Genomic DNA, 47,897 nt, shown 5'->3' on the forward strand with positions numbered 1-47,897 from the left:
GCCAGCTCCGGCACCGTCGCTACCTCGCGCAGGGCCTCCAGGGCAATCTTGGCTTTGAACGCGGCATCGAACTTCTTGCGTGACTTCGTCATATCCGTGCTCCATCGGTTGAGACAGAGCAGGACGCCTCACACCTTAACTTTTGGTCCTATTTCCGGGGTCCACTTCACTCACCTCCTTCTCTAGGAGCGGCTCGCAATCGATGTCCTCGTTCTGAAAACGGCGTAGCGGCAGATACGATGATGCCAACACGTCCTCGAGAATGCGGTCGCCATCGATACTGCCCGCGGAAGATCCGGTTGTTCTTGGCCACTGTGCTGTTCGCTGCTCAGCCAGCCTGATCTCGTTCCTGAGCGCCTCAACGTTCGCTCCGGCCAGTGATGTGGCAAGTTCGGCGCGCCCTCGGATGAACGATGGGGCCGGGCACCGTTCGCTTTCCTGGATAGCACACGCTCCCAGATTGCCTTTCGTCATGATCGAGGGCGATCCAACTTCGGAATCTGTCAAAGCGGTAGCTGAATCAGACGTTTGGTGGATTGGCCGAAGGTCACTTAGCTGCTGCTCAAAGTTCGCTTGGTCCGCGGACGGGGGTGCTGGTGACCTGGTTTGTCCGCTCAGGTCGTCCGGCTGTTCCGGCGCCCGTTGATGCTGCCGCAGGAGACCGTAAGCTTGAACGGTGTCTTCTGCAGTGTTCGGTGTATCGATATTCATTGCGTTCCCCGCGAGCATAGGTGCATCGGCCCTATTTTGTAAGGAGGCGGCTTTCGAGAAGCTGACGAGTCAGACAAGGAATGCCACTGACGCCCAAACTTTTTCGATCGCTTCCCGCTCAGCTGCCATCACTGCGGAGTAGAGCGCCCCACGAACCTTGCATCGGCGGCGCGGATCCACCCTCCGCCACGAAGCGGACGACTCGTAGCCTGCAATAGCACCACTACAGGCTGTCAGAGCCGTGGGGCTATAGGGCTCTCTCCTTTCCAGTCGCGCTCGCCGTCGTGGCTCGCTGCGGCGGCTGCGGCCCAGGCACCCTCAAGATCTATCGAGTTCAGCCGCAGGACACCAACAGCGACTTCGCCGTTCTAGACAACTTTGAACTATCGACCTCTAAAGTCGCCGTCAGGTGCCACGTCAGGTCAACGATCATTGCGGATTCGATAGTTGTGGGAAGATCTGCCTGGCTGTCACACGTTGGAAAGGCCGCGCCCAAGCGGTGCTCGGCCCTGGTCCCGTTGAGTATCGTGGCTTGGATCCAGATTGGCGTGGTTGCTACAATCGTGGCTGGTATCAAAGAGTTGCTATGGGAGCGTGCAACTCCAGATGGGCCGCGAGAAAGACGGCGGTTTTGAAGGCAACCAGACGGCTGTTGGAACGAGCGGCGCAGTTAGCCATGCTCTCTGATGGGAGGGCAGGGTCTCGTAGCGATGCCGATCGGCGGTTCCTCCCATTCATTTTGAGGCGCGAGCGATTGTTAGGCCCGCATTCTCCAGCGCATCCAAAACCCTATCAGCAATCGCCCGCGGATCGCGCTGGTCCTCTATTCTTACGTTACAGGCTAACGTAGCAGCGATAATCGCGCGCGCCGTTTTGCGCTGGAGGCAATCGTACTCGGCATACTCACCGCAAGTATTGCAGGTAATCACTGGTCGGCCAGTCCAGGGATCGTGCATTGCGATCTCACACCAGTTTTCTGTGTAACATTTCGGACACAGCATAGATCGAGATTTCCTTGTGGTCTCAGCTCGCGCGCTACATGGTCGCCAATTGAACGACTGCTTGATACCAAAGCCGCAGAAGCCATCGATACTCCGGAGGTCGTGTTGCGCGTCCCGAAAAACGCGATCGAGGCGGGCACGGAAGCAATCCAGGCACTCGAAGGGGCGCTCCGGCGTGAGCGACCAGTTGCCGCATCTGTGCCGACAATGCCTTCGATGGCGCCGCCTCGGTGCCCTTCTGGAACCGGCGCTGAACGGAGCACGGCGAGCATCTGCACCTCGATATCCCGCGGCGGTTCAATGTCCGTTCGACATAGAGCCGGCCGTCCCACGGACCGCGCTCTCACTACGCGTCCCGACAATGACGTCCTCCAGAGTATCGAGATCGCACACAATCCATGGCCTTCCTCTGCCGCCGTCCCGCCGAAGATCTCGCGAGCACGGGCGCTCCGATAGCCCGCCCGCTGTACGAAAAGCGTTTCCGGATCAGTCGCCTTAATGGCTGAAAGTACCATCGAAAATCCGTTCCGCTGAACGAAGTTGCGAGCCGATCTCTCCGCCTATCACGACCGCCTCGCTCATAAAGTGTGCTGCCGTTGGTTGCTGCACTTGCTCACGTGATCCCGCATCGAGTTGTCGTCCTTTGGAGCAGACGCGATCTTGGCAACAAGAGCGGTGCCGTGTTCTTTTTGCAAGACGACGGATGACATCATGTTCGTCATCCGTCACGCAGCGCACTCCAATTGCCGATAGCCGCAGCGGCTCGACGACAGATCGCCACTTCGGGCCACTCTGGTCAACGCATTTCCCATATGCGAACTCCTGCTCGGTGAAACGAGCAGTCTCGGTAAAGCGGCAGGCGTCGCAGCAGCATGAACAACAGCTATCGCGTAGCGCTGATTGTTGAGCGTCGGGGACGCATACATATTCTTCTTTCGGCTCACGAGGCTATTTTTTCAGTTCGTACATCCGCGATCTGTCATTCCTTCCTGTCAACCGGTTCCAGGCCGGAATTGTTAAATCGTCAAAAGCTTCCAAGACCACCTTGCGTGCAATCGAAATGATGCCCTGCTCGCTCAGGGTCGCCAAGACGGCCATAGGATGACCGCCTTGGACATGCGACCTGCTCGATGGGCCGATCATTGGGCCGCGAATGAAGCGGGCATGGATAGGAGGATGGGTATCGAACACTATGCCAACGTGCATGCCTACAGCTGCCCCGTTTCGGCGGGAGCAACCCATTTGCAGGTTCGTGGTAGGTGGATCACGACCACCTAAGTTGGGGTATGGCCTCCCACTTCCTTTCCACTCTGAGGAGCAACGCGCTGATCTCCGGACGGCGACCTCCGCCGCGAGCAATATCTCAAATCGGGCAATCGCCACGCGGCGATGCTGTTCCGATCTTAGCATCCGGTACTCCTGCACTCCCGGTTTCATCGCGAGATCTTGCAATGATTCGCCGAGGCTGCCTCACTGAGGCGTTTGGGGGCACCGCGGGCGTTCTGCAATCTGAGCTCGAAAGCTGTTGTACGGCCAGGCACGGTCGCCAGCTGCACGGAGACCTTACAATCTGACGCTACGTCCGATTCAAGCCCTTATGTCGAGAGTCGCGCATTTGGCGCGGGATCTGACGAGATCCACCAGTGAACCCAACCTCCACTATCATTTTGCGTTGGCGTGGTGTTTCCAAGCGGGCGTTCTCAACCGAGAAGACGGCAGTGAAGCTTACTCGACGCGCTTGGGCTTATTGCGAGTGGCTTGTCGCATCTCAGACATTGACAGAGCGGGCGGCAGATGACGGCAAATGAGGTGCTTTTGCGAAGGCCAGCCTACGGGATCTTACGTAGGTCATGTGTCGCATTTTCTTGATCTAAAAATTGCATCGTCTTTTGCATGAAGCAGAAGAAGCCATTCTCCGACGCCAAACATTGGCGAGGCCGTGCGGAAGCGACGCGAGTAACAGCGGAGTCGCTCGAGGACGACACATCCAGATGCAGGCTCCTCAAGGTCGCTGAGGAGTATGATAAGCTGGCTCGCCTCGCGGAGGAGCGGCAAAGAAATGAGGTTGACGGGCAGTTCTGATCGCCGCCGGAGCGAACGGTTGCATCGAAGGTCAAGGCGTTGTGATCGCAGCGCGGAAGCCTCTCCGTTGGACGGCTCTAGGGCTGAACTGCGAAACGCCCTCATACGGTAACGCCAATGAGCGAGGCTGCTGAATGAGTGCGGTCCGCGCGTCCGAGCCTCTGGCCGTGAATCAATTGTGAGTCAGGGGGGTCGGCCACATAGATGACGCATTGACGGGGTCTCAGGCGGCAAGCCGGCTAACCGCTGGACATGAGAAAGAATGAGATGAAAGCCCACCGTCAGATGGTCGCAAGAGCGAAATTACAAGCCTCTCGCTCGACGAACTGGCGAAGCATTGGCGTCGCTTTGCATCATCAGCCGAAGCCGGGGACGTATCTTGCGGTGACAAAGTAGCCGGTTCGCCGGATCATGCCACGCGAATTGGCTTCCGCCGCCATTTTGGCTGCGAGGCGTTTCAGTCGAATTCTGGCATCTTGCACCAAACACGGGTTAGCTCAACGCCATAACGTTGCGGACTTGTTAAGGCCGAGGCGAGCAGAAGCTCCTGCCGGCATGGGTTGCGTAGCCAAACCATCGTAGATGTCTGCGCGGATCGTCTGCATCAGGCAAGTTCGCAACGAAGTCACTCATGACGAGAAAATCCAACTGAAAAGCATAGTCGAAAGACCAACCACAACAGAACTCTTCGGCGGGCGATTCCGGACTGAACCGATGGTTATTCATCGAGATAGGTTCCGTGCAGATGATCAGGAGTATTTGGGACTGCCTATGCCGGGGTCGCAGCCGCTCGATGTATGAGTCGGACGACACGAGTGGTGCGGGAGTCAACTCTATCGGTCGAAACAAGGAGAACCGCGTGAGGAAGCAAATTGTAGAAAGACTCGAGGCGGGGCGCGTACGCGATGGCCGATTCGCCACCGCACCGGGATCTGGTCCGGTCTCTTCTACGTGCAGGGGCCTTGTGGCTGTCAGCTCAAGATCATCGGCTTCGTCCGTCCGGGATGGGAGCATGTCTCTGTGTCGACGCCACGGCGTTCTCCAAACTGGGACGAAATGTGCCTCGTCAAAGATCTGTTTTGGGATCAGGAGGAATGCGTGATGCAGCTGCATCCTCCTCGTTCGCAGTATGTGAACAATAGTCGCTATTGCCTGCATCTCTGGAGGCCGACACGTCAGGTCATTCCGTTGCCTCCGGCAGCCTTCGTGGGCATCCTCGGGCTCGGGCCGTCTGAAGCGGCAATTCTGTTTGCGCAGATGAGTGCGGTGTCATAACTGATCTCGCCGCGTCGGTGTTAAGTCGAGCGGCGGCAAAGTACTCTGCTGTTCCCGCAGATCATCTTCGAGAGTCCAGACGGATTTCCGCACCACAGCCATGGGCGATGAGCACACCGTCGATGGAGCTTAGGTGACCTAATGATGCACAGGCCCGCCAAGAGCGTGCGGGCCACCACTCTGCGCCCCAGAGCCCAACCGGCTGCGCTTTTGAAGGCGACGGGAGGCAACGCTCGCAGAGGCGGCTCGTCCGGACCACCAGTGATTGTGCGGAATGTGAGGCGCATAACCACACCAGCGCGGAATCGGCCGGGTGACGAATTAGAGCAGATTCGTCGGTCCGTTATACGTGTGGCGCGGCCAAACCACATCGGTATCAGGAAAGGATCCTGTGGGGCGCAACCACCGTACGCATTGGGTAGTTGCCTGAGTGAGGCGCGTCGAGGAATGTTGTTACCTGTGCCGCGATGCTGCGAGGAAATCCTGCATGAGAGGCGGTTAACTAGCCTGATATGAGCGCCATCCCGGCGCAACTCGGCGATAATTCTCGTTTGATACCAGGCAAGAGTGTTGCTTTGCGGAGCTACGCACGACGGTATCGTCTGTATGATCGAGCGAAAGCCTTGGGGGTACTGTGGAAGGCGAAGGCAATAGCGGCCACAACGGCGCGCCGGTCCGCCGCGACTGGGAACGTGCCGAGGCGGAAGGGGTTTACGCGCTGCCATTTGCTGACCTCCTATTTCAGGCCCACACCGTTCATCGCGGCAATTTCGACCCAAATCACGTCGAAACCGCAAGCCTGCTCAGCATCAAGACCGGCGGTTGTCCTGAAGATTGCGCCTACTGTGCACAGAGCGTGCATTACGACACTGGCCTGAAGGCAACTCGCTTGATGGATCGCGCTGATGTGGTCGCCGCCGCGCAGCGCGCCAAGGCCGCCGGGGCGACTCGCTTCTGCATGGCCGCGGCCTGGCGCAGTCCAAAGGACCGCGACCTCGATCAGGTCTGCGACATGATTGCCGCCATTAAACGTGTTGGCATGGAGACGTGCGTAACGCTCGGCATGCTCACGCCAAAGCAAGCCGCACGGCTCGCCGACGCCGGCCTCGACTTCTACAATCACAACGTGGACACTTCGCCGGAGTTCTACCGCAGCATCATCACTACCCGGACCTTGCAGGATCGCATCGAAACTCTTACACGCGTGCGCGAGGTGGGCATCAAAGTCTGCTGCGGCGGCATTATTGGTATGGGTGAGCACGTCGAGGACCGTCTCGGCATGCTGGTACTGCTCGCCAATCTTCCCAACCATCCGGAAAGCATACCGATCAACCTCTGGAACGAGGTGAATGGCGTGCCGGTGAAGGTCACGGCGGACCGTCCCGATCCGATTGCCCTGGTGCGCCTGGTGGCGACCGCGCGGATCATGATGCCCAAGAGCGTCGTACGGTTGGCCGCAGGGCGCCAGTACATGACTGATGAACTCCAAGCGCTATGCTTCTTTGCGGGTGCGAATTCCATCTTTGTCGGCGATGTGTTGCTGACTACCAAAAACCCACAACTTGACCGTGACGCAAGTTTGCTCGCCCGGCTCGGCATTACGTTTGGACTCGCTTAGGTTATCAGAACAATAGAGGTGCTGCGCGCAAGCGATCAGCGTAGGTGAGAAATGCAGATTGTCTTGATGAGGGGAACGATTCATTGCGCCTCGGTAACTGAATCCGACCTGCACTATGAAGGCTCGATCTCGATTGATCGCGCGCTCCTGGACGCGGCCGGTATCCTGATCAACGAACGCGTCGAACTCTACAATCTCGAGACGGGGGCACGCTTTGCAACGTTTGTGACAGAAGCGCCACAGGGATCCGGCACCGTAGACGTGAACGGTGCGGCGGCGCGATTGGCGATGCCCGGAGATAAGATAAGTATCGTCGCATACGCGTCATTTGACGAGGAGGATGCAAGAATCTTCAGGCCGCACATTGTGCTGGTTGATCGAGAAAATCGCATCCTGCCGGTTTGAATCCAAGCAGCCAACGCGGGAAGACCCCGCTCTTCACCGCCCGTTGGCGTTTTGCGCATCCACCGTTGCTCAGCGAGTGAAGAATGAGTTCCATCGTTGCCGCTAAATTCGCCAGCTATATGGCAGGCTTGGCTGCGCTTAAAGAAGACGACCGCCTGCGCAGTCTCAGGCCGCGCACCGGGGCCGACTTTTCATCAAACGATTATCTGGCCCTGGCGAGCGCGCCGCGCATGAAAAAGGCCATCGTGACAGCGCTCGAAGCCGGTACTCCGATCGGAGCCGGCGGATCACGGCTTCTGCGCGGCAACTGCGAGGAGCACGAATGCCTCGAAGCAGAGGCGGCGCGGTTCTTCGGGGCGCAGACCGCGCTTTTCTTCGGCGGTGGTTATGTCGCAAATTTTGCGGTGCTGACAACGTTGCCGCAACGGCACGACCTGGTCGTCCTTGATTCCCTGGTTCACGCCAGTATTCACGAAGGCGCGCGAGCTGGCCGAGCCGCGTTTCGAATTAGCGCCCATAACGACCCCCAGGCTATCGAAGGCGCAATTCGCGACTGGCGGACCGCGGGCGGAGCGGGGCAGGTCTGGATCGTAGTCGAGAGCCTCTACAGCATGGATGGCGATTTCGCGCCGCTTGAAGATTTGCTCGCGATCGCGGACCGGCACGATGCGTTCTTGGTTGTGGACGAGGCTCATGCCACCGGCGTTTACGGCGAGCAGGGACGAGGGCTCACTGCGCCCTATGAAGGACGCGAAAATCTCCTCGTTGTTCATACCTGCGGCAAGGCGCTGGGAGCTGCCGGCGCGCTTGTCACCGCCTCTGGCGTGCTGCGCGACTTCATAGTCAATCGCTGTCGCCCGTTTATTTTCGCGACTGCCCCTTCGCCGTTAATGGCGGTGGCCGTACGGGAGGCTCTGTTGATCCTGCAGGAGGAGCCGGAGCGCCAACAGCGGCTGGCGAAGCTTGTCGCGTTCACGCTTCGGGAGATGGTTGCGCGAGGCGAGAGAAGTCCTTCGAACTCGCAGATCCTGCCCTATATCGTTGGCGAGAATGCCCGCGCCATGAGCCTAGCCTCGGCGCTACAGGCTCGCGGATTTGACATCCGAGGAATCAGACCGCCAACGGTGCCGGCCGGCACGGCCCGTTTACGAATTTCACTGACGCTCAATGTCGGAGAGGATGAGGTGCGTGCGATGCTCGATGCGCTCGCTGAGGAGACGAGGGGCGGGTTTCGATGAGTCAGCGGATCGTGGTGACCGGCACAGATACAGGGATCGGCAAAACTGTCTTTTCGGCAGGCCTTGCTCAGCTTCTCGGCGCGAATTATTGGAAACCAATTCAGGCCGGTCTTGAAGATGAGACCGATAGCCAGCTGGTCGCTCGACTGGGCGGTCTCTCGGCCGATCGGATCGTTCCGGAGCGTTACCGCCTTAGAACGCCCGCTTCCCCGCATCATTCCGCCGAAATAGACGCAATTCGCATCGATCCCGATTCGCTGGTTGTGCCGGATACCGGGGAACGACCGCTCGTCATCGAAGGCGCCGGCGGACTGATGGTGCCACTGAGTTCTAGCGCACTCTACATCGACGTCTTCGAGCGGTGGCGGTTTCCCGTCGTGCTTTGCGCACGCACGCTACTCGGGACCATCAATCACTCCCTGCTATCGATAGAGGCCTTGCGAAAGCGCCAGATCGACATTCTTGGGATCGCATTCATCGGGGAAAGAAATTCTGAAACTGAGAGCGCAATTTGTGACATCACGCGGGTACGTTGGTTAGGACGGCTGCCCTGGATTTCTCCGCTGACGCCAGACAGCCTACAGGCTGTCTTCAAAGGCTCGTTTATCCCCGGCGATTTCGAGCCATGATGCCAAACAAGAGGTGGCCAATTTGGCATCCATTCACGCAGCATGCTCTTGACAACGAGATGACCAAGGTTGTGCGTGGCGACGGTGCTTATCTCTACACTGCGGATGATCATCGAATCATAGATGCAATCTCATCCTGGTGGGTCGTCACTCACGGCCATTGCCATCCGCAGATCGTGAGCGCGATTCAGGAACAGGCCGGCAAGCTGAACCAAATCATTTTCGCCGGCTACACGCATGATCCGGCTGAGGAGGTCGCTCAGCTCCTTTTGAAACTCGCACCCCGAGGCGTCGACCATGTGTTTTACTCGGATAGTGGCTCAGCCAGCGTAGAGGTCGCCTTGAAGATGGCACTCGGCTATTGGCACAATATAGGCGAACAGCGAACACGCATCGTTGTCATGCAGCACTCCTATCACGGCGACACGTTCGGCGCGATGTCAGTTGGTGCCCGCGGTGTCTTCAATGCGGCGTACAGACCCCTCCTGTTCGACGTGACCTCAATCCCGTTCCCTGCGAGCGGTCGTGAGCAGGCAACGCTTGATGCGCTTGAGTCAGCATGTCGGAACGAAAATCCCGCGGCCTTTATTGTCGAGCCTCTGGTGTTAGGGGCAGGCGGAATGCTGATGTACCCAGCTTGGGTGCTAAGAGAGATGAAGCGAATCTGCGAGGCATCCGACGTCCTGTTCATTGCCGATGAGGTCATGACGGGCTGGGGCCGCACCGGAACAATCTTCGCCTGTGAGCAGGCCAATGTCGTGCCAGATATAGCGTGCTATTCGAAGGGTCTCACGGGAGGGGCGCTGCCACTCGCCGTGACACTCTGCCGGGCAGAGATTTTCGATGCTCATTATTCAGAAGACCGTACGCGCACATTCTTTCACTCGAGTTCGTATACGGCAAATCCGGTCGCCTGTGCCGCCGCCAAGGCTAACCTGGATCTGTGGAAAGACCAGGAATGTCACCGGCGCATCGCCGCGGTCGCAACCATGCAAGAGCAGGCAATTGAAGCACTCCGCGCCAATCCGCGCTTTGCAAACGTTCGCCGTTGCGGCACAATCACAGCACTCGATCTGAAGACGAGAGATACCGGCTATCTCGCAGGCGTCGGACCGAAGCTTCACGCCTTCTTTAAAGGCCGCAATCTCTTGCTGCGCCCACTCGGTAATACGATTTACGTGATGCCGCCGTATTGCGTAACAGCAGGAGACCTGGGCGAAATATATGCAGGCATCTGTGACGCTGCCGATGCGCTGGCCTGAAGATGCGCGCGGGAGCGCAAGATCTAGGATTCTGAGCTGTCGTCCGCTTCCCGAACGACTTTGAGAGAGCCTTCCCATAGACTGCCTACGAAATGGACGATTGTTGCCTCGCATCCTGCAATGTGGGTGCCGCCGGCCGGGCGGCCGCGGGCTTCGCCGCCGGTCCACAGTGTCACGGTGCGTTCGGTTTCAATCCGATCGCGTCATCGCGATTGGGTACCCGTTCATCGGTGTGGATGCCTGCGCGAATTCGGCACAAGGTGATGAAGCTATGCGTCCATTGGTGGCGGCCTGTTGCTGAAGTTCCTCCGTCATTTCGACTAGAGGAGATTGCCTGGACGGCAGGTCTTATCAAGAGGCTACGGACGCGAAGATGGTGGACACGTCATCCGCATTCTGGAGTTTGCCGCAGCCGTGCGAGCGCTGGTGCATCTTTCCTATTTCCCTCGCCTGGATCCCGCTCGCTTCGGAATGTGCCTGCAGTCCGCCGAAACCGCGGCTTTGAGCGCCATAAGCCCATCAGCAGCGATACGAAATGGACATGCCGCCTTAAGTGGGCTTTGACACGTAGATCGGAGCCTCATAAGCACATCCACTGTCGCCGCTCGCGTGCATCGTCTCCAGGCCGCCGTTTTGACTCGCAGAATGTTTGGATGGTGAGTCCCAGAACCACCGCGCAGAGGAACATCTTGAAAGATTTTGTTTGCTGACCGCGCAATCATTGGAAACTTTGTGCTTTCCAACTTCTCAGTGACCCGCCTTTTCGGCCTTGCTATTGACAGATACCTTTTGCTCTTCCAAGGGAAAGGCCATTTCCAGAGACATGCGGGGCCGGGTCAGATCGAACATGAGCCACATTTCGCAGCTGTCAGTTGAACGCGTCACGATTCCAGTTCTGCAACGATGCAAGGAGGAAAGGCGCGCCATTGTCATGACCACGGCTTATGATGCGGTAACGGCACGTATCGCCGATCCTGTCGTCGACGTCATTCTTGTTGGCGATAGCGTCGGCAACGTATGCCTTGGGTTTGATGACACTTTACCGGTCAGCATGGCGATGATGAATCACCACCTGGAGGCGGTCGCGCGAACAAGGCCTCGCGCCATGCTCGTAGCTGACATGCCGTTTCTCAGCTTTCATCTCAGTCCCGACGACACGATACGCAACGCTGGAGGCTTCCTGCAGCGTGGCGCCGACGCCGTCAAGCTTGAGGGAGGGGGTAAGCGTGTCGAGATGATCCGAGCCTTGGTGAATTGCGAAATTCCCGTGATGGGCCATCTTGGTCTCACGCCACAAAGCGTCAACGCGATGGGTGGCTTCAAGGTACAAGGTCGGAACGCGGACGATGCCCTACGTCTGCTTGACGATGCGCACCAGCTACAGCAGGCCGGATGCTTTGCTCTTGTCCTCGAAGGCATCCCGGCTGAGCTCGCTGCCCGAGCGACTGAATCTCTCACCATACCAACGATCGGGATCGGAGCGGGTCCAAGTTGCTCAGGCCAAGTTCTAGTGTTCCACGACGTGTTGGGGCTCGCAGGAAGCCATTATCCCAAATTCGTCCGTGTCTACGTAGAGGGCCGTCAGCTGCTGCAGGAGGGCCTCTCGCGCTGGGCAGCTGATGTCCGTAGCGGAGCATTCCCTGCGCCGCAGGAGTCATATCGGATTCCGGACGGCTTGCGCGAGTCGCTCGTAAACTGGACTCCTTCCAAGTCAAGCTAGTGCAAGGTTCAACATGAAAACTAGCAAGTACGATCGGGGAACTGCGCGGCGCTCTTGCAGAGGAGCGCAAGTCGGATAGCGAGATAGCGAGGCGTGGCGCGACGATAGGATGCGCGGACGAGCGTCATCTAGCCCTGGCCGAAAGCGAGCTCGACGCACCCGTCGTGAGCGCCTTCCTCGACCCGCCCCAGTTGAGACCAAATGACGATCTTGGCAGATAGGCCCGTGACTTCCCAAACGATGCGAAGCCGTGCCGCGAAGTGGGTCGGTATCGTCTCTGCGCCAGATCCCAGGAGACTTGTCCGGCTTAATTTGAGACCTCGTCGAACCGACGAACTCGCCCAAGCCTCTGCACGCTTGCATTTTCGCGGCGTTGCGAAGTACGTGTGCAAGCTGTTTGAGATCGTGCCGCCCATTGTCGCATGCACCGGACAAAAGGGTTCAACAACGCGCGGTCGTGCGCCGCATGGTCGTGAATCTAAATCTTCCGATCGAGATCATCACCGTTTTGAGACGGTGAGAAGCCGACAGGCTCGCGATGAGCAATCGGACCGCCATCTCATCGAACAAGAACGGTTGGTTGCCGAGGGCCTTTTGCTTCGGGCAGCTGCGGGCCGAGACGGAGATTCGAACGACTGGGACGTCTCGGGTTCAGTGCGGCACTCGAAGAACCATCTCGCCGAGTGTGATTGGATTAGGTTCGATCGCCAGATCTAGGTCGAAAACCGGCGGCTAGACGACTGGTACAGCGAAGCTAATCTCACGACACTCGATCGTATTTGGATGGATGGCAATGGGCTGAGTTCGCCGGTGCCATACAAACCCTGAGCAATACACGCTTCGATGGGGTTGCTCTTATGCCGATCACCGGCTCGACCGGCGGCACGCAATCGCCGCCGGATCTGGGTTCGAACGCTATTCCAGCGCCGTCACAAGTCGATGCTATCGGCACCCTGCCGTACTCAAACGATCAAATGCATACAGCTAGTTCATTGCAGGTTTGGCTTGCGGGAGACCTGAGCGTGGTGGCATTCCAAGGACGAGCTGAGACAGATATGGAACGCCGCGAACAATCGAACGGATCGTTAGGGCGATCGCAATGATCGCGGCCCCGAGCATACCCGCGATGATCAACCGGGTCGTGAGATCCCAGAGTACTCCGAACTGTATGAAATCCATGAGACGGAACACGGTACCCTGGACCAGGTAGAGCAGTAGTGTGGTCTGGCCCAACTCCACAGCGATAAAGCGGGCCATTCGATTTGAATGGCCAAAGCTCCAGCATTGCAGCAGGAGTTCGACAGCGATTGCTGACGCAGCTGCAGAGCCAACAAACATGAGAAGCACGTCTTTAGTCGACCGAAAATCGTGAATTAGCGCAAGATTATTGTAGACATAGGTGTTCTTGCCCCAAGCTAGAAAGCATACGCAAGTCACTATCGAGAGAAATAAAATCAGGAGCGGCTTGTGATGTTGCAATGTACTCGTCCATCGTTCTCTCGATTGAGCAAGCAAGAAGCCGAAGCAGAAGAACGGGTAAGTGAATCTGATCAGGGGTGATATGGAGAATGTCAGAGGCGCGAGTGCGACCAGTATGGCTGAGCCAGTTATGACCCACGATCGGCAGTTGAGCCCGGTAGAAATCTTGATGAGAAGGTAGGAAACAAACGTGGCCCAGATGAACCAGTATGTGCCAGCGAGATCGTCTAAAAATTCCAAAAGTCCGCTCGTTAGGGTGGTCGCGCGCCACAATGCCGCTAACTTAGCTGTCTCCATTATCGCCCACCAAAACAGCATCGGCAGCAAGAGCTGCTTCGCGCGGTCGCTGGTTGCTCGAGTGAACGACTTTTGCAGCAGCGATCGAGAAGAAAGATATCCGCTTATCGCCATAAAGAGTGGCATGTGAAACATATAGATCGATTTGTAGTACGGCGAATACCAAAACCCGTCGTCTCGGTAGATGATATACTGGATCAGGTGGGTCGTGTCCCCAGTGATGGTGTAGCTCGGTAGAGCAAAGCCGCCCGCACGCGCGCCCACAGATAGCGCCGTAGCGGGCGGGCGGCTTTGCGGTGGTCACCGGCGGTTCTCCGGTAGGATCGGGTTGCGACACGCCAACGCAACCGAGGAACCACCGATGACCGACGATATGATGAACCTGCGCACGCTTGTGGAGAAGACCCCCGATGCGGATCTGCTGCGCGAGATGATCGGCTTTGCCGCCCAGCGGCTGATGGAGCTGGAAGTCGAAAGCCAGACTGGAGCAGCTTACGGCGAGAAGACCCCCGAGCGTCTGGCCCAGCGCAACGGCTACCGCGACCGGACCTGGGAGACCCGCGCCGGCACGGTCGAACTTCGCATCCCCAAGCTGCGCAAGGGCTCCTACTTCCCGGGCTTTTTGGAGCCGCGCCGCATGGCCGAGAAGGCGCTCACCGCCGTGGTGCAGGAGGCTTACGTGCAGGGCGTCTCGACCCGCTCGGTGGACGATCTGGTGCAGGCGATGGGCATGAGCGGCATCTCCAAGAGCCAGGTCTCGCGGTTGTGCGCCGAGATCGACGACAAGGTGAAGGCGTTCCTTGCCCGTCCGATCGAGGGCGACTGGCCGTATCTGTGGATCGACGCCACCTATGTGAAGGTGCGCCAGAACGGCCGCATCGTGTCGGTCGCGGTGATTGTCGCGGTCGGCGTCAACAGTGATGGCCGGCGTGAAGTTCTCGGCATGGATATTGGTCCTTCCGAAGCCGAGACGTTCTGGACGGCCTTCCTGCGCAAGCTCGCCCGCCGCGGCCTGCGCGGTGTCAAACTCGTGGTGTCCGACGCCCACGAAGGCATCAAGGCCACCGTGGCCAAGGTGCTCAACGCCAGCTGGCAGCGTTGCCGCGTTCACTTCATGCGCAATGCGCTGGCGCATGCCGGCAAGAGCGGCCGGCGCGTCGTCTCCGCCTTCATCGCCACCGCGTTTGCCCAGGACGATGCCGAGGCCGCGCGAACGCAGTGGCGGAAGGTCGCCGACCAGCTCCGCCCCAAGCTGCCGAAGCTTGCCGGCTTCCTCGACGAGGCCGAGACCGACGTGCTTGCCTACATGACCTTCCCGCCGCAGCATCGGACCAAGCTGCACTCCACCAATCCGATTGAACGCCTCAACGGCGAGATCAAGCGGCGCACCGAAGTGGTCGGCATCTTCCCCAACGAGGACGCCATCGTCCGCCTCATCGGAGCGATCCTGCTCGAACAGAACGATGAGTGGGCGGTCCAGCGCGCCCGCTACATGACGCTGGAAACCATCGCGCCGTTGAGCGATGATCCAACCGTCAGCCTTCCGGCTATCGCCAGCTGATCTGCCCGGCTCTTGCCGGTGAACGCGGTGACCCACCGCCAGTTACACCACGCCCGGGGACACGATCATCAGGTGCCCAACAATCACCAAAACAATGAGTGCACCTTTCGCGAAATCTAAACTTAGATCTCGATCGTTTGCCTCTGTCGTGCGTGAACTGGTGACGATCGTTCCAGTCACGGGTATCAATGTATCAAACATCTAGATATCTGTTGTTGACGAGCCGGCGGCCCATTGTCCGCTTCTTCTGCCTCATTTTTGATCCAAACGAAAGGTGATGGCGGGGGTTTTTTGAAAGGGAGCTAGGCCTTCCAGGAACTAGCTGTGGGCCGAGCGTCTCTGAATGCCTCGGGGAACAACTTTGTGGCAAAGAAGATATCTAATTTGAGACACGGTTGTAGCAGCACGGGCACGGCATACTACTTGCAGACGCGTTTGTGGGAGGAAGACTGTCACGCTCAGTCTCCCACTCGGCCCGACGCATCTCAGACCCGGCAGATGCGTCGGGCTTCCTCGGTTGGCCCAGCATAGTTGAGATTTCGTTTGTCAGCTTCGCTTGACGCCGAGGTGCTCACGCCAATAGGGGCTTCTGATAGCTGAAACTCGAGCGCGCCAACATTGGGGTTACGGCAGCGTGCTACCCGCGCACGCCGATAGCGGTGCTCTGCAGTTCTGGAGCAAAAGCCGAGGACCGACCTTTCTGCTTGAGACGCTTGTTCGGTTTCGTGTAACGAACGCCGTCAACCGCGCGTGCCTTGACGACTTTCGTCGCCCCATCTCTTAGCGAAGCTCGTGGCTTGGTGTGCATCCGCGAAGGCCTTAGTTGGATCGTACTCGCAGGATGACTGATAGCGAATCAGCTCGACCAGAGTCGCTCGCGATTGCGAGGTTCTATGGTCAAAGGTGCTGCTCGCACTCAGTGTTGTGGACCAAGGAGGACAGCAGGCGTTCTTCGCGCATCGGCCGACTCGGCGGATCACAGACAGCATTGGCGTTCAGGCGTCAGCTCCATGATCATGGCTTCAAAACTCCTGAACGTTTCGGCGGCAAGCGAGGACTCGCGCCAGTGACTTGTGCGGCGATGCTGTCGCTAGCCACAGTTTCTCTTGTGTGCCTACAAATTAGCTTCCTCGCGCTGAATTCAACGTTTCGGTCAATGACTCCTCGAATATATCTAGGCCTTGTCCCAACGTTTCTTGGTCGATCGTAAGTGCGGGCAAGAACTTCACAACCTGATCCGTCGGTCCGCATCGCTCGATTATCAATCCCTTCTCAAACGCTTTATGTGACGTCGCCTCTGCGATCTCGGTCGTCTTGCAATCGAAGCCGCATACCATGCCCCGTCCACGAACAGCAAACTTGTTTCCGTGCTGATGCGCGATAGCATCGAGACGACGCCGCATAAATGCGCCCAAGCGTTGGACCTGTTGCGAGAACGTCTGGTTACGCCAATACAGAGTCAAAGCCGCTTTGCCAGAAACGAGTGCAAGGTTGTTTCCTCGAAACGTTCCCGTGTGCTCGCCTGGTTCCCATGCGTCGATCGCTTCTTTGATCAAGAGCATCGACAACGGCAAGCCGTACCCACTCAGCGATTTCGACATCACAACAATGTCTGGCGACAAGGCAGCGAACTCGAAACTGAAGAACTCGCCTGTACGACCACAGCCCATCTGAATATCGTCAACTATGAAAATAGCTCCGACCTCTTTTGCCAAAGCCTGAATTGACTGCAACCATTCCTTACCGGCGACGTTAATGCCTCCCTCTCCTTGCACGGTTTCGACCAGAATGGCGGCGGGAAGGTCAATACCACTGCTCTCGTCCATTAATACCTTTCGCAGGTAATCCGCCGGACTGTCAGCGGAGCCAAGATACCCATCATACGGCATGAAAGTTGTGCCGGATAAGGGAATGCTGCTGGCCTTGCGGTAAAAGCGGTTACCGCTCGCAGCTATGGCTCCCAGGCTTTGGCCGTGATATCCATTCGTGAAAGAAATGACGTTGTGACGCCCTGTGACCTTACGCGAGAGCTTTAGAGCTGCTTCAACAGCGTTAGCTCCAGTAGGCCCCGTAAATTGAAAGCGGTAGGAAAGATTCCGTTCACGAAGGATGACAGAGCTAAAGGTCTCCATGAATTCGACCTTTGCTGGAGTGGCCATGTCCAAGCCGTGGACGACGCCGTCTGACTCCAGATACTCGCTGATTGCCGCTTTGATCTCCTGATTGTTGTGGCCATAGTTTAGCGCTCCAGCACCGGACAAAAAGTCAATGACCTTTCGGTCACCCTCCGCGAACATAATCGAGCCGCGCGCCCTACTGAAGACAGCAGGAAAGGAACGTGAATACGAGCGCACATTGGACTCTAGCGTTTCGACTGTCTTCATGCTGCGCGGCCCGTGTACTCCAACCATGTTGTCGTCTCCTCGACAAGAAAATCTACCCGACGAACGTGCGCGCGGCCAACATCGTACAAGAGAGGCAAGCGGTGAACGCGCGGCTCCGCGCCTCTCGACGTCCTTTGGATTGCGCGTAGCGCGTCTGAAAAACAGCTCCAGCGATTTACCTGAGAACCGTGCGGAACAAAGCTACTATGTCTAGTAGTGTCGTCCACATCCAGCGAACGCCACTGGCTAAAGTCGTCTTTCGCGGACAGGCTTGATTGGCCGCGCGAAGAATTTGCACATGCTGCGCGGTTAGCTTGCGTTAGGACAAATTCTGTAAAGGAGAAAGAATGGAATAACTTTCATCGTGACCCAAAAGGGTCCGATGCGCTCCCGTCGGTAGCAAAGGCATGGCTTGAGATCGCATCCGACCAGCGGCATTAGTGTCGCCGCTGCAACGGATGCGTAAGTTTCGGGTGCTTCGGCCCGAAGGATGCCGAGATCGGACGCACGAATCTCGCGGTGCAAACTGTGGATCGTTCGGAAGTCCAACATGGCCTGCAGCCTTTTGTGAATGCAGCGATCGTCTTGAAAGGCTACGTGATTTCGCTGTGATCGGCGCGTCATCCTCCACAGACTCCGGCGCCGGACTTTCTCTGGAGCACTCGCAGAAGCGTCGGGTGAACCCTTTTTGGCGAGGTCCTGCCTGGCAAGCCGCTGCCGCGGTACTTTCGACCTAGGCTCATCGTCGTAGGTGCGCACCTTCGTTAGGGCGAGGAGGGCCTCGCCTCGTCTGACTACGCGATCATACCAGAGGCGTTTTTGTCAGGAGCCCCCACGCTGCGAGTGCTTCGATGAGCTGCCGAAAGCACAACAACAGCGACAGGAATGCGGCAAGGTGGAAAGGCGCGCCGCACCACGAGGTAAGCACTGGCAGCGGCACATTGATCGATATCGTAAGCGCCGCGCGGACGCGGTGTGGTCGAGACTGCTTCCCCATCTTTCACGCGTCCGTTCCGCCACGATGCTCGCGCAGTGCTTCATCGAGGCAGGCGATCAACTCCAGACCGGCAAAGGGTTTGGCGAAAAAGCCAGTTACGCCGGCACTCAACGCGCGGGCTCGCGTGCGATCATCCGCGAAGGCAGTAATCAAGATGAATGGCGCGGCGTGACCCTGGGCCCGCATCTGTTCCAAAAGTTCAAAGCCGCTCATCGTGGGCATCTGCACGTCTGCAATGACACAGGACGTATCGTTCAATTGAGACGACCGCAAGAAGTCCTCAGCCGATGCAAACGTATGAACGACGTGGCCCTGCGATTTCAAAAGGTTGTCCAGTGCGGCACGAATCGAAGGATCGTCGTCGACAACGGAAACAGTTGAATACCTGGACAAGACGACCCGTTCTAGTTGGATGAAGGCGGTGGCCGAAGCATGACAGCCAGCCGAAGGGTGCGCGTGTACGACGAAATTGTAAAATCATACTTAGGTTTGTACCCTGAAACGGTCGGTCCCAATTCCCAGCCTCTCACTCATCCTGATCAAATCGGCTAGCGATCGAGCGCCCATCTTCTTCATCACGTGCCCGCGATAGATTTTAACTGTAATCTCAGCGAGCCCGAGTTCCGCGGCTACCTGTTTGTTCAATAGGCCGGCGGCGACCAGTTTCAAGACATCCTGCTCTCGCGGACTTAGGGCCTCAAACAAGGACTGCAGCCTCCTGACCACCTTATCTACACCTCGTCTCTTCCGATCCTGTTCGATAGCTGCGACTACGCCATCGAGCAGTTCCTGATCGCGAAACGGCTTGCTGAGAAAATCGATTGCTCCACTCTTCATGGCTTTGACGGTCATCGGAATATCGCCATGAGCGGTGATGAAAATGATGGGAATGTGAATCTTCAGTTTGGCTAACTCACTCTGGAGCTCTAGCCCGCTCGATCCTGGCAGCCTGATGTCAAGCACAAGGCAGCTAGGAACATCAGGAAGCTCGCTCTGGAGCAGTTCCTGGGCCGATCCGTAAGCAACGACATGTAGACCGATCGAACGAAATAGGTTGACCAGCGATTCGCGCATTGAGAGGTCATCGTCGACGACGAGGACGCTCGGCCTCACCTCCGGCCCTACGACATTTGCGGCTTCCTTCCGCGGTTCAGAGCGTTTGGTCACGATAAGAGCCTCACATTTACGATTTACAGTAGAATTGACGCGTCACAATGACCTTTGATTGATCGCAGCCTTTCGCGCAGTGCGAATCTTTGAGATTTTCCAGGTATGTGATTGGTCAGCCATTCGCGCCAGCATGACCCATTACAGGAAAGTCTAGCAAAAACCGCCTGAGTGGTCGAGAACTGCCTTTCGCGTCCGTCCGCCGTCGCGTTGGATCGGCCCCGGCATCGATCCCGATCAACAGCCGGTCGAGAACACCGAATCCAGGACTTGAGGCGCTCGCTTTAGGATGGCGGCGCGTGTCGCCTGGCCTTCGCGAGTGGGGCTGCAGCGGACGACTCATTTTGCGGCTGAAGGATCAGAATGCCCGCCGCCTTGGTAGTTGAACGCGGGGGCGCGAGCTGAGCGAATTGGCGCGATTGTGCCTGTGCATGCGCCGATCACGCCGGCGTTGCGATCGGCAAGCGGCGTAGACTATCGCACCCGTAATAAGGAAAATAGAAATCAGAACAAGTAGCAGCGGCATCAGCACATGAACTCTTCTTTTCCGTCGTCAGAGCGCCTGTGAGTTGCGTCTTTGCGAGCTTGGGAAAAGCACCCTTGCATCGACTTCGTACAACCTGACGCAAGGTGCGATTCAAGTCCGTTCCGTCACGTTTGTAGGAAAGATGCTCGAACTCGAGCTGCTGCAGGGACGCTCACGTTCGTTCGTCTCGTTGCTTCCTTCACCAGGCTCGCATCCCAAGATCAGGCGGCGTAATCTGAATGGAGAGGCGGGATACACTCCATTCGGTGTCCGGCTGCGGACCAGTTCGGCAAAGGCAGCTGCATTTGCTCTCCTGCATCAGCCAAACAACCGCTGATCCAGCCAAAGAATCATTCTCCTACCAGAGTTGGCGGACATCACGGGTCCGTGCCGGGCAGCCTGGAGTTGAAGCTCCGCTCTTTGATCTACATAGGAACGACAAAACGCGCCCCGAGCGGTCAACCTGAAGCTGTTGTCAGACCTGCCAGTAGCTTATGGATCCGCTAAGGGCCCAAGGCCCAGGCAGGGCCATTAAGGGCGGCCCGACGCACTCCGTTGAGAAGACAGTGCGTCGGGTTCGCCCCACATCGCCAGTACATCCGTGGTGATGCTGCCTCTAATGAAGCAACCAGCGTGGCAAAACTTAAGCGCGCGCAGCAAGGCAGAGTAGGTCGTGACGTCCTGCTACTTCGTACCGGTCAGGAAAGGCTTGAATCGTTCGTAGCGTCACGTTGTACGATGCCGGTGTAGATCTATCGAATTGGCAAAGTCCGATCCGGCAAAGTTCTCGTTGGCAAAGGTTGGATTAATGGTGTCACAGTACGCGTGGCGAGAAGAAGGCGTTCCGCTGTTCTTCATTTTAGTTGCAATTTTCTTCACCGGTCTTGGGGTAGCTTACGTCTTGCTTAAACAGCGATTTAAGCAGCGAGGACTCTCTCGGCTCTATCGGCTTCGCATGTCCGGCAATCGCCCTCCTGCGAACCGCAGCGAGCGGCATTCCGATCAGTGAGGGCCTGTACCGGCGCTTTGTGAGCATCAGAAGTGCCTTTGTCGCGGGTCAGTTGCCCCATCAATGGGAGCAGGAATGAAGAGAATAGTTATGGGCGCGGTTTCGCTCACGGTGGCTCTCAGATCTGCCCTTGATGCTGCGGTTCAGAGTCGATGACCGCGTGGCGCCTTCCAACAACGGAGCCAGGAGTGAACGTCGATCTCGAAAACATCAACGCGCGTGTCGGTGGGATTTCTAGCCTGAGCGTCCTTGCGGCGTTTATGTTCAGATTCGACCGAGCATCTTGCTTCTCCTCGGGCCTTAGAAGCGCACCTTAATGGCCGATTGTGGAGCAAATTTCTTTGGCGGCAGTACTGTTAAGCGTGGGCGAATTCTCGGGACCGGCTTCTGCAAGAAAGGGTAGTTCGACATGCCAGATATCAGCGAGGCGATCGCCGAGCTCACTGATCGTCTGATCGCATTCAGAGCGGTTCGCACCATAATCAACCAGGGAAGCGACATTTCCGCCGGTCAGCGTAAAGAGGCACCGTGCCCTGCCGTCGGGTATTCCTCGGCCGGCATCGACCTCAGATCTAGGGACCGCCCGGAGATCGACAGCTTGGTGCAGGCCTCGAGGGGAACAGGCTGAACTGAAACTGCGCCGGTGCGGTTTCAGCTCGAAAAGCAATATCGGTCGCGCTTATGTCCGCCGGGGAGCCATCGAGGCGGCGAAAAGGTCCAGCTGTTCGATTTGCTGCAATAGACCGAGCGCTCTGAGCTTTAGGATAACCGATTTCGAGGGGCTGAAGCTTACCAAGCAGCTGCCTCAGTTCTTTGGCTCAAATCACTCGATCAGGCCTTGTGGTTTGTTGATCGGTCAATGTCTAAACGCGCCGCCGCATCATTGGATTCGTCTCATTCGAGCTAAGTTTCTCCTGCGAGTTATAAATCAGGCTCGTGGCTAGTATCTGAGGGGCGTTGTCGAAGGAGCCGCCTTCCTCAAGTGCAAAATTGTGTACGGCGAGCTCCTTCGATATCGTGTTGGATGCACAGGCTCTGTGCTTCCTTAGCTCGGTACGGCGACCTCAGTGTCGTCGCGCTACTTGCTTCACGGGACAGCATGATCAAGATTTCACAGGTGACGCCGGGACGGACCGAACACATGCTAAGGCCGCGACAGCGCGCGCCGGGACCGCTCAAAACTTGTGAAGACACGTTTCTCGGCCCAATGCCATGTTAGTTCGGCGCTGAAGACTGTGTGCGTCGACGGTATGGTCGCTTGCTCGAAAGACATACTCGATCGACGTTGTGCGAAGCAAGTTGTGGCGCTCGGGACTTCAGTTCGCGCCAGGAGATCTCGCGATAGCTCATGGGGATGGCATTGATCGCGCCCCGGACGCTGAGGCCGATGCAGCCGTCAGAAGCCGGCATCCAATGGCCTGGCGCGTTGCGCCGATCATGGGCAAACCGATCAGCTTTCACACGTCATTGCCTGCTTGAGCAGTAGCAGCGATCTGGGGCCCTGCTGAACGTCGGGCAGTGGACCGCTGGTGATCGGGTAACGGCCACGAGCCGCTCTATCAAAAAGAATCCTTCGGCCACAGACTGCGCTAGTCGGGAGCGCCTGCCACCGATGCTGTGCAGGCCCGGCCTGCGCGCGGGATTGGGCTCGATTGACGCGATCGGGCTGTGACGTATTGGATGTGTAAGTCGCATCTTGGTTGCCGCGGTCCAGTCTTTGGCGGCCTTGATCGGTACTCGCGCCGGTTTGCGAAGTCCCTTCACAAGCTCGCCCCATATGTGTCAGATTTTGGCTCAATCCTTATTGACTGGGCGGGCAAATGCCGCGGGATCCCCTCAGCCGAACTCTGTTCGGCTCAAATGTCGACACTGACATCCAGCCCCTGTGGGAGGACGGTGATCGCGCGTTCTGCCGTGCGTGGCGCCAGCAAATCCACGGCAGCAGGGCTGTCGTGCTTGTCGTGCGGCCCATCGCGGAACACCCAGCGACGCTCGACCGCCTCGCCCATGAGTGTGAGCTGAGGGAGGAGCTCGACGGGGCATGGGCGGTGCGGCCGTTGGAACTCATCCGGGAAGCTGGTCGGACTATGCTGGTCCTGGACGATCCATGCGGCGAGCCACTGCTAAATTTACTCGGGGTCCGTATGGAGCCCAAGCGCTTCCTGCGCCTCGCTGTTGGTATCACGAGGGCCGTGGGCAAGCTTCACCGGCACGGCTTGGTCCACAAGGACCTGAAACCCGCTCACATTCTGGTCAATTGTCCTGACGAACAGGTGCGACTCACTGGGTTTGGTCTGGCTTCCCGTCTTTCCCGCGAGCGCGTGCCGCCTGAGCCTGCCGAGTTCATCGCCGGCTCGCTGCCCTACATGGCGCCCGAACAGACCGGACGTATGAATCGCTCAGTCGACTGTCGCAGTGATCTGTATTCACTTGGCGTGACATTCTATCAGATGCTGACCGGCGCGCTGCCGTTCACGGGCTCAGATCCCTTGGAGTGGATCCATTGTCATATTGCAAGAAAAGCAATCCCGCCTGTCGAGAAATCGCAAAACCTCCCGGAGCCAATCTCTCAGATTGTGATGAAACTCCTCGCGAAAACCGCCGAGGAACGCTACCAGACTGCCGCTGGCCTTGAGCACGATCTGCAACACTGTCTCGCAGCATGGGCCAACCACGGTCGCATCGACCCATTTGAGCTTGGCGCAGACGACACACCTGATCGGTTGCTCGTCCCCGAGAAGCTCTATGGCAGAGCCCGCGAGATCGAGACCTTGCTTGGCTCTTTCGATCGAGCGGTGAAGAGCGGCGCGCCGAGGTTGGTGCTGGTTGCCGGCTACTCCGGCATCGGTAAGTCCTCGCTTGTCCAGGAGCTACACAAAGTACTCGTGCCCTCGCGCGGACTGTTGGCATCAGGCAAATTCGACCAACTGAAGCGCGATGTTCCCTATGCGACATTAGTGCAGACCTTTCAGAGTCTTGTGCGTCCTCTTCTCAGCAAAAGTGAGGGCGAACTCGCGACTTGGCGGCAAGCGCTTCGGGAGGCGCTCGGCGCGAATGGACGGCTGATGGTCGAATTGATCCCCGATCTGAGCCTGATCATTGGCGAGCAGCCCGCGCCTGCTGAGCTTCCAGCCCGGCAAGCGCAAGTTCGTTTCCAGCTCGTGCTTCGCCGCTTTATTGGCGTGTTCGCCCGGCGAACCCATCCATTGGTGCTCTTCCTCGACGATTTGCAGTGGTATGACGCCGCAACACTCGACCTGATCGAGGATCTGCTGACCCAGCCGGATCTGCACCTGCTGCTGATTGGAGCTTACCGCAGCAACGAAGTTGATGCAGGCCATCCACTCAAACGCAAGCTCGAGTCCATCAGTAGAGCCGACGTAAATCTAGAGGAGATCACGCTGTCGCCGCTCACTGCAGACGATGTCGCGCAGTTGGTCGCGGATACCCTTCGCTGCGGACCAAAACGCGCTGCCCCGCTTGCAAAATTGGTGCATCAGAAGACGATGGGCAATCCGTTCTTTGCCATTCAATTCTTGTCTGAACTGGCCGAAGAGCAGCTGTTGACGTTCGATCACGAGTCGGCGCGCTGGCGTTGGGATCTCGAGCGCATTCACGAAAAAGCCTACACGGAGAACGTTGTGGACCTGATGCTCGGCAAGCTCATCCGCCTGCCCGAGGAAACGCAGAACGCGCTGCAACAGCTGGCCTGTTTCGGCAACATCGCCGGGACGGTGGAGCTTGCGATCGTGCTCGAGACTTCAGAGGAGCAGGTGCACGCGACCCTGTGGCCGGCGATCCGGCAGGAACTGATCGTGCGTCATGGAACAGCCTACCGCTTCGTCCACGATCGCGTTCAAGAGGCGGCCTACTTGCTGATGCCGGAATCCTCGCGCGCTCCTGCCCATTTGCGGATCGGTCAGATGCTTGCGGCACATGTCCCTGCGGACAAACGCGAAGAGGCCATCTTCGATATTGTCAGTCAGCTCAATCGAGGTGTCGCACTAATCGATTCCGGTCAGGAGCGAGAGCAGCTTGCGCAGCTGAACTTGGTTGCAGGGCAGCGTGCCAGGGCGTCGGCGGCCTACGCCTCGGCACTCACATATTTCACCCTCGGTGCTGCGCTGCTCGCGGAGCACTCTTGGCAAAAGCGCCACGAACTCGCGTTCGCACTGGAGACAAGCCGCGCCGAATGCGAATTCTTGGTAGGCCGGCTGGACATTGCGGCGAGCCTCCTGTCCGCGCTGTCGAAGCGCGCTTTGAACGCGCCCCAACGAGCAACGGTCGCATGTTTGCGGGTCGATCTTTACTTGACCCTCGGTCAGCACGGGCGGGCGGTACTCATAGGCCTCGAATATCTGCGCGACGTCGGGATCGAGTGGTCGCAGCATCCGACTGACCAGGAAGCACTGGCCGAATATCAGCGGATGTGGTCACAGCTGCCCGACGCAATCGAGGATCTTGCTGGTTTGCCTGGAATGACAGACCAGGCCTCGCTTGCCACGATTGCCGTCTTGACGCGGATTCTTCCGCCGGCAGGTTTCACGGACGCCAATTTATCCGCTTTGGTCATCTGCAGAGCCGTCAGCATCAGCCTCGAATACGGCAACACTGATGCTTCCTGCGCCCATTACGCATGGCTAGGCCGAATCTCGGCCGGACGCTTCGGTGACTACCAAGCGGCTGATAAATTTGGTCGTCTTGCTTGCGACCTGGTTGATCGCGGTGAGTTTTCCCGTTTTCGGGCTCCCGTCTATTTGGCCGTCGGAGGCAACGTGATCCCGTGGACGAAGCCCCTTAGAGATGGCCGAGTTTTGATCCGGCGAGCGCTCGAAGCTGCGGTCAGTAGCGGCGATGTCATCTATGAGGCGTACAGTTTGGTTCATCTAACCTCAAATATGATTATGGCCGGAGATCACCTCAAAGAGGTACAGAACGAGTTAGAGAAGAGCGCTGCTACGATCCGGAAGAGAAAGGTGCAGTTTGCTGCTGATGCCATGCATGCTCAGCTTGCAATCATTAAAACCATGCGCGGCCTCACGCGCTCATTCGGTTGCTTCGATGACCAACAATTTGACGAGCTAGACGTTGAACGATCGTTGGCAGGAAATCCGGCGTCACCTAGCGAAACCGTCTACTGGATCCGCAAACTTCAGGCGCAATTCCTATCCGGCGATTATGCTGCGGCTGTTGGTGCTCGCTCGAAGGCCGAGCCCAAACTATGGACCATACCAACAGAGCCCTTGATCGCGGAGTTTCACTTCTATGGTGCGCTGTCTCACTCATCTTATTGCGACAGGCTGGGCGAAAGCGAACAACAGCAACATCGAGATATCATTGATGCACATTACAGACAACTGCAGATATGGGCGACGAATTGCCCCGAAAACTTTGAGAATCGGGCTGCCTTGGTCGGGGCTGAAATTGCGAGGCTGGAATGCCGCGATGCAGACGCAATGCGACTCTACGAACACTCAATCCAGACCGCAGGACGTAACAGTTTCCCCCACCACGAGGGGATCGCTTGTGAACTTGCAGCGCGCTTTTATGCTGCGCGCGGTTTTGACAGGATCTCCCGGGTTTACCTGCAGGACGCGCGGCGCGGCTACCTTCGTTGGGGAGCAGATGGGAAGGTGCGTCAACTCGACGAGCTGAATCCCCATCTCAGCCATGAGGAGACCACTCTTGCCGTGAATGGCATGAGGATCGGAGCTCCGGTTGAGCATCTTGATCTGGCGACGGTGACCAAAGTGTCGCAGGCGATTTCCGGCGAGATTGTGCTTCGAAAGCTAATCGACACGCTTATGCGGACTGCCATTGAGCAGGCCGGCGCCGAACGAGGTTTGTTGATTCTGCTGGATGGAGGCGAGCTACGGATCGAGGCGGAAGCCACAACGGTAGCGGATACGCTGCTTGTAAAGGTGGATGAACAGCCCGTGACTCCGATGGCTCTTCCCGAGTCCGTGCTGCATTTCGTCCTGCGTGTCCGCGAAAACGTCATTCTCGAAGATGCTGCCGCCCAGTCTTCATTTGCGGAAGATCCGTATATCCGCGAGCGCAAAGCGCGTTCTATTCTTTGCCTGCCACTGATCACGCAGGGCAAGCTGATCGGCGTACTTTATCTGGAGAATAATCTCGCCCCGCGCATATTCTCGGCTGCCCGCAACTCCGTGCTGAAAATGCTTGCCTCTCAAGCTGCAACAGCGCTGGAAAACGGCCGGTTGTACAGCGAAGTGCAGCAACGGGAGGCGAAAATCCGGCGCTTGCTCGACGCTAACATCATCGGAATCTTTATCATCCGCGAAGGGGGCGAGATCATCGAGGCAAATCAAGCCTTCCTCACAATGGTTGGATACGACCAAGAGGATCTTCTCGCAGGGCGAGTGAACGGTCTGGACCTGACACCGCCAGAATGGCACGAGCGCACGATGGATGCTCGGACAGAAGCAAAAAGGACCGGAGCTGTTCAGCAGTTCGAGAAAGAGTATGTTCGGAAGGATGGCAGCCGCGTGCCGGTGCTAATTGGCCTCGCCGTATTCGATGAGCGACAGGACCAAGGTGTTGGCTTCGTCCTCGACCTGACAGAGCGAAAGAGAGTGGAAGCGGAAGCCCGTGAAAGCGAACGACGGTATCGCGAGACTCTGATGGGCCTTGCACACGCCAATCGGATCACGACAATGGGACAGCTGGCCGCCTCGATCGCGCATGAGGTCAACCAGCCGATTGCGGCGATCAGCAGCAATGCGGGGGCAGGGCTAAATTGGCTCGGTGCTCAACCGCCAAATCTGGAAGAAGTTCGGCAGACCTTCGGATTGATTGTCCGTGACAGTATGCGCGCTGGTAACGTGATCCGTCGGATCCGCGCTCTTATGAATAAGGCTCCGATACAAACGGAGCTTCTTGCAATTGACGAATTGATCTTAGAGGTGTTGGCCCTAGTTCGCGCGGAGCTTTCAAAAAATGATGTTTGGGTGCAAACCCGGCGGCCTGAGGCTTTGCCGCTTGTTCGAGCAGATCGCGTTCAGGTCCGGCAGGTGATTCTCAACTTGATCACGAACGCCATTGAGGCCATGAGCGAGATCAAGGAAGGCGACCGCGAACTACTGATCAGCGCGCGGACAGATGGCTCGAATAACGTATTGGTGAGTTTTCGGGATACGGGTCCAGGACTCGATCCAAACAGCGCAGACCGGGTGTTCGAGGCTTTTTACACCACCAAATCCGAAGGCATGGGCATGGGGCTTGCCATTTGCCATTCTATTATTGAGGCGCACGGGGGGCGGATGTGGGCGGGTCCGAATGATCCTCGCGGGGCTATCTTTCAGTTCAGCATGCCCGTTGCGCCCGAGGGCGTGAATCGGGCGGAACAGGTCTCTTTGTCTTAGGTTCGATTTCGATGTCGAGCAGGGGTGCTCTTGGGGAGCCCCGATCATCGTGACAGAAGCGAGCGGCGTGACCTTGGGAATTTGAGACATTCGCTTCTTGCTGCCCGTCGGGGAGCGTTGGAGCGACCGCAGATTGTCGGGGAATTGTCAGAAGATCTCCAATCTGACCGCACCCGTCAGGTTCACGGCGTTTTGAGGGCTTCCTGCAACTCTGTTGAGACTTGCAGGGCGTCAACGGAATCAGACGAAAGCTGCAGACGCAGTGTTCGCGAGAATGACGGCAATCGCCATTGAGGAATGGAGGAAATCCACGTGATACGGGTCGTTTACAATACGTGGGTTGGTCATCCTTTCGGAATGAGGTGAGCCACACGACGGGATTCGTCACGGTCGCTCTTCGACAAGCCCTCAATGACGCCGGCGCGATCCGCCGCGTTGCGGTTCTGGCTCATCTTCCGCGTGCCATCGAGCCGTGTAATTTGCAATCGCAGACCAACAATCCCCTTAAGCTCCGCTTTAATGAAATCGGCAGGGGCGTCCGAGACGGCCCAGCGGTCTTTGCCCGAGCGCTCATGCGCATCGGTCACTCGCGTGACCACCTCCAGCAGCCGATCGGCATCATCGAAGAATTCGACCGGCCCGTAGGCTGCACAGCGACATAGTTCCACGTCGGTACGGCCTCGCCTCTCTCGTGCTTCGTCACGTACCAGGAGGGGCTGATATAGGCCTGCGGCCCAGCGAAAATGGCCATCGCCTCGCCAGTCGGTGCCAGCTTCCACTGCGGATTCGCACGCGCCACGTGCGCGTAAATCGTGCCCATGGAGCCTTCGCTCTCGTCGAGTACTACGGGCAGCATGGTTCCAACGAGCCCCTCGTGAGTGGCGGTGACCAGTGTCGCCGAGCGCGCATCGCGCATCGTCCGATGAAGGTCGGCGATATCAACAACTTGGAAGGAGGGCGGCGTGTACATCGGCGAGGCTCCCCGGTCGCCCGACGGAAAGCCGGGCGACACATGATTTGAACTGGAGTACGCCTCATGCTGGATCACAGAAACAGCCAGTTTTGGCGGGTAGTGTCAGTCCTCCGCGCGCGCAAGCCCCTGGGGAACAGCCAACCTATGTGCGTCAGAGGTGCAGATCGGAGAGCGGCTTTGCAAGCTGGCCAGCGGTTGCCTTCGACGCGGCGTTTGCAGACGAATTCGGCTTTTGGTGGCGATCACTGCAGCACATGAGCAGCTTCAGCTCAGGGCTATGCGTGGGACGACCAGAATTGCGGCTGAGCCCTGCCGCATCACCTCGCCGCGCCACGACTCGCAGGTTGGTGGTGACTGGCTGTGCTAGATCCGCCCCCGGACTGGACGGACATATCAAAAACAAGGAGGTCGTAGCCATTCCGTCGGCGTGATGATTGCCGGTCTTGAAATCGATAAGGAGACATCCCCGTGTGTGTCCGGCACGCGGTGTATGGGGTCAGTCTCGCCCATCTATAGCCCAGATGAAGGGGCCTGACATCCGACGTGCAATCCAGGAGCTCGAGATCCCCCGCCTATCTGTCTCCCGCGCGATGCGAATGATCATGCACAACGCGTTCTGGTGCTGGTCGAAAATGCCGAAGCGCCGAAGCGCCTCCCGCCGGTTCAGCGAAACTTCACGAGTGACGGCCCATTCGCGCAGGCCAACGTGTTGTAGCCTTCAGTATTCTGGAATTGCCAAGCTTATCTCGATCAAACGGTCGCTTGTTCAATGGCTACCCAGATCCATCGCAGCTGGTACGAAGCCTGCGGCCGCACACTTCGGCTGTGGTGTAGCATGGCTCCGATATTCCGATCCTGCCTTATTGAGGACGATCTGATGGCATTAACGCCGCATGCTGATGGCCTATTCCAGTTCAGCATTTGGGTTCGAGAGTCCCGGTCCTCGGGCGGATTTTCCGGGTAACAGAGAGAGCATACGCCTATGAAGGACACGATGAAGTACATCACGCGTTCGTTGCGCGTGCTCGGCGGACTTGCTGTCGTCCTCGGCGTCTCTTCCGTGCTCGGATCGAACAATGTGCGATCCCAAGCCCTCAAAGGCTTTGGCGTTGGAGCGACGGGCGGTCTTGGAGGCGAGGTAGTTCAGGTCAGATCAACCAAAGCTCTGAAATATGAGTTGTGTCGTTCGTACAGCTTCGGGTACTGCAATGACAATAATCCGCGCGAGATCCAGGTAATCGGAACCATAGACTTTACCGGTACGGAAGGGCGGGGCGAGGGACAGGGTTGCCAATACGGCCGTGCTTGTTCGGCACCTTACAACCGTGAATCCCTTCTCCTTATGGACGGCAACGACGCGCATTGCGATGGCAAGGAGAAGACGTTGGTCGGCTTCGATACGGCCGGCAAGCGCCCGCTGGAAATTGGCTCAAACAAGACAGTGATCGGCGTTGGCCCGAGCGCTACAATCAAAGGAAAGGGACTGCGTCTGAATGGGGTCAGCAACGTCGTTATTCGCAACCTGACCATCAGTGATATCAATGAAGGCGTGATATTTGCCGGCGATGCTATTGCAATCGCACGAGCCGACCTGGTTTGGATCGACCACAACCGATTTCATAACATCGGGCGGCAGATGATTGCCGGCGGCTTTGGGCCTACGACGAATATTATGATTTCCTGGAACGACTTCGATGGCAGCGATACCTTTTCCTCCTATTGTAACGGGCAGCACTATTGGAATCTCCTGTTTCTTGGTGTCCCGCAGACGATCACCATCGCAAATAACTATTTCCATGAGATCTCGGGGCGGGCACCGCACATCGACGGGGCGCAGGCCATTATTCATCTCGTTAACAATTACTTCCACAACACGAATGCGCAACGGAGCGGCGGATTCTTCCATGCGGTGGATGCCGGATCATCTGTGCAAGCACTGATCGAGGGTAATTACTTTGACAATATTGAAACACCCGTAAAGACTGGTAGTGGACATATCTTTGGCATCTTAGGCAAATCCAGCGGGACCGTGCGGAACATCTGCCTTACCGTGCTCGCACGTCGGTGCATCGAGAACATCGCGACCCCAGTGCCGCGGATCAATGGCTTTCGCCTAGATGAAACCGTAATTCAGTCGTTTGGAGCTCTTCCAAGATCATCTATTCCTCCTCCATTTCGAGCGGATGATGTTCCGGCCATGATCACGGCCGGGGCAGGTCCCGGACACCTTGAGAGCCGGTGATGGCCCGTTCGCAGACGCGGCTCGAGACTTGGCCGATTGCCGCAAACAGTTGAGCGGAAGGCGCGTACTGGACGAGAACGGCACGCACGGCTGGCTGCCCGACGTTGCACGAGGACTGTATGGCCTTTCTCTTCGGGTGCCGAGCAGTACAATTCCTGTCGATTATGCGCCCTATGCCTTTCCCCGCCGACCCAGGCGCTCGTCTCAAAGTTTGCGTCCGGTTTTTGGCGGGTTCGGGTTGGAAAGAGGAGGGGAGGCGGCATCGAGTTCCTGGCAACTGTTCGAATTATCATCCGATCAGCTACCTGACGGACCTTCACAGCTCCGTTTTCCGACTGGCATGGTGCTTGCTCGAGAGTACCCGTAGCGCGAGGTTCGCCTTCGAAACCGAGTGACAATGCGCCCTCGTCCGCTTGAAGAATCCGCAACGCTTGGAAAAGTTCGCAATGAAAGAAACGGCTTCGACCGAGAGTGTCATTCCACCGACTGACGTCGTCAAGCGCGCCGCGCGCATCGGTGTTGAAATCAGAAATGTCAAGCTCTCGGGTGATTTACCGAGCCAAACCGTCGCTGCGATCAACAGCTTGCTGCTCGAACACAAGGTGATCTTCTTCCGCGATCAGGGTCATCTTGATGACGCGGAGCAGGAGCGCTTTGCTGCTTGTTTGGGAAGGCTGGTGCCGCATCCGACGCTCGGTACCATCAATGGAACGACCTCGATCATCGAGCTTGATTCCGCGCGCGGAGGTAGTCGGGCTGATGTATGGCACGCCGATGGAACGTTTCTCGCGGCCTATCCCAAACTTGCGGTGCTGCGAGCCGTTGTGATCCCATCGTCCGGTGGCGATACGATTTGGTCGAACGCTGTGGCCGCCTATCTGGATCTGCCGCGGCCGCTCCAACGGCTTGCCGACGAACTGTGGACTGTTCACAGCAACGCCTTCGACTACGCCGGGACCTGCCGTGTTCGCGAAATCGACCGGAAGCATTTTGATGAGGTCTTTACCAAAACAATCTATGAGACCGAGCATCCGGTGGTCCGTGTACATCCCGAGACCGGCGAGCGCGCGCTCCTGCTCGGCGATGTGGTGCAAAGGTTTATTGATATCCCAAAGCGCGACGGTCAGAGGCTGTTCGATTTATTCCAGTCCCATATCACGGCGCCCGAAAACACCGTGCGCTGGAGCTGGAAAGAAGGCGATGTCGCGATTTGGGATAACCGCGCAACGCAGCATTATGCGGTCAACGATTACGGTGACCAGCATCGCGTCGTTCATCGTGCCACAATCGATGGTGACGCGCCCGTCAGCGTCGACGGCCGATGCAGTGTAACGCGCCTCAAGACGACGAAGCACCCCTCCACGAGGGTTGCCTAGCCGGGCTCGGCAAATTCACCGGTGATGCACTGCTCTTTATCGCATGTTCGCGCGAATAGACTGTTTGCGAAGAGAAGTTCACCGAGCAGAACGCCACGCGCAACTGGATGGGAGGGGCTAACGCGCCGCGGACTCGGAAGGCGACCTCGTTGCTGAAGTGAGATGCTGAAAGCTCATCTCGACCCATCGGAAAATGATTCAGCACCGAGTGGCGCAGGTCATCCGGCCGCGGCGGGTTGATTTGCCGCGGAAGGGGAGTATGTTTCCGCCGACCTTGCGCATCGCCTTTAGGCCAGCGCCACAAGCGTGGGACAGAAATAGCGCGGTTGCCGTAGTTGGCTAGTTTCGGCATCTGTGTCTTGGTTCTCGCTTACCACGCCTCTTCGCGACGTGAACTAAGCTCCGAGGGCACGGTTTGAGCGTTGTCATGGCAGAGTACGAGCTTGGACGCGAGTCTGACGAGCAGCACGAGCAGGCATCGAAAGCAATGTCGCTGGCGCAAGATCAGCACTCGATTTGACTAAATGAGCATCGGAGATCATTCCGGCCGAGGGTATAGGTCTTGCGCAATATGACGTCGGCCGATCGCTCGTAGACGAAGCAGCAAAGGCTCTAACCTACCGTTCCCAACACATGCTACCTTGGACATCACGGCTCAATTTACGCGGTACCCGGGCTTCTCGCCAGGAGCACAGCCGATACCAAAATCGCCGTGATAAGTGGCTCCAAGCCCTTGAAATGGCGATGGTGATATCGGCTACATGGCGGTGAATTCACGCGCAGTCTTGAGGCCTTAGAAGAATACCGACGTAGATACCAATATATTCAGGGCGTGTCCCGTTTGCGGCGTGTAGGTAATGCTTGTCGGGTGATTGATGTACGTCAGTCCTACGGTTGTATATATTCCGGGCGCCAGATGCGCCGTATATAGTCCCGAAATGGCTGTGCTGTCGCGGTGCGCCAGCGGCTCTTTCGCCAGTGCAGCATCCACCGCGAAATGGCTCCAGATGGTGTTGTTGACAACAAGACTCATCTGGTCGGTGGGCCGGCTGTCAAACAGGCCTTTCGCGTAAAGGCGAAGCTCGTAGTACTGGCTAGCCCTATTTAGGTCAGGCGGAGCGTACATTGCAGAGAATCCGCCATAGATTCCGCGAGATGCCGAGCCGTGGATGGCAGACTGCCAGAATTGCCTGTCCGCAGCTACATAGTAGACGCTGTTCGCCTTGGCTGTCGGTTGCGTCGGATGCTGTAGGTCCGTGTAGCTGCTGTTATTAAACCCCGCGCCAGCCCGCAGCCAAGTCTCGGGTACCCCGGGAGTAGGCTTGTTCTTATAGCAAATTTCATCAAGCAAAAGAATGCCTGCGTCGCGCGTGCTCCAGTTCAACCCAGTGGGATTTTCGCTTACATGCGTATATTGACCGGCTGGACTGAGCGAGCGCTGGATTGAGAGCTTGTTATATAAGCGATCGTCAAAATTGTACTTCAGATTAAGGGCCGGCGTTGGCGCCCAATTGTTGCTCATGCCCGCTTGGAACAGCATCTTCGACGAGGGTCCAAAAAACTTTTCTCCGGCGCCCGCAAACTCATGTTGGTTCCTGAGGTAGCCCAGTTTGAGTTCGATCTTCCTGTCGAAGAACGTTTGATAGTAAGAAACTGCATTGAGTCCCAGTCGGTCTGGCCCGGCGCTCTTCCATGTCCAGTATTGATGCTCGGCTCCCACCACGATCTGACCGTCGGGAATTCCAAACCGAGTGAGGTCATAGGTCACGATCATAGAGTTGACCGTACTAAATGTTGGATTCTGACCGACATATTGCTGATTGGCGATGGTGCTTCTGGCGGCATTGCCGACTTCATTGTTGACAAACGTATTTAGGGTCCAGCCAGCAAATCCAATCCCGAGATCTGAAAGCTCGGATCTGACAGAAGCTGTATCCTGATCTATCGTGTCCGCAGGACCAGGAGCAGTGAACGCGGCACCTTTTTCGCGGAGGTTCTCGAATTTTGCGAATGGATTAATCTGCTTTTGAATTCTGCTCTTCGCAGTCTGCAGGGTACTGTCGCGCTTTGACGTAGCTGTTTTTGACAGGGAGCTCCCAGAAAGGCGCGCTGCTCCCTTGGGCCCGCTTCGGAATGTCATAGCCGGATCCGAAATTGTCCGGCTTCTTGCCTTGACGAGCTCATCGGGGCCGTGGCTTCTTGGGCCAGAGATCTCGCCAGTTGCTGCCGCCGAACTGCCCGCGAGACTAGCTATCACCGACAGGAGAATGCGCCCTCTCGGCTTCGCAATTGGTCCAGAAATGAGAGCGACTACGCCGGCCGGGTATGCCCACATGGATACCGGCGCTATAACGCAACGATGCATGGTGATTTCCGCGTCCGTCGATTCGTATAAAGTGCACTTCCACCTGACCGCCTAGAGCGGATGTCGAATCCTTGGCCCTCAAGGCGGTCTGGGCGGCGCTTGACACCAGGCGGGCGTCTTTATGCGAAAAAGACCCGCTCAGCCTTCCGCGCTATCACCACTACTGGCGCAGCTTGGCCAACTTGGTGGATACCTGGCGCGACACAACCCAGCCGCTCGATCGCTAATCGAATGCAGGCATCTTGGTATGAGCGTTCGCTAGCAAGAGATTGGCGGCCGACGCACGAAGCCCAGGTGACCTTGGGACAAATCCACTGGCAAAAGGAAAGGCAATGTTCTTGAACAGAGAGCAGCGCCAATAGCGGAGCTCGCAGAACAACACGCCGGATCCAAGAAACGCCGCTCGCAGCTTGGTCGATGGGATGAAGCACAGGCGGGCAGAAGGGGCTAACATCTTTTGAGGCACGTAAGCTCGCTGACGCCGCCACAAGGCCTTGATTGGCTCTCATCGGAAGATGGAGAGCGCGATTGGGGACGTTTTGATACCTGCGGACAACGAGACAGAACATCTATCAGCTCCATTGGATCTACGAGATCTATATCGCGTCGCGACTTCTTCCCTGATGTGGCCCGAGCGAGTTTCACCGGCACTGACTGGCATGTGTCCGTCATCTCCATCAATTGCTAGGTTTGGTAGTTGACCGGGCGGGAGGTCGGCTGTCGCTGCGCGAATCGCAGGTATTGTGCCGGTCGGCGCGAGGCCGTCCCGGCGTTCACGGAGGACCGGTATGGCAACGTCGACGGGTGCAATCGATCGAGGTTGCGCGAAGCTCTTAGGGGGAACGATCTTTTCGCGGGCCGTGTCGCGCCGGCGCTGGTCGTTTTGTGCTCCGTGGTCTACTGGCGTGGACGAGTGGCTGCTCTGGATTGCACGCCTCAGCCCGTAGCGATCCGGTCGAGCGGCGATCATGCACATCGATAGGGGCCATCATGTCATCACGACGAATCGCTGCGGTTTACTGAGAGTACGCATCCAGCGTAACGGCGCGCTGATGGAGTATTCCGGCTGCTAACGCTTGAGCCGAGATCTTTGTACATCCGGACGAGCTCGATCAGGTTTTCGATAGCGAAGTCGCTGAACGCCGAGATGCCATCTTCCCCACGCCGTAGGCCGAGATGAGCCGTCCTCGATCTCCATTTCGTTGGTGATGTCCCGCAGCCAGTCGTCCTCCTGGTCGAGGTCCGCGGTCACACGGGCAATGGTGGTGATGTGATGAACCTTGGCGTGGCTATGCCGCGTTGCAGTCGGGGGCGTCAACTTCCCGGCAGCAATGCGTCCAGCTGTTTTCGCGGCTAGGGCCGGGGCGGCTCTCGTCGCACAGCTGCCCACGGCGTCTTGTACCAGTTTGGAGCTGTTTGTGATTGTACCAGGCGAGCGAAACTCGTTCGCCGGACTCCCTGGCGCGCACAGCGAAAGGTAATGCATTTCATCCGATTATCGCTCCTTGGCTGGTCTTAACAGAGCGGCGTGCCAAGATAAGCATCGAATGCGGCTGCCACAGCGCGAGTTAGAAAACGATGCTCCGGCCTCACGCGGATGAATCCCTTTTCCATTTGCACGATTCCATCCTCGGCGAGCATTGCCAAGCGTTCGCCTAAACCGAGGAAAGAGACCGGGTCAAATCCATGAGTAATGCAAATTGCCGGCACGTCGACCTCGAAATCGCACATTAGCCGCTCGATGATTGCGGCCCGGACGCGGTCTTCGAGGCTGAGACTGTAGCCCTTTGACGTCGCCAGACGGCCGGCTTTGATTTGGCCGCTGTAGGAACCGGCTGTAACTGCGTTCTGGACGTAACCGTCCCCAAGCCGACCGATGGCCGACGGGCCGAAGCCGATCACTTTATTGCAGGTGTCGGCCGAGTAACCCAGTGAGTTCCGCCGCAGGCGACCGGCTTTCTGCGCCAGCGCGAGCTCATCATCCGGCAAGGCGAAATGGTCGAGTCCGATTTGGCGGTACCCAGCTGCAATCAGTGCATTGGCCATCGCGGCGGCCTGTTCTGCACGGGCAGGGCTGTCTGGCAGCGCTGCCTCGTCGATCAGGCGCTGATTCTTCTTGAAGGAAGGAACGTGCGCGTAGCCGAATACCGCAAGCCGGTCTGGTCGCATGGCCACTGCCGTAGTCGCGGTCTGAACGCAGGACTGCACCGTCTGATTTGGCAGACCGTAGATGAGGTCGAAGTTGATGCGGATTATTCCATGCTGCCGCAACGTTTCGACGGCGCGCTCTGTTTGTGCCTCACTCTGGACGCGGTTGATCGACTTTTGAACAATTGGATCGAAGCTCTGGACGCCGAGACTTGCGCGGTTCACGCCGGCAGCTGCTAACCCTTCGGATGTGGCGAGCGTGAACGTGCGCGGGTCGATCTCAACGGCGATGGCGGCCGTTTTCGAAAGCGCAAAGCGGCGGCGCAGAAATTCCATCAGGCGCCGGAACTCCGCTGCCTCGATGAGGGTCGGCGTTCCACCGCCGAAGTGCACGTCGCTCACAGGCAGCGGTTGCGGCACCTGCGCCGCGACCAAATCGATCTCCTTACGAAGAACCGTCAAAAACTCTAGGATGGGTGAATCCCGGCGAGTGATGCTTCGAGCGAAGCCGCAATACCAGCAAATCGATCGACAGAACGGAATGTGGAAATAGAGCGACACCGAGTCATTAACCGGCAGGCGCTGCAGCCTTTCTCAGAGGCTTCGGCGCCGACCTCTGTGGAGAACTCGGCTACAGTTGGATAGATGGTGTACCAAGGAAGGCGAGCATCGCAATACTTGTCTAGAATCGAAGTCTGCAACGATTGTTATCCCATGTTTACGAAATTTGTGGTCGCAAGCGAATTCTTTTGCATTCCTTTGTTTGCCGACAGTAATCAGGAGTGCCGCTAGGCAATTGGGAGCTTGCGTGACGGCGGATCTGCTGACGAAAGACGCTGTTGGATGGCAAGGCGTTCCTCGCGAAGACAGAGAACAACTGCTGCAGGCGCGATACTCGAATCAACACGGCCACGACGAGGCCCCATATTCAACTCCGCTTCGGTAATCTCCAATGTTCGCCAAGAGACATCCACCAGGGCCGTTGGCTGCTAGAGCTCGAACTGCCTCACGACCTGACTCGTGCGAGGTTCATTGACCAAGATTCATTGACCAAGATTCATTACCCCGTACTCTTCATCAACTCACAAGGTTGGTAGTTGACTTCTGCGTGGCTATTCTCCATCGACCCAGGGATCCTGCGCCGGTTCAGGGCCGTCCAAGCACGTAGTCGAACTTCACCAATGCGAGCATTGTCGCAGGGCCTCGTTCATGGGTCCCGCGGAGCGAGAAACCCCTTCATGCGCCCATTGCTCGGCGGAAGTGTCGCTAGGAGCGAAACGTTGCTTATCGTTGCGGCCGACTCGATTCGGCACGGGGCGAATAAATGGTTATAGGGATGTTCGTCGTAGATTGCGCCAAAATGCTCCGCCTCCGATCAACACGACAACTATTGCTTTGTGCGCGCACTATGATGTAGGAGCGCCCGCGTGCAACGACTCTCGCGTCGCGTGGCTCGCTCAGCCGCATAGGAGGTAAGACCAAACGATCTTTAAGAGTGGCGGATGGCGTATTGTCGATCGTCGGGCGGCACCACGGCTGTTGCAGTGTTCTCGAGTGGAGTGGAAAAGCTAATGAGCCGGGTCGGCGAGCGAGAAGTGATGGATGCAATTGAACAGCGGGCCGCTTTAGACTTGCCGCCGATTTTGCGCAGATCGTCAAGGAACCTAGGGTGGGTGGTGGGCGTCTTCGTGTGTCTGTGCACTGCAGCAGTCTACTTTTTGACCGACGTCAGACGATATCTCGAGAGCTCGGCAGTTCGTGAAGCCGCTCCAACGCTAAGCATGTCGCCCGACGACAGGGCGGTTCTATCGGAGATTCTATCGGGAGAACAGAAGGCGAGCGATGGAATAGCGGAGCTCAACCGCAGCATCACAGCACAGCAGGCTGACTTAAAACGAATTTCCGATCAAATTGCAGCACTGACCTCACGAATCGACTCGTTGCCAAATCTCGTGCTCACCGCTTCACGTCCTTCCGTTCCCTCCCCGCCGTCAGCTCAAGCCGATCCGAAGCTGGCGAGGAAACTCGCGCCTCCGCCTAAGCCACAAGGACCGATCTCCGTCGGAGGGGCGCCACTGGTCTCACCCCCGGGCACGGACGAACCTCGATGATTTCCCGCGTGCTCAGTCCAAGTCAGCTCTCCACACGTCGGTAGCAGATATTGGAGCTGCCTGACGGTCAAGCGGCCTCACCTGAGCTCGTGTAGTTCGTCGGGCACGGCGTGTGCCGAATCTTCCAAGCACCGACGCAAATCAGCACGCGGGGCGCTTGCCCGAAAACGCATAGCCGAAAACGAGGCTCAACAAGCAGAACGCTTTCTTCTTCTAGTTCAGTGCATCCAGCTTCTTGAGATTGGAAGACTTGACCTACGATTGAGCCTTCCCGCCGCGAACGTTCTACTCGAGTCTTTCGGACGCAATGGCGACCTGCCGCCATCAACGTCGGCCCTCGCTTCGGGGCGGGTCTAATCTTGGGTTTTGCTGTTGGTGGCTTGTGACCTCGAGTGAGGCCCAACCGCGTTAGCCTGCCGCAAACTGCGTTGCGACTGCACTCGAGATGACGCGCGATCTGCGCGGCACTTTGTCCCGCGGCCCAGAGCTTTTCCAACTCTGCCAATTCGCTTCTATTCCAGCGCATGGAAGCTACTCTAATGCCAGCACCTCAGGTTAGTTTACCCTTCGTCCAGCTCGCGCACCACCGCCGGTGCGGTCTCGTGCTCCTGTTTCTCCTCCTCCTGTTAATTTATTGTACGAAAGCCCGCATCGCAGGCAGAAGGAAAAACGAGTCCATGGTGGACCACGATCTCTTCTTAGTCCCTACTGTGATAAGGGTTCCATCTGCTCCCGCAATGTAAGTAGTCGAGTGGCAACGGGGCGTACCTGCCCGAGAAAATGAGGATAAGCGGCTGGGTGCCATCGCGAGTACTTGCGTCTGTTACCACAAAAGCGAGTTCGCGCGCCTCCCAATCCTGATAGGGGAGCTTCGCTCGTGTTTCCGTTATTCTAGATGGACAGGGGCCGAGCCAAATTCCCCCTCACTTCGCCCGTAAGATGATTTCGGAGTTCTGACGATTGTGCGAGCTCTCGCGAGCCCGAGCCATGGACATGCGTCACACATTCTTACTGTACGACCCAAGCTCGTTGTTTTTCGACTGAGCTTGCATGCGAACTCTAAACAGCGCACCCTGCCGAGCAACCAAAATTGCACCCAATGTCCGCGAGACAATCATGACAGCCTTATCGGCAGAGAACGCTTGCGAGAAGGCTGATATCCTGCTGACCCGCCTTGATGTAAGCGAGCCTAAGCGCTTTCAGGATGATACCGTTTGGCCTTGTTTCGAGCGGCTGCGAAGGGAAGATCCCGTCCATTATTGCGAAGACAGCCCATACGGTCCATATTGGTCGATAACAAAGTATCGCGACATCATAGCCGTGGACTCAAATCACACAGTATTCTCGTCAGAGCGAAGCGTCACAATTGTCGACCCGCCGGAGAAGTACTGGACACCCAGTTTTATTAAGATGAGTCCTCCTGTCCATGCTCAACAGCGTAAGACTGTCAGTCCGATAACGGCATCGGAGAACCTGGCGAAGCTTGAAGGCTTGATCCGCTCGCGGGTTCAGAAGATCTTGGACGGTTTGCCGCGCAATGATACCTTCAACTGGGTCGACAGAGTCTCGATCGAGTTGACGACTCAAATGCTGGCCACGCTGTTCGATTTTCCATTTCAGGATCGACGGCTGCTGACCTACTGGTCGGACGTAGCCGCCTTGACCCCACAAATGGGCCACCAGATCGACAGCTGGGAAAAGCGAAAGGTGGTGCTGTCCGAGTGCCTGGACTATTTCACACGGCTTTGGAGCGAACGGGTGAATTCCGAGCCGCGGGCTGACCTGATCTCGATGATGGCGCATTCACCGGCGACCCGAAACATGGAGCCACGCGAGTTCCTGGGTAACCTCCTTTTGCTGATTGTTGGAGGTAACGATACTACGCGCAACTCAATTACCGGTGGCGTCTTGTTCATCAGTCAAAATCCGTCCGAACTGCGAAAACTCCGCGATGATGCTTCGCTAGTGCCCAGGGCGGTATCCGAGATTATACGATACCAAACGCCTATCGCGCACATGCGACGGACCGCTGTGGACGATTTCACGATAGGCCACAAGCAAATCAGGCAAGGCGATAAAGTTGTGATGTGGTATATCTCTGGCAACCGAGACGAGGAGGTCATTGCGAACCCCAACAGCTTCATCATTGATCGAGGAAATGTACGACAACATCTCTCTTTTGGATTTGGGATTCATCGTTGCGTGGGTAGGCATCTTGCAGAGCTGCAGCTGAAAATCCTGTGGGAGGAGATGCTGAACCGATCGCTGGAGGTAAAGGTGGTCGGCGAACCGGAGCGAGTTGAATCTAATTTTGTGCACGGTTATTCCGTACTGCCGGTGCAGATTCCAGGTTAGTCTCGGTTGCGAGCGACATTCAACACTGGTCGTGCAGAACCGGCGGTTCGGACCACGGCTTGTGGAGACCAGTCGTCCGGGTAAGTTCACCGGCGTTGCGTTACGGGCTTGTGGTTCTTTCGAAGATTGCGGACAGGGCCACAGCGTCGTTATCCCGTCGAGGACCTTGGCGGGCCGTTGCGATATTCATCACGCCGCCGATTGTCGCATCGTTGTTACCGGAGAGCTTGATGTGCGGCTCGCGTAACACCCCTCCAGCTCGACGGTCCAGAGAGTGGCTACCCTGGCGCACGCGGAGGCATTCCGGGCGAACCATCCCCCCGTCCACCAGTCGTCCGGCGCGAAGCCGGGCGGGGGCGCTCCAAGACCTAAGTTCGCAACTGCAGCAGCGCCGTTAAGTCCCGACACGCGGCGGTCTCGAGCAGGAGGGGAAGTCCCTCTGTCGTCGTGTTGTCGAACCATTTTTCAAGCTTGATCACATGATCCCAGCTGTCGCCGAAGTCATAGAGATAACGGATCGTCTTGGCGCCGGTCTCCTGAACGATATTGGAGAGCCGCGTCTTGCGGGCATCGATAGGCTGGGGGCCAAAATCACCGTCGGGATCAGGGATGCCCCAACGCTCTTCGCCAGCATGGAACTCGAAGAGGTGGCTATTTGTCCAGCCAAATGCCGCCTGAAGCGTCAAATGCAGCCGATCAAGGCGCAGGGTGACAGGTACGACAAGGCGACGCATCACTTCTGGTTTCACGTCCTTGAGGGTCACTCTGATCCGGACAGCGGTCGTGTTGAGGCTCATGCTGCCAACCTTGGGTCGTGTGCATGCATCGTGTAGGTCGACGACCACGGAAGCAGTTCGTCCAGTCGCGCCGCAGGCCAGCCATTGACGAGCTTAGAGAGGACGTCGGAGAGCCAGCGCTCTGCACTGACGCCATTAAGCTTACAGGTCTCGATTAACGAAGCTAGTACTCCCCAACTCTCGGCCCCCTCGTCACAGCCGGCAAACAGGGAGTTCTTGGCGTTGAGCTTGATCGGCCGCATCGCACGCTCGACCGCATTCGTGTCCATCTCGATGCGCCCGTCATCAAGGTAGAGCGTCAGGCCGTCCCAATGACGCAGCGCATAACGCAAAGCCTTCGCCGTGTCGCTCTTCTGTGCAAGGTGATCAAGCTTTGCCTCAAACCACTGCTTCAAGGCTGCAGCCAGAGGCCGGGCATGCGCTTGTCGGCCCGCGCGACGCTCGGCATCAGATCGGCCGCGGAGTGCTTTCTCGACCGCGTAGAGTTGGGCGATGCGCTCGAGGGCCTCGCGGGCAACCGGAGCCGGCGCCGGCGAAGCCTCGCGTTCGATCTTCACAAACTGGCGCCGTAGATGCGACCAGCAGAAGGCGAGCGTGCCCGACAGCGCGTCCGCACGCGTCTCTCGGGTTATGGTCTGGTAAGCCTCATAGCCATCGCAGTGGATGATGCCACGATAGCCCTCAAGCAGCCGCAAGCCATGAACGGCGCCGCGGCCCGGTGCATAGGCGTAAACCACGCCAGGTGGGTCAGGTCCGGCCCAAGGCCTGTCATCGCGCGAGAGTGCCCAGAAGTAGCCGGTTTTGGTCCTGCCGCGCCCCGGATCCAACACCGGCGCCGGGGTCTCATCGACACAGAGCTTCGGGGACACGAGCAGCAGCTCGCGCAGACGATGCCACAAGGGCTTCAATTCCTGGGCGGCATAGCCGACCCAGAAGGCGAGCGTGGAACGGTCGATGGCGATACCGTGCGTCGCCAGCATCTGCGCCTGACGATAGAGCGGCAAATGCCAATGATACTTGGCGTCGATTACATGCGCGACGAGCCGCTCGGTGGGCAGTCCACCCTTGATCAATCGCTCGGGCGCGGCGTGCTGGAGGACCACGCCATGACAGGCGCGGCAGGCCAGCTTGGGCCGGCGGGTTACGATCACCCGGTACTGCACCGGAACGACGTCGAGCCTTTGGCTCTCATCGCTGCCAATCTCAACGAGATCGCCTTTGCAGGACGGGCAGCAGGTTTCAGCCGGCATCAGGGTTTCGACGATGCGCGGCAAATGCTCCGGCAGCTTGCCACGGTTGGCCCTGTGTTCGGCAGTTCTCTTCTCGCAGGTTCTGGGATTGGCGCGATCTTCGGCTGCTTCGAGAGCCGCGATGGCCTCTTCGATGTCCTTCAGAACAAGCTGAAGCTGATCAGCGTCCAGCTTTTCCGACGATCGACCGAACTGCGCATCTTTCGCAAGCTTGAGCAACCGCTCGAGCCTGGCGCAGCGATCCAGCAGAGCCGCGGCAAAGACACGCAGCTCGGCTGGATCGCTCGGCAGCTCATCAGGCAAATCACTCATTGGCCCGAGTCTGCCATGCTTCGCGCCTCGATGCAGCGAAGATTTTATATCCTTACGCGAGAGCTTTCGGCTGCGGGATTCGAGGCGCATGCATGCGTGTCCAATCCATGCCGGCCAGAAGCGCGGACAACTGCGCGGCATTCATTCGCATGACGCCGTCAACAACCGGCGGCCACTTGAAGGCGCTGCCCTCAAGCCGCTTCCAATACAGCACAAGGCCACTGCCATCCCAGACGACGATCTTCACCCGATCGGCGCGCTTTGCACGGAAGACCACTGCCACACCCTTCATCGGATCGTGGCCCAGCGTCTCCTTCGCCAAGAGCGCCAAGCCATCCGCACCCTTTCTGAAGTCCACAGGTTGGGTCGCAACGTAAATCGTGAGGCCCGCGGGTGGCATCAGCAATGAACGTGTCCGTCGCAGAGCCAATGAACACGTCACTTAGCACCGCAAGGCCAGGCGTCCCGCGTACCTCAACCCGTGCACCCTGGAACTCGACCGTAACAACAGCTGCTTCCGCCGATACGGAGGGCTCCGCAGCCGCGGGTGCGACGATTCCGACACCAAAGGCACAAACGATAAGGTATCCGCCGAAGCCGGCAGCACCAACTGGCCCAAACGCGCTCGCCGCCGCCAGTCATGCACCTGCTGGGGCCGGCAGCCATGGCGGCGGGCGACATCTGTGACAATCGCGCCCGGCTCGAAGCTTTCCGCGGCAATTTGTGCCTTCAAATCGTCCGGCCAGCGCTTTCGACCTGCACCAGTATACACTTCGATACGCGGCAACGGTCGTCTTATGTCGTCCGGATGGTCGTCCATTGTGAGCACCCTTGCAGAAGATGACTCTTCTAACGGTGCTCCCAAGACCGCGCACAAACAATCTGAACGGCCGCCGCGCTACGCTTACGGTGGACAGCATCAGCATCGGGCTGATCCTCCCGGACACCGTCTCATTCTGGCTCAGGGTTGCGCTCCCCAGCCGCCCTGCTCGCGGGCGGGGACGAGTTCATTAGCGTCACGGACCAGGTGCCTTTGTCGGCAAGCCATCAGCACCGCGATGGCGGCACTACGGGGTCGGGATACGAGGCCCTCGTCCCACGATGTTCTGACCGAGCTGCCCAACCGGACCGCCTCACGCTTCCCCAGCTGTTTAGTCCGGCGAAGTGCTCGTCAGCGACACCTGCGCTGGGGACATACCGACGAGTTCCTCGTAGCGGCGAGCATCGGTCGCGCCCTCGGTGTTGATCAGGAAGACCCGAGCATCTCGTCCAAGACCGACCTTGTCCCGCAGGGTCTGGTCGGAGGCTACCTGCAGTAAGCCGGCGAGACCAACACCACCACTTTCGCCTGAAACGACAGCAGGGTCGTCATCTCTGGGATTCGCAAGCCGCCTCATGACGCTGATCGCGTCCTCGTCGTCGACAGTCATAAAGGCATCCGCTGTGCGCGAAAGAATGCGCCAGGCGACGAGCGAGGGTTCGTAGCATTCGAGCATCGCCATCACGGTCGACTGCCCATGATCGACTTTCACAGCGCGCCCAGCCCGAGCGCTTTCAAAGAGACACGCTGCGCGCGCGGGGTCTACAACCGTGAAAAACGGGCGGTTCTTGCCGAGCAGAACTGAAAGATGCCCCGCGACGGCTGCAGCAATACCGCCGACCCCTGCTTGGACGAACACATGGGTCGGGGCTCGGGGCAACTGGCGCAGTGCTTCGCTTACCAGGGCGGTATATCCCTGCATCACCAAGCCGGGGATGCGCTCGTAGCCCGGCCAGGATGTATCAGACACCGTGATCCAGCCGTTTTCCGCGGCAACTCGCGACGCCTCGTCGACGGAGTCGTCGTAGTTGCCATTGACTCGGACCATCTGGGCACCAAAGCGAGCGATCGCCGTGATGCGCTCGTCGCTGACACCTGAATGAACGAAGATGGCGCACTTTGCCCCAACGAGCTGAGCACCTTGCGCCACTGATCTGCCATGATTGCCGTCTGTGGCGCAAGATATCGTCATTTTCCGCGCTACGGCTTTCACTTCAGAAGTTCGCAGCTCTGACACATCAACGTCTCGGCCGAGTCGCCGCGTTGCTTCCTGCAGCACCAGCCGGATTACGGCATAGGAGCCGCCCAAAGCCTTGAAGCTGCCAAGACCGAGTCGATGACCCTCATCCTTGAGATGAATCGAGCCCACGCCGATCTCACGAGCGAGGCCTGCTAATGAAAGAAGCGGCGTTTCCTTATGACCTTCGCGATACCTGAGAAAGCGCTCGACTTCGCGAGCGGCCTCGACACTCAAGGTGTCCGCATCGGCGACATCCAGGATAGCTCGGTAATCGGGATGCCAGTTGAGAAGTAACATGGTTCGACTCTCTCCTGCCAGCAATGGCTCAATATCAACCCATTGTTCTCGAGCATAGCGTCGCATAGCGAGCGCAGGGTGGCCCCAAGTCCTGGCTCCAAAGCTCCTGAACGGCTGACCAGCAGCCTCGCTGCGCTGGCTCTCGACGCATTGAAGTGAGACTGAGCGACCGACAAAGTTGCCTAAAACGATGCTGTCGTCGCCCGCGCCTCACCGGAGCTCTTGAGCCTTTCCGGCTATCAGGTCAACGAGAAAAGCCAATAGGGATGGCAAGCTGGGGATGATGGATGTGATTGATGAAGCGAACGCCTCGGAGCTGCACCCGTCTTGCACAAATCCCCAAGACGTTTTTCTTGGGTTGTCGCGCTCGTGGCCGTCTCCATCAGTCTGTGCGCCGGGGAGCCAATTATTCGAGTGACATCGAAAGGGGTTTTGCGACGCCATCAGCGCGTGAACCTATCCCTCTGTTAGGCTTATCAACCTTAGGGCCCGTCCATAAATAACTCAGTCAATTCGTTTTGGAACGATGATGTTTTCGATGAGGTGAAATCGTATAGTTCCAGTCGCCATGGAACGAGTGGCGGGTGAGGTTGATGGCAGCCATCTGGAGATCGGAAACCTTGACGCCTTTGGGATATTTCTTTTCGTCCAGCTCGGCGCGCACCTTGAGGCCGGCATCTGTTGTCGTCGCGGCGATCAGCTGGACGATCGTGCGATAGCTACGCAGTGGCTTTCCCAGCCAGTTGATGGTGATGAAGGAGAAGAGACGATGCTCGATCTTGTTCCACTTGCTGGTGCCGGGCGGCAGGTGGCAAACCGTGATCGGCAACTTGAGCTCGTCCGCCAGTTTTTGAAGCTCGACCTT

24 protein-coding genes and 4 pseudogenes are annotated in these 47,897 nt (G+C 57.8%); 12 read left to right on the plus strand and 16 right to left on the minus strand.

The window, feature by feature from the left end:
- Positions 1 to 2,660: 2,660 nt before the first annotated feature.
- Positions 2,661 to 2,810 (minus strand): hypothetical protein, encoded by a 150-nt coding sequence (locus GWG65_RS36410; protein WP_187436524.1) that lies wholly within the window; start codon positions 2,808 to 2,810, stop codon positions 2,661 to 2,663.
- 2,893 nt (positions 2,811 to 5,703) lie between these two features.
- On the opposite strand from GWG65_RS36410, the gene bioB reads away from it, so the two are divergent.
- From bioB to panB, 6 genes are all read left to right on the plus strand, one after another.
- Complete coding sequence (bioB, locus tag GWG65_RS36415) at positions 5,704 to 6,687, plus strand: biotin synthase BioB (RefSeq protein ID WP_275200261.1); 984 nt, start codon at positions 5,704 to 5,706, stop codon at positions 6,685 to 6,687.
- Positions 6,688 to 6,738: 51 nt separating this feature from the next.
- Positions 6,739 to 7,092, plus strand: a complete 354-nt coding sequence (gene panD, locus GWG65_RS36420) for an aspartate 1-decarboxylase (protein WP_275200262.1) — start codon at positions 6,739 to 6,741, stop codon at positions 7,090 to 7,092.
- An 83-nt stretch (positions 7,093 to 7,175) separates the two neighbouring features.
- Positions 7,176 to 8,330 carry an 8-amino-7-oxononanoate synthase gene (locus GWG65_RS36425; protein ID WP_275200263.1) on the plus strand — a complete coding sequence of 385 codons (1,155 nt, stop codon included), beginning with the start codon at positions 7,176 to 7,178 and terminating at the stop codon, positions 8,328 to 8,330.
- Positions 8,327 to 8,959 carry a dethiobiotin synthase gene (bioD, locus tag GWG65_RS36430; protein ID WP_275200264.1) on the plus strand — a complete coding sequence of 211 codons (633 nt, stop codon included), beginning with the start codon at positions 8,327 to 8,329 and terminating at the stop codon, positions 8,957 to 8,959. The genes GWG65_RS36425 and bioD overlap by 4 nt, the downstream gene beginning before the upstream one ends.
- The gene (locus GWG65_RS36435; RefSeq protein ID WP_275200265.1) at positions 8,956 to 10,221 is read left to right on the plus strand and encodes an adenosylmethionine--8-amino-7-oxononanoate transaminase; all 1,266 of its coding nucleotides are present in this window, start codon (positions 8,956 to 8,958) and stop codon (positions 10,219 to 10,221) included. The genes bioD and GWG65_RS36435 overlap by 4 nt, the downstream gene beginning before the upstream one ends.
- Before the next feature lie 847 nt (positions 10,222 to 11,068).
- Positions 11,069 to 11,941: a 3-methyl-2-oxobutanoate hydroxymethyltransferase gene (panB, locus tag GWG65_RS36440; protein WP_275200266.1), complete on the plus strand. Its 873-nt coding sequence runs from the start codon at positions 11,069 to 11,071 to the stop codon at positions 11,939 to 11,941.
- 984 nt (positions 11,942 to 12,925) lie between these two features.
- On the opposite strand, the gene nolL is transcribed toward panB, so the two are convergent.
- Positions 12,926 to 13,981 carry a nodulation factor fucose acetyltransferase NolL gene (nolL, locus tag GWG65_RS36445; protein WP_275200267.1) on the minus strand — a complete coding sequence of 352 codons (1,056 nt, stop codon included), beginning with the start codon at positions 13,979 to 13,981 and terminating at the stop codon, positions 12,926 to 12,928.
- Between the two features lie 97 nt (positions 13,982 to 14,078).
- Here nolL and GWG65_RS36450 point away from each other — a divergent pair, with 97 nt between their 5' ends.
- Positions 14,079 to 15,278: an IS256 family transposase gene (locus tag GWG65_RS36450; RefSeq protein WP_148743006.1), complete on the plus strand. Its 1,200-nt coding sequence runs from the start codon at positions 14,079 to 14,081 to the stop codon at positions 15,276 to 15,278.
- 69 nt (positions 15,279 to 15,347) lie between these two features.
- Here the strand turns inward: GWG65_RS36450 and GWG65_RS40550 are convergent.
- From GWG65_RS40550 to GWG65_RS36465, 4 genes and pseudogenes are all read right to left on the minus strand, one after another.
- A pseudogene (locus GWG65_RS40550) lies at positions 15,348 to 15,479 on the minus strand (nodulation factor fucose acetyltransferase NolL); the annotation flags it as partial.
- Positions 15,480 to 16,399: 920 nt separating this feature from the next.
- The gene (ectB, locus tag GWG65_RS36455) at positions 16,400 to 17,662 is read right to left on the minus strand and encodes a diaminobutyrate--2-oxoglutarate transaminase (protein ID WP_275200268.1); all 1,263 of its coding nucleotides are present in this window, start codon (positions 17,660 to 17,662) and stop codon (positions 16,400 to 16,402) included.
- Between the two features lie 1,000 nt (positions 17,663 to 18,662).
- Positions 18,663 to 19,052 (minus strand): response regulator, encoded by a 390-nt coding sequence (locus GWG65_RS36460; protein ID WP_148745666.1) that lies wholly within the window; start codon positions 19,050 to 19,052, stop codon positions 18,663 to 18,665.
- A gap of 90 nt (positions 19,053 to 19,142) precedes the next feature.
- Positions 19,143 to 19,826 (minus strand): response regulator transcription factor, encoded by a 684-nt coding sequence (locus tag GWG65_RS36465; RefSeq protein ID WP_275200269.1) that lies wholly within the window; start codon positions 19,824 to 19,826, stop codon positions 19,143 to 19,145.
- Between the two features lie 1,944 nt (positions 19,827 to 21,770).
- Here GWG65_RS36465 and GWG65_RS36470 point away from each other — a divergent pair.
- Positions 21,771 to 21,989 carry a hypothetical protein gene (locus GWG65_RS36470; protein WP_275200270.1) on the plus strand — a complete coding sequence of 73 codons (219 nt, stop codon included), beginning with the start codon at positions 21,771 to 21,773 and terminating at the stop codon, positions 21,987 to 21,989.
- Between the two features lie 1,192 nt (positions 21,990 to 23,181).
- Positions 23,182 to 28,746, plus strand: coding sequence for an AAA family ATPase (locus GWG65_RS36475; protein WP_275200271.1), 5,565 nt, complete (start codon positions 23,182 to 23,184; stop codon positions 28,744 to 28,746).
- A gap of 344 nt (positions 28,747 to 29,090) precedes the next feature.
- On the opposite strand, the pseudogene GWG65_RS36480 reads toward GWG65_RS36475, so the two are convergent.
- Positions 29,091 to 29,716 (minus strand): annotated as a pseudogene (locus GWG65_RS36480) (FMN-binding negative transcriptional regulator).
- A 997-nt stretch (positions 29,717 to 30,713) separates the two neighbouring features.
- Between GWG65_RS36480 and GWG65_RS36485 the strand changes: the two are divergent.
- Together GWG65_RS36485 and GWG65_RS36490 are read left to right on the plus strand one after the other, a co-directional pair.
- Positions 30,714 to 31,961, plus strand: a complete 1,248-nt coding sequence (locus GWG65_RS36485; protein ID WP_275200272.1) for a right-handed parallel beta-helix repeat-containing protein — start codon at positions 30,714 to 30,716, stop codon at positions 31,959 to 31,961.
- A gap of 446 nt (positions 31,962 to 32,407) precedes the next feature.
- Positions 32,408 to 33,337, plus strand: a complete 930-nt coding sequence (locus GWG65_RS36490) for a TauD/TfdA family dioxygenase (protein ID WP_275200273.1) — start codon at positions 32,408 to 32,410, stop codon at positions 33,335 to 33,337.
- 793 nt (positions 33,338 to 34,130) lie between these two features.
- On the opposite strand, the gene GWG65_RS36495 is transcribed toward GWG65_RS36490, so the two are convergent.
- From GWG65_RS36495 to GWG65_RS36505, 3 genes and pseudogenes are all read right to left on the minus strand, one after another.
- Entirely contained in the window at positions 34,131 to 35,477 is a 1,347-nt protein-coding gene (locus GWG65_RS36495; protein WP_275200274.1) for a carbohydrate porin, read from the minus strand.
- A 1,740-nt stretch (positions 35,478 to 37,217) separates the two neighbouring features.
- Positions 37,218 to 38,551: pseudogene (gene hemN / locus GWG65_RS36500) on the minus strand (oxygen-independent coproporphyrinogen III oxidase).
- 1,477 nt (positions 38,552 to 40,028) lie between these two features.
- The gene (locus tag GWG65_RS36505) at positions 40,029 to 40,487 is read right to left on the minus strand and encodes a GcrA family cell cycle regulator (RefSeq protein WP_275200275.1); all 459 of its coding nucleotides are present in this window, start codon (positions 40,485 to 40,487) and stop codon (positions 40,029 to 40,031) included.
- 590 nt (positions 40,488 to 41,077) lie between these two features.
- On the opposite strand from GWG65_RS36505, the gene GWG65_RS36510 reads away from it, so the two are divergent.
- A complete protein-coding gene (locus GWG65_RS36510) occupies positions 41,078 to 42,316 on the plus strand; it encodes a cytochrome P450 (protein WP_275200276.1) in 1,239 nt (412 codons plus the stop codon).
- Between the two features lie 368 nt (positions 42,317 to 42,684).
- Here GWG65_RS36510 and GWG65_RS36515 read toward each other — a convergent pair whose 3' ends face one another.
- The 6 genes and pseudogenes from GWG65_RS36515 to GWG65_RS36540 all read right to left on the minus strand — a co-directional run.
- Positions 42,685 to 43,113 (minus strand): plasmid pRiA4b ORF-3 family protein, encoded by a 429-nt coding sequence (locus GWG65_RS36515; protein WP_275200277.1) that lies wholly within the window; start codon positions 43,111 to 43,113, stop codon positions 42,685 to 42,687.
- Positions 43,110 to 44,675 (minus strand): IS66 family transposase, encoded by a 1,566-nt coding sequence (locus GWG65_RS36520; protein ID WP_275200279.1) that lies wholly within the window; start codon positions 44,673 to 44,675, stop codon positions 43,110 to 43,112. Before GWG65_RS36520 ends, GWG65_RS36515 begins: the two co-directional genes overlap by 4 nt.
- 52 nt (positions 44,676 to 44,727) lie before the next feature.
- Positions 44,728 to 45,075 carry an IS66 family insertion sequence element accessory protein TnpB gene (gene tnpB, locus GWG65_RS36525; RefSeq protein ID WP_275200280.1) on the minus strand — a complete coding sequence of 116 codons (348 nt, stop codon included), beginning with the start codon at positions 45,073 to 45,075 and terminating at the stop codon, positions 44,728 to 44,730.
- A 42-nt stretch (positions 45,076 to 45,117) separates the two neighbouring features.
- Positions 45,118 to 45,495, minus strand: a complete 378-nt coding sequence (locus GWG65_RS36530; protein ID WP_342760703.1) for a transposase — start codon at positions 45,493 to 45,495, stop codon at positions 45,118 to 45,120.
- Positions 45,496 to 45,826: 331 nt separating this feature from the next.
- Positions 45,827 to 47,032, minus strand: a complete 1,206-nt coding sequence (locus GWG65_RS36535; protein WP_275200278.1) for a diaminopropionate ammonia-lyase — start codon at positions 47,030 to 47,032, stop codon at positions 45,827 to 45,829.
- 508 nt (positions 47,033 to 47,540) lie between these two features.
- Positions 47,541 to 47,897: pseudogene (locus GWG65_RS36540) on the minus strand (ISAzo13 family transposase); the annotation flags it as partial.

The sequence above is a fragment of the Bradyrhizobium sp. CSA207 genome, from assembly GCF_029051685.1.
Classification (GTDB): domain Bacteria; phylum Pseudomonadota; class Alphaproteobacteria; order Rhizobiales; family Xanthobacteraceae; genus Bradyrhizobium.

Excerpts from the sequence above, each read along its gene's own strand:
- tnpB (WP_275200280.1), bottom strand. The coding sequence starts at position 45,075 with ATGCCACCCGCGGGCCTCACGATTTACGTTGCGACCCAACCTGTGGAC.
- GWG65_RS36495 (WP_275200274.1), bottom strand. The coding sequence starts at position 35,477 with ATGACATTCCGAAGCGGGCCCAAGGGAGCAGCGCGCCTTTCTGGGAGC.
- bioD (WP_275200264.1), top strand. The coding sequence starts at position 8,327 with ATGAGTCAGCGGATCGTGGTGACCGGCACAGATACAGGGATCGGCAAA.
- ectB (WP_275200268.1), bottom strand. The coding sequence starts at position 17,662 with ATGAAGACAGTCGAAACGCTAGAGTCCAATGTGCGCTCGTATTCACGT.
- GWG65_RS36425 (WP_275200263.1), top strand. The coding sequence starts at position 7,176 with ATGAGTTCCATCGTTGCCGCTAAATTCGCCAGCTATATGGCAGGCTTG.
- GWG65_RS36515 (WP_275200277.1), bottom strand. The coding sequence starts at position 43,113 with ATGAGCCTCAACACGACCGCTGTCCGGATCAGAGTGACCCTCAAGGAC.
- GWG65_RS36435 (WP_275200265.1), top strand. The coding sequence starts at position 8,956 with ATGATGCCAAACAAGAGGTGGCCAATTTGGCATCCATTCACGCAGCAT.
- GWG65_RS36505 (WP_275200275.1), bottom strand. The coding sequence starts at position 40,487 with ATGCGCTGGAATAGAAGCGAATTGGCAGAGTTGGAAAAGCTCTGGGCC.
- GWG65_RS36485 (WP_275200272.1), top strand. The coding sequence starts at position 30,714 with ATGAAGTACATCACGCGTTCGTTGCGCGTGCTCGGCGGACTTGCTGTC.
- GWG65_RS36475 (WP_275200271.1), top strand. The coding sequence starts at position 23,182 with ATGCCGCGGGATCCCCTCAGCCGAACTCTGTTCGGCTCAAATGTCGAC.
- GWG65_RS36535 (WP_275200278.1), bottom strand. The coding sequence starts at position 47,032 with ATGTTACTTCTCAACTGGCATCCCGATTACCGAGCTATCCTGGATGTC.
- GWG65_RS36520 (WP_275200279.1), bottom strand. The coding sequence starts at position 44,675 with ATGAGTGATTTGCCTGATGAGCTGCCGAGCGATCCAGCCGAGCTGCGT.
- GWG65_RS36470 (WP_275200270.1), top strand. The coding sequence starts at position 21,771 with ATGCCAGATATCAGCGAGGCGATCGCCGAGCTCACTGATCGTCTGATC.
- GWG65_RS36530 (WP_342760703.1), bottom strand. The coding sequence starts at position 45,495 with ATGGACGACCATCCGGACGACATAAGACGACCGTTGCCGCGTATCGAA.
- GWG65_RS36410 (WP_187436524.1), bottom strand. The coding sequence starts at position 2,810 with ATGGCCGTCTTGGCGACCCTGAGCGAGCAGGGCATCATTTCGATTGCA.
- panD (WP_275200262.1), top strand. The coding sequence starts at position 6,739 with ATGCAGATTGTCTTGATGAGGGGAACGATTCATTGCGCCTCGGTAACT.
- GWG65_RS36490 (WP_275200273.1), top strand. The coding sequence starts at position 32,408 with ATGAAAGAAACGGCTTCGACCGAGAGTGTCATTCCACCGACTGACGTC.
- panB (WP_275200266.1), top strand. The coding sequence starts at position 11,069 with ATGAGCCACATTTCGCAGCTGTCAGTTGAACGCGTCACGATTCCAGTT.
- GWG65_RS36450 (WP_148743006.1), top strand. The coding sequence starts at position 14,079 with ATGACCGACGATATGATGAACCTGCGCACGCTTGTGGAGAAGACCCCC.
- GWG65_RS36510 (WP_275200276.1), top strand. The coding sequence starts at position 41,078 with ATGACAGCCTTATCGGCAGAGAACGCTTGCGAGAAGGCTGATATCCTG.